Source organism: Vibrio sp. E150_018, assembly GCF_053544035.1.
This window is the reverse complement of sequence record NZ_JBHGNY010000007.1, coordinates 57,672-115,342: the sequence shown is the minus strand read 5'-3', so window position 1 is coordinate 115,342 and position 57,671 is coordinate 57,672. Positions and strand designations below refer to the sequence as shown.

60 protein-coding genes (2 of these 60 cut by a window edge) are annotated in these 57,671 nt (G+C 39.8%); 31 read left to right on the top strand and 29 right to left on the bottom strand.

The annotated features are described in order from the left end of the window. Positions 1–576: the 5' portion of a NapC/NirT family cytochrome c gene (locus ACE3G9_RS09250; RefSeq protein WP_417879932.1), read on the bottom strand. The gene continues 522 nt to the left of window position 1, outside the view; 576 of the gene's 1,098 nt are visible here — the first part of the coding sequence; the start codon lies at positions 574–576; its stop codon lies off the left edge, out of view. Between the two features lie 366 nt (positions 577–942). On the opposite strand from ACE3G9_RS09250, the gene yddG reads away from it, so the two are divergent. Beyond that, positions 943–1,845: an aromatic amino acid DMT transporter YddG gene (yddG, locus tag ACE3G9_RS09245; RefSeq protein WP_417879931.1), complete on the top strand. Its 903-nt coding sequence runs from the start codon at positions 943–945 to the stop codon at positions 1,843–1,845. 82 nt (positions 1,846–1,927) lie between these two features. On the opposite strand, the gene ACE3G9_RS09240 is transcribed toward yddG, so the two are convergent. The 14 genes from ACE3G9_RS09240 to puuE form a co-directional block, all read right to left on the bottom strand. Continuing rightward, a complete protein-coding gene (locus ACE3G9_RS09240) occupies positions 1,928–3,853 on the bottom strand; it encodes a BglG family transcription antiterminator (RefSeq protein ID WP_449218981.1) in 1,926 nt (641 codons plus the stop codon). A 280-nt stretch (positions 3,854–4,133) separates the two neighbouring features. Continuing rightward, positions 4,134–4,874: a 2-dehydro-3-deoxy-phosphogluconate aldolase gene (gene dagF / locus ACE3G9_RS09235; RefSeq protein WP_417879929.1), complete on the bottom strand. Its 741-nt coding sequence runs from the start codon at positions 4,872–4,874 to the stop codon at positions 4,134–4,136. A 38-nt stretch (positions 4,875–4,912) separates the two neighbouring features. After that, a complete protein-coding gene (locus tag ACE3G9_RS09230) occupies positions 4,913–6,022 on the bottom strand; it encodes a DgaE family pyridoxal phosphate-dependent ammonia lyase (RefSeq protein WP_449218980.1) in 1,110 nt (369 codons plus the stop codon). Then, positions 6,006–7,139, bottom strand: coding sequence for an amidohydrolase/deacetylase family metallohydrolase (locus tag ACE3G9_RS09225; RefSeq protein WP_449218979.1), 1,134 nt, complete (start codon positions 7,137–7,139; stop codon positions 6,006–6,008). Before ACE3G9_RS09225 ends, ACE3G9_RS09230 begins: the two co-directional genes overlap by 17 nt. 108 nt (positions 7,140–7,247) lie before the next feature. Further along, positions 7,248–7,895: a DUF4310 family protein gene (locus ACE3G9_RS09220; RefSeq protein WP_417879926.1), complete on the bottom strand. Its 648-nt coding sequence runs from the start codon at positions 7,893–7,895 to the stop codon at positions 7,248–7,250. A gap of 10 nt (positions 7,896–7,905) precedes the next feature. Further along, the gene (locus ACE3G9_RS09215) at positions 7,906–8,670 is read right to left on the bottom strand and encodes a DUF4311 domain-containing protein (protein ID WP_417879925.1); all 765 of its coding nucleotides are present in this window, start codon (positions 8,668–8,670) and stop codon (positions 7,906–7,908) included. Positions 8,671–8,706: 36 nt separating this feature from the next. Next, positions 8,707–9,003 carry a DUF4312 family protein gene (locus ACE3G9_RS09210; protein WP_449218978.1) on the bottom strand — a complete coding sequence of 99 codons (297 nt, stop codon included), beginning with the start codon at positions 9,001–9,003 and terminating at the stop codon, positions 8,707–8,709. A gap of 3 nt (positions 9,004–9,006) precedes the next feature. Beyond that, positions 9,007–9,369 carry an SFCGS family glycine-rich protein gene (locus tag ACE3G9_RS09205; RefSeq protein WP_449218977.1) on the bottom strand — a complete coding sequence of 121 codons (363 nt, stop codon included), beginning with the start codon at positions 9,367–9,369 and terminating at the stop codon, positions 9,007–9,009. Between the two features lie 4 nt (positions 9,370–9,373). Further along, positions 9,374–9,721 carry a transcriptional regulator gene (locus ACE3G9_RS09200; protein ID WP_449218976.1) on the bottom strand — a complete coding sequence of 116 codons (348 nt, stop codon included), beginning with the start codon at positions 9,719–9,721 and terminating at the stop codon, positions 9,374–9,376. A 428-nt stretch (positions 9,722–10,149) separates the two neighbouring features. After that, positions 10,150–10,389, bottom strand: coding sequence for a GlsB/YeaQ/YmgE family stress response membrane protein (locus ACE3G9_RS09195; RefSeq protein WP_417879922.1), 240 nt, complete (start codon positions 10,387–10,389; stop codon positions 10,150–10,152). Between the two features lie 422 nt (positions 10,390–10,811). Continuing rightward, complete coding sequence (locus ACE3G9_RS09190; RefSeq protein WP_417879921.1) at positions 10,812–12,074, bottom strand: urate hydroxylase PuuD; 1,263 nt, start codon at positions 12,072–12,074, stop codon at positions 10,812–10,814. Positions 12,075–12,184: 110 nt separating this feature from the next. Then, positions 12,185–12,718: an ureidoglycolate lyase gene (locus ACE3G9_RS09185; protein WP_449218975.1), complete on the bottom strand. Its 534-nt coding sequence runs from the start codon at positions 12,716–12,718 to the stop codon at positions 12,185–12,187. A gap of 281 nt (positions 12,719–12,999) precedes the next feature. After that, positions 13,000–13,515: a 2-oxo-4-hydroxy-4-carboxy-5-ureidoimidazoline decarboxylase gene (gene uraD, locus ACE3G9_RS09180; protein ID WP_417879919.1), complete on the bottom strand. Its 516-nt coding sequence runs from the start codon at positions 13,513–13,515 to the stop codon at positions 13,000–13,002. A gap of 45 nt (positions 13,516–13,560) precedes the next feature. Next, positions 13,561–14,481 carry an allantoinase PuuE gene (gene puuE, locus ACE3G9_RS09175; RefSeq protein ID WP_449218974.1) on the bottom strand — a complete coding sequence of 307 codons (921 nt, stop codon included), beginning with the start codon at positions 14,479–14,481 and terminating at the stop codon, positions 13,561–13,563. 480 nt (positions 14,482–14,961) lie between these two features. Between puuE and uraH the strand changes: the two genes are divergently transcribed. From uraH to artM, 6 genes are all read left to right on the top strand, one after another. Further along, positions 14,962–15,315: a hydroxyisourate hydrolase gene (uraH, locus tag ACE3G9_RS09170; protein ID WP_417879917.1), complete on the top strand. Its 354-nt coding sequence runs from the start codon at positions 14,962–14,964 to the stop codon at positions 15,313–15,315. Between the two features lie 231 nt (positions 15,316–15,546). After that, positions 15,547–16,905, top strand: a complete 1,359-nt coding sequence (locus tag ACE3G9_RS09165; RefSeq protein ID WP_417879916.1) for an NCS2 family permease — start codon at positions 15,547–15,549, stop codon at positions 16,903–16,905. Between the two features lie 579 nt (positions 16,906–17,484). Continuing rightward, the gene (gene artP / locus ACE3G9_RS09160) at positions 17,485–18,213 is read left to right on the top strand and encodes an arginine ABC transporter ATP-binding protein ArtP (RefSeq protein WP_417879915.1); all 729 of its coding nucleotides are present in this window, start codon (positions 17,485–17,487) and stop codon (positions 18,211–18,213) included. Between the two features lie 60 nt (positions 18,214–18,273). Then, positions 18,274–19,008, top strand: a complete 735-nt coding sequence (locus ACE3G9_RS09155; RefSeq protein ID WP_417879914.1) for an arginine ABC transporter substrate-binding protein — start codon at positions 18,274–18,276, stop codon at positions 19,006–19,008. 196 nt (positions 19,009–19,204) lie between these two features. Further along, positions 19,205–19,921 carry an arginine ABC transporter permease ArtQ gene (gene artQ, locus ACE3G9_RS09150; protein WP_417879913.1) on the top strand — a complete coding sequence of 239 codons (717 nt, stop codon included), beginning with the start codon at positions 19,205–19,207 and terminating at the stop codon, positions 19,919–19,921. Then, the gene (gene artM / locus ACE3G9_RS09145; protein WP_417879912.1) at positions 19,918–20,592 is read left to right on the top strand and encodes an arginine ABC transporter permease ArtM; all 675 of its coding nucleotides are present in this window, start codon (positions 19,918–19,920) and stop codon (positions 20,590–20,592) included. Before artQ ends, artM begins: the two co-directional genes overlap by 4 nt. Positions 20,593–20,663: 71 nt before the next feature. Here the strand turns inward: artM and ACE3G9_RS09140 are convergent, their stop codons facing one another. From ACE3G9_RS09140 to cysP, 4 genes are all read right to left on the bottom strand, one after another. Further along, positions 20,664–21,794 (bottom strand): sulfate/molybdate ABC transporter ATP-binding protein, encoded by a 1,131-nt coding sequence (locus ACE3G9_RS09140; protein ID WP_449218973.1) that lies wholly within the window; start codon positions 21,792–21,794, stop codon positions 20,664–20,666. Beyond that, positions 21,791–22,675, bottom strand: coding sequence for a sulfate ABC transporter permease subunit CysW (cysW, locus tag ACE3G9_RS09135; RefSeq protein WP_417879910.1), 885 nt, complete (start codon positions 22,673–22,675; stop codon positions 21,791–21,793). Before cysW ends, ACE3G9_RS09140 begins: the two co-directional genes overlap by 4 nt. A 10-nt stretch (positions 22,676–22,685) precedes the next feature. After that, positions 22,686–23,537 carry a sulfate/thiosulfate ABC transporter permease CysT gene (gene cysT, locus ACE3G9_RS09130; protein ID WP_417879909.1) on the bottom strand — a complete coding sequence of 284 codons (852 nt, stop codon included), beginning with the start codon at positions 23,535–23,537 and terminating at the stop codon, positions 22,686–22,688. Positions 23,538–23,608: 71 nt separating this feature from the next. Further along, positions 23,609–24,610 carry a thiosulfate ABC transporter substrate-binding protein CysP gene (gene cysP, locus ACE3G9_RS09125; RefSeq protein ID WP_449218972.1) on the bottom strand — a complete coding sequence of 334 codons (1,002 nt, stop codon included), beginning with the start codon at positions 24,608–24,610 and terminating at the stop codon, positions 23,609–23,611. A 196-nt stretch (positions 24,611–24,806) separates the two neighbouring features. Between cysP and cysM the strand changes: the two genes are divergently transcribed. After that, the gene (gene cysM, locus ACE3G9_RS09120) at positions 24,807–25,697 is read left to right on the top strand and encodes a cysteine synthase CysM (RefSeq protein ID WP_417879907.1); all 891 of its coding nucleotides are present in this window, start codon (positions 24,807–24,809) and stop codon (positions 25,695–25,697) included. Positions 25,698–25,822: 125 nt separating this feature from the next. On the opposite strand, the gene ACE3G9_RS09115 is transcribed toward cysM, so the two are convergent. Then, complete coding sequence (locus ACE3G9_RS09115; protein ID WP_417879906.1) at positions 25,823–27,421, bottom strand: BCCT family transporter; 1,599 nt, start codon at positions 27,419–27,421, stop codon at positions 25,823–25,825. 691 nt (positions 27,422–28,112) lie between these two features. Between ACE3G9_RS09115 and ACE3G9_RS09110 the strand changes: the two genes are divergently transcribed. From ACE3G9_RS09110 to ACE3G9_RS09100, 3 genes are read left to right on the top strand one after another with little or no spacing between them, the layout of a single operon-like run. Then, positions 28,113–28,565: an ATP-dependent zinc protease family protein gene (locus ACE3G9_RS09110; protein ID WP_417879905.1), complete on the top strand. Its 453-nt coding sequence runs from the start codon at positions 28,113–28,115 to the stop codon at positions 28,563–28,565. Then, the gene (gene rimK / locus ACE3G9_RS09105; RefSeq protein WP_417879904.1) at positions 28,562–29,467 is read left to right on the top strand and encodes a 30S ribosomal protein S6--L-glutamate ligase; all 906 of its coding nucleotides are present in this window, start codon (positions 28,562–28,564) and stop codon (positions 29,465–29,467) included. Before ACE3G9_RS09110 ends, rimK begins: the two co-directional genes overlap by 4 nt. Before the next feature lie 52 nt (positions 29,468–29,519). Continuing rightward, entirely contained in the window at positions 29,520–30,572 is a 1,053-nt protein-coding gene (locus tag ACE3G9_RS09100; protein WP_417879903.1) for a succinylglutamate desuccinylase/aspartoacylase family protein, read from the top strand. Between the two features lie 41 nt (positions 30,573–30,613). Here the strand turns inward: ACE3G9_RS09100 and ACE3G9_RS09095 are convergent, their stop codons facing one another. Next, the gene (locus tag ACE3G9_RS09095; RefSeq protein WP_449218971.1) at positions 30,614–32,491 is read right to left on the bottom strand and encodes an MFS transporter; all 1,878 of its coding nucleotides are present in this window, start codon (positions 32,489–32,491) and stop codon (positions 30,614–30,616) included. Between the two features lie 176 nt (positions 32,492–32,667). Further along, the gene (locus tag ACE3G9_RS09090) at positions 32,668–33,426 is read right to left on the bottom strand and encodes a DeoR family transcriptional regulator (protein ID WP_417879901.1); all 759 of its coding nucleotides are present in this window, start codon (positions 33,424–33,426) and stop codon (positions 32,668–32,670) included. Positions 33,427–33,676: 250 nt separating this feature from the next. Between ACE3G9_RS09090 and ltnD the strand changes: the two genes are divergently transcribed. The 6 genes from ltnD (at position 33,677) to ACE3G9_RS09060 (ending at position 39,799) form a co-directional block, all read left to right on the top strand. Beyond that, positions 33,677–34,603: an L-threonate dehydrogenase gene (ltnD, locus tag ACE3G9_RS09085; RefSeq protein ID WP_417879900.1), complete on the top strand. Its 927-nt coding sequence runs from the start codon at positions 33,677–33,679 to the stop codon at positions 34,601–34,603. A 2-nt stretch (positions 34,604–34,605) separates the two neighbouring features. Beyond that, positions 34,606–35,862 carry a 3-oxo-tetronate kinase gene (gene otnK, locus ACE3G9_RS09080; protein ID WP_417879899.1) on the top strand — a complete coding sequence of 419 codons (1,257 nt, stop codon included), beginning with the start codon at positions 34,606–34,608 and terminating at the stop codon, positions 35,860–35,862. Then, positions 35,859–36,491: a 3-oxo-tetronate 4-phosphate decarboxylase gene (otnC, locus tag ACE3G9_RS09075; protein ID WP_417879898.1), complete on the top strand. Its 633-nt coding sequence runs from the start codon at positions 35,859–35,861 to the stop codon at positions 36,489–36,491. Before otnK ends, otnC begins: the two co-directional genes overlap by 4 nt. Next, positions 36,491–37,267 carry a 2-oxo-tetronate isomerase gene (gene otnI / locus ACE3G9_RS09070; RefSeq protein WP_417879897.1) on the top strand — a complete coding sequence of 259 codons (777 nt, stop codon included), beginning with the start codon at positions 36,491–36,493 and terminating at the stop codon, positions 37,265–37,267. The genes otnC and otnI overlap by 1 nt, the downstream gene beginning before the upstream one ends. A 63-nt stretch (positions 37,268–37,330) precedes the next feature. Next, positions 37,331–38,278 carry a D-erythronate dehydrogenase gene (denD, locus tag ACE3G9_RS09065; RefSeq protein WP_449218970.1) on the top strand — a complete coding sequence of 316 codons (948 nt, stop codon included), beginning with the start codon at positions 37,331–37,333 and terminating at the stop codon, positions 38,276–38,278. 33 nt (positions 38,279–38,311) lie between these two features. Beyond that, positions 38,312–39,799, top strand: coding sequence for a GntP family permease (locus ACE3G9_RS09060; RefSeq protein ID WP_417879895.1), 1,488 nt, complete (start codon positions 38,312–38,314; stop codon positions 39,797–39,799). 85 nt (positions 39,800–39,884) lie between these two features. On the opposite strand, the gene ppnP is transcribed toward ACE3G9_RS09060, so the two are convergent. Together ppnP and ACE3G9_RS09050 are read right to left on the bottom strand one after the other, a co-directional pair. Then, a complete protein-coding gene (gene ppnP / locus ACE3G9_RS09055; RefSeq protein WP_417879894.1) occupies positions 39,885–40,166 on the bottom strand; it encodes a pyrimidine/purine nucleoside phosphorylase in 282 nt (93 codons plus the stop codon). A gap of 66 nt (positions 40,167–40,232) precedes the next feature. Next, on the bottom strand, positions 40,233–41,090 hold the full coding sequence (locus ACE3G9_RS09050; protein WP_449218969.1) for an alpha/beta hydrolase: 858 nt from the start codon (positions 41,088–41,090) through the stop codon (positions 40,233–40,235). Positions 41,091–41,266: 176 nt separating this feature from the next. On the opposite strand from ACE3G9_RS09050, the gene ACE3G9_RS09045 reads away from it, so the two are divergent. The 12 genes from ACE3G9_RS09045 (at position 41,267) to ACE3G9_RS08990 (ending at position 51,456) form a co-directional block, all read left to right on the top strand. Then, positions 41,267–42,223, top strand: a complete 957-nt coding sequence (locus tag ACE3G9_RS09045) for an AEC family transporter (RefSeq protein ID WP_449218968.1) — start codon at positions 41,267–41,269, stop codon at positions 42,221–42,223. A gap of 69 nt (positions 42,224–42,292) precedes the next feature. After that, a complete protein-coding gene (locus ACE3G9_RS09040) occupies positions 42,293–43,039 on the top strand; it encodes an amino acid ABC transporter ATP-binding protein (RefSeq protein ID WP_449218967.1) in 747 nt (248 codons plus the stop codon). A 1-nt stretch (position 43,040) separates the two neighbouring features. Then, on the top strand, positions 43,041–43,865 hold the full coding sequence (locus ACE3G9_RS09035) for an amino acid ABC transporter permease (RefSeq protein ID WP_449218966.1): 825 nt from the start codon (positions 43,041–43,043) through the stop codon (positions 43,863–43,865). 12 nt (positions 43,866–43,877) lie between these two features. Then, positions 43,878–44,687 carry a transporter substrate-binding domain-containing protein gene (locus tag ACE3G9_RS09030; RefSeq protein ID WP_417879889.1) on the top strand — a complete coding sequence of 270 codons (810 nt, stop codon included), beginning with the start codon at positions 43,878–43,880 and terminating at the stop codon, positions 44,685–44,687. Between the two features lie 82 nt (positions 44,688–44,769). Then, a complete protein-coding gene (locus tag ACE3G9_RS09025) occupies positions 44,770–45,645 on the top strand; it encodes an amino acid ABC transporter permease (RefSeq protein ID WP_449218965.1) in 876 nt (291 codons plus the stop codon). Between the two features lie 85 nt (positions 45,646–45,730). After that, on the top strand, positions 45,731–46,993 hold the full coding sequence (gene yjeH / locus ACE3G9_RS09020; protein ID WP_449218964.1) for an L-methionine/branched-chain amino acid transporter: 1,263 nt from the start codon (positions 45,731–45,733) through the stop codon (positions 46,991–46,993). A gap of 109 nt (positions 46,994–47,102) precedes the next feature. Then, positions 47,103–47,786, top strand: coding sequence for a hypothetical protein (locus tag ACE3G9_RS09015; protein WP_417879886.1), 684 nt, complete (start codon positions 47,103–47,105; stop codon positions 47,784–47,786). Between the two features lie 118 nt (positions 47,787–47,904). Beyond that, positions 47,905–48,822 carry a DUF368 domain-containing protein gene (locus tag ACE3G9_RS09010; protein ID WP_417879885.1) on the top strand — a complete coding sequence of 306 codons (918 nt, stop codon included), beginning with the start codon at positions 47,905–47,907 and terminating at the stop codon, positions 48,820–48,822. Between the two features lie 163 nt (positions 48,823–48,985). After that, positions 48,986–49,456, top strand: coding sequence for a hypothetical protein (locus ACE3G9_RS09005; protein WP_417879884.1), 471 nt, complete (start codon positions 48,986–48,988; stop codon positions 49,454–49,456). Next, positions 49,453–50,043 (top strand): SCO family protein, encoded by a 591-nt coding sequence (locus tag ACE3G9_RS09000; RefSeq protein ID WP_417879883.1) that lies wholly within the window; start codon positions 49,453–49,455, stop codon positions 50,041–50,043. The genes ACE3G9_RS09005 and ACE3G9_RS09000 overlap by 4 nt, the downstream gene beginning before the upstream one ends. Then, entirely contained in the window at positions 50,040–50,513 is a 474-nt protein-coding gene (locus ACE3G9_RS08995; protein ID WP_449218963.1) for a copper chaperone PCu(A)C, read from the top strand. Before ACE3G9_RS09000 ends, ACE3G9_RS08995 begins: the two co-directional genes overlap by 4 nt. Positions 50,514–50,568: 55 nt before the next feature. Next, a complete protein-coding gene (locus tag ACE3G9_RS08990) occupies positions 50,569–51,456 on the top strand; it encodes a DMT family transporter (protein ID WP_417879881.1) in 888 nt (295 codons plus the stop codon). A 106-nt stretch (positions 51,457–51,562) separates the two neighbouring features. Here the strand turns inward: ACE3G9_RS08990 and ACE3G9_RS08985 are convergent, their stop codons facing one another. Next, positions 51,563–51,799 carry an RNA recognition motif domain-containing protein gene (locus tag ACE3G9_RS08985; protein WP_449218962.1) on the bottom strand — a complete coding sequence of 79 codons (237 nt, stop codon included), beginning with the start codon at positions 51,797–51,799 and terminating at the stop codon, positions 51,563–51,565. 174 nt (positions 51,800–51,973) lie between these two features. On the opposite strand from ACE3G9_RS08985, the gene ACE3G9_RS08980 reads away from it, so the two are divergent. Then, positions 51,974–52,552, top strand: a complete 579-nt coding sequence (locus tag ACE3G9_RS08980; protein ID WP_417879879.1) for a DJ-1/PfpI family protein — start codon at positions 51,974–51,976, stop codon at positions 52,550–52,552. Positions 52,553–52,656: 104 nt separating this feature from the next. Here ACE3G9_RS08980 and ACE3G9_RS08975 read toward each other — a convergent pair whose 3' ends face one another. The 4 genes from ACE3G9_RS08975 to ectA all read right to left on the bottom strand — a co-directional run bounded on the left by ACE3G9_RS08975 (position 52,657) and on the right by ectA (position 56,665). Then, on the bottom strand, positions 52,657–54,168 hold the full coding sequence (locus tag ACE3G9_RS08975; protein ID WP_417879878.1) for an aspartate kinase: 1,512 nt from the start codon (positions 54,166–54,168) through the stop codon (positions 52,657–52,659). 126 nt (positions 54,169–54,294) lie between these two features. After that, positions 54,295–54,681 carry an ectoine synthase gene (locus ACE3G9_RS08970; protein WP_417879877.1) on the bottom strand — a complete coding sequence of 129 codons (387 nt, stop codon included), beginning with the start codon at positions 54,679–54,681 and terminating at the stop codon, positions 54,295–54,297. Between the two features lie 87 nt (positions 54,682–54,768). Continuing rightward, positions 54,769–56,034: a diaminobutyrate--2-oxoglutarate transaminase gene (gene ectB / locus ACE3G9_RS08965; RefSeq protein WP_417879876.1), complete on the bottom strand. Its 1,266-nt coding sequence runs from the start codon at positions 56,032–56,034 to the stop codon at positions 54,769–54,771. 85 nt (positions 56,035–56,119) lie between these two features. After that, a complete protein-coding gene (gene ectA / locus ACE3G9_RS08960; RefSeq protein ID WP_417879875.1) occupies positions 56,120–56,665 on the bottom strand; it encodes a diaminobutyrate acetyltransferase in 546 nt (181 codons plus the stop codon). A gap of 564 nt (positions 56,666–57,229) precedes the next feature. On the opposite strand from ectA, the gene ACE3G9_RS08955 reads away from it, so the two are divergent. After that, positions 57,230–57,671, top strand: partial view of a methylglyoxal synthase gene (locus tag ACE3G9_RS08955; protein ID WP_417879874.1) — the 5' portion only. Its footprint extends 14 nt past the window's final position; 442 of the gene's 456 nt are visible here — the first part of the coding sequence; the start codon lies at positions 57,230–57,232; its stop codon lies beyond the right edge, outside the window.

The window sequence follows — 57,671 nt, the reverse complement described above, 5'->3', positions numbered from 1 at the left end:
TGGCGTTGATTTAGCAATGTCATATAAATGATTGAATGCAGATGTATCCAGTTTCATTTGTGGTGCGATATGAGCGACTCCTTTATGACAGTCAATGCAGGTTTGACCATCTTTTTGTGCAGCAATGTGCATTTCACGCGCACCTTTAGGTTGATCGTAAAGTTCCATGGCATTGAAGCTATGGCAACTACGACAAGTTGCAGAGTCATTCGCTTTTAATTGATCCCAAACCGTTTGCGCCATTTCTAAACGGTGTTCTTCGTATTTTTCATCAGTATCAATTTTGCCAGTGACAAACTCATGATAGATGTCTTTTGAGGCACGAATTTTAGTCCATAGATAATCGACAGTATTGTGGGTAGGAATATGACAATCGGCACATTCAGCTCTCACACCTTTACTATTACTGAAATGAACTGATCCTTGGTACTCATGAAGAGGTTTTTCCATAGTGTGGCATGAGACACAAAATTCAGTAGTTGAGGTGGCATGAAGCACCGCTTGAGTTCCCCCAAAAGTGATCCAGCCAATTACCACACCGATGATCACGATAATGGCAATAGATGTTTTTTTCATAATTATTTTCCTTATTTGCCCACAAGTTGGTTTCACAACGATGCGAATCTACCACTAAAGGATAGGTTCAGAAAGAAATATTTAGCAAATTTAATATTAAATTTTCTTAAAATGCTTTTTTATAAGTAACTGTTATTACTAAGATTAGCTTAATACCCATAAAATGGTTAAGTATTTAAAAAGTCAAACTATAAGTCTTCACTTTTCCCATTCAAAAAAAATAAATTTTTTAACATCTAGCGATCATTTTTTACATCAATAACTGGACAATTTCACGCAGGTAATTTCAAGTAAGTTGTACATTGCCTCTCAGCCTTATTATTGATACTTTCAACCTTCATACATAATCGCTGACAAAGTATTACCATGCGCTTTCTAAACAAACATAAATACACGCTCTGCGGCGTACTCGCTATTCTACTGTGGAGCTCTCTTACCGCTTTAATTCGTGATATATCCGAATTATTTAGTCCAACCGCAGGCGCGGCGATGATCTATTCCGTGAGTACGATATTTCTGTTCGTAGTAATGGGCGTGCCACATCTTAAAAAATTTCCCAAACGGTATTTAATGGTAGGCGGGGTTTTATTTGTTACTTATGAAATTTGCTTAGCTCTATCACTCGGTTTAGCTGATAGCCGTCGACAATCTATGGAAATGGCGATAATCAACTACCTATGGCCCGCATTGACTATTCTACTCAGTGTGATTATTAGCAATAAGAAAGTGAATTTTTTGATCTATCCAAGTATTGCACTAGCCTTTGTGGGGGTGGCGTGGTGTATATCGGGCGATCAAACATTATCCATGAAACTTATCAGCCAGAATATTGCTGGTAATCCTATTCCATACCTACTCGCTTTTTCGGGTGCGATAATATGGGCGGTCTATTGCACCGTCACCAAGAAGATGAGTAATGGTCAAAACCCTATCTCACTATTCTTTATGGCAACAGCTATCTCCTTATGGATAAAATACGCCTTCAGCACAGAACTTAGCTTAACTTTTACTTGGGGAAGTAGTATTACGGTGTTAATCGCTGGGATAACCATAGGTTCAGGCTATGCTTTATGGAATCACGCCATTGTCGGCGGCAACATTATTTTGCTAGGAACGCTGTCTTATTTTATTCCTATCTTCGCGACGTTATTTTCTGCCGTGTACTTAGAAGTCAACCTCAGCCACTCATTTTGGCAAGGTGTTGCATTGGTCACTTTTGCTTCGCTAATGTGCTTTTTCATTACTCGAGAAAAGCGTGTAAAGCGATAGAAATATTAGCGGATATTAAAAAGGCTTAACTGGAGAGTTCGAGTTGCGGATAAGCAGTACAGGTCTTACCCGCAATGCATCACTACCACTCTTTTTTACAACTCAACCAACAACGTTTGGCAAAGTGAAGAAATGCTTCAAAGTTATTACAGTGGGTTAATGAGGAAATTGCTTTTGAATCCATAAAAGTGACAAACAATTCATATAGGCCCATCGCCTCTTCATAATCCTCTTGTTTTATTGCAAACAGAAAAATCAAGTTCGCTTTATGATTATTGCTCCACTTTATTCCTTTTTCAGAAAAGACAGTATAAACCTTAGTTTCATTGGCCATTAAACCAACCGAATGCGGAATCGCAATCATGTCACCCAACATGGTCGGTGTGATATTTTCTCGCTCTACCACGGAGTCATGAAATTCTTTCGGAACAATACCGTCTTGTTCAAGCTCATCACATAGCTGCTTTAACAGCACCTGTTGTGAAATTGGCTCGCTAATATGCTTGAAATAGCGATCATCAAAAAAACACTCTAAAATATAAGGTGGTGTTCTATACGTTTGAATATGCTTATTAATTTGATCTATTTGAAAAGGAGTAGGAACCGACGTTATAAACAATACTGGTTTATTTTTTTGTTCTAATTTTTCCGTTGAAATAACAATGTCGGCCTGTATATGTGGCAAACGTTGATATTCCTGAGAAGAATAAACGGCCATCATTGACAATTGTGGTAATTGCTTTTTAAGTTGAGATTCGATTAAACGTACAATTGATACCCCAGAGTTGCACACCAAAATAGCGGTAGGTGTATGTTCTACCTCTGCTGCATAATTTCGCTCAATTCCAACCCCTATATGCATCACCAAATATGCTAGTTCGCCATCAGGGATCCGATATGGCCCTCTCCACTGAGCGATAGCCGCTGCCGTCATATCATAAGCCATGGGATAGTAACGCTTGATATGATCAACCAGTGGATTAGGCAAGGTGATTTGATATTTAACACGCAACATCATGGTGGTTACATGACTAAGTAGATCTTGATGCAGCTTTCGATCTTGTCTTAAATCATAACAATAAGTATCACTGATAAATTTCAACAAATAACCGATAAATTGGTATGGCTCACTTGAGGGCTGTAAATATGAAGTGTTCGCGCCGATAACTCGTCGTGCAGCAATTTGAATACACAAATAATCCACTTCTTTTGCTAATGTCCTTTCAGACACATATTGAGAAAGAGCCTCTGCCAACTCTTTTCCCGCGAGAATAGCTTCAGCACTTATCTCAGGGAATTCAATATCATAGATAATATGGTCAAGTTTTATTCTATGTAGCGCGATTCCACAATACGCTTGTAAATGATGAAGCCCTTCATCGGTTAAATGAATATTATTCTTCTGAAGAATCGACAATATGGTGTCTTGCAACTGTGGTGTATTTATTTCCGGAAAAAAGTTATCACAAATGTTCGAAAAGACTGGATCGGTCGGTTCAATATTAAATAAAACATGTGCGATACAGGCGCGAATTGCCTGCTCATTCCCGTGCAGAGTTAGACCTTGGAATGCTTTACTTTCCACTTCCAAACCATACTGATGAAAAATATCACGAACTTCAGCCATATCAGCTTGTAAAGATGTTCGACTCACAAACCACTGATTGGCTAAATCATCAAGCTTGCACTCTTGTTCTTGCAATAGTAGGCACATGCTTAAATGTAGTATGCGTTCTTTTGCATTTCTCGGAGACTTACGCATCTGTTGATTTTGTTTTGACAGGTCTTCGTAACGTACAGCGTCAAAAATATCGAGCTGATAACCTTTATGTCTTTGATGAGTAATCTGAGCACCATAAGTAATCAAAATATCATTCAAAGCAGACACATCGGTCCGAATCGTTCGGGTTGAGATTTTGCAGCGATCGGCCAGTTCCTGTTGAGTTAAAACTGAGGCTTGAAGTGCCTCAAAAATTTGATTTAAGCGAGGGTAAGGAAATTGTATCATTTTAGACCCAACAAAATAGAAACAATACCCAAGCAATCTCAACATAGATTGGCTTGAGTATAATAGCGTACAGCCAATAAAAATGGCTTCAAAAGGGTGGAATAGCCTTTTCTACCATCAACCTTTTAATTATTTTGCATGATAAATTAAATTGTTGACCTTATAAACAACAAGGCTGGCTTCGCTCGCCAAACCTTGCTATTCCTATCGTTTTAAATAGATATTTACCGATGTGTATCTTAGTTTTCACATAAAATACACATCAATTACGGCATCAATCTTATCCTAGTAACCTTTTAACGATAGACAATAATGTGTGAACATCTTCTGGACGTGTATTACCCGTTTCTTTATCAATAATTGAACTATAAATATGTGGGATAATCTTTGTTACACCTGCATCAAGTGCGATTTGCATGATCTCTTCAAAGTTCTCAAGATCAATCCCGCCAGTTGGCTCTAACCAGAAGTCATTATCAGCACATACTTTCGCAATATGAGCAAATTCTTCACGGGTGTCTAGTCCTCCCATAGGGAAGAACTTAACTGAACTCCCCCCCATGTCTTTTAACATTGCCACAGCCGTATCAGCAGGAACGATACCATCGCATTTTTGTGAGCTTAATGGTCCAGTAGACACTTTTACCATTCCAACCGTTCCAGTTGGTGAAATTAAACCATTAATGATACTTTGATCCTGACCACATAACGCACGACTCGTTGCGACACCAGTAAAAACCTGGTTAATATGTTGTGGTTGTAGGTGCTGAGAAATTTGAGACACCATCATCGACTGGTTTGGATCACCGGCTCCTAGACCAACCGAAACCGCGTTGTTGATCACATCACTGTATTCTTTCATTGCTTTAACTGCGGTATCCACATCAGGATAGTTCTTAGATAAAACCCCAACAACCACATGGCCTTCTGCAGCTTCATAAATGTCTTTGGCATTTTCGACTGAACCCGCTAATACATTCAGGCACACACGATTTTTATAAAAATTGGCTTGTAAGCTCATACTACACTCTCTTAAAAAGATCTTATCAATTCATTATGTTAAGCATTAATAATGCTATTAATTTTGTTACTAACAAGTTCAAGATCAGACTTGGTCACACTACGTGCATCGATTTCTATCTTGCCTTCATTTGCTTTATATCCACGGCAATACACTGCTGGGCTAGTCGCAGTCAGCTTATTCACTATTGTCGGTGTCGTCATATTCAAAGCGGTTTCATCAAAACTAATTTCTGTTCTTGCAATATCTCTACCAGCACTATCCCAAACCACCTTAGCATCGACGCCATTAAGCTTATTTAACTGCTCAATGAAGTCTTTCATTTTGTCGACCATTTGTTGGCCTGTTTCATGATTGCGGGTGTAATATTCGGCAACAGCCTGAGTTAATCCTAAAATACCCTCTTTTCCGACTTTCATCGCACGACCGATTCCCTGAGATTGCATTCGAACCCAGTCGATGTATTGTTGGCGTCCAACCACTAAACCACTTGTTGGTCCTTCAATCGCTTTGGCACCACTGTAAATAACTAGATCAGCCCCCATTTTATAGTAAGATTTCAAATCGCCTTCTGCGGCAGCATCAAGAATCAATGGCAATTGATGGGCACGAGCCACCTCAACCGCTTCTTCAATCGATAGCATGCTTTTTTGTACACAGTGATGCGACTTAACGTATAAAATCGCTGCGGTATTTGGGGTAATCGCTGCTAATAAGTGCGCTTTGGTACACTCATTGGCATAGCCCGCTTCTTTCACTTGTCCACCACCAAGCATAATCATGGTGCTAACGGGTGCGCCAAAGTTAACGTTATGTCCTTTAGGGATCACGATTTCATTCGGTACATCATGCTGATGCGCATGCAGGTTCTCTAAACGGTATTGATCGTCTTTCACAATCATGGCGGCAACCGATTGAGCGATACCAGCGGATGCACATGACACAACAACCGCTGCCTCTGTTTCTAATTGATCGGCAATAAATTCACCGGATTTAATTACCAAATCTTTCATTTCAAAGTATTGGTTTAGGCCAGCATTAACCGCTTCAGAGACGGATTCCGTTGGTGTCGAAACACCTAAAATTGTCATGCGACCGGAACAGTTAATGACTTGCTTAAGATTGTATTTTTCATGAATTGAAGACATCTAATTTAGCTCCATCATTCGTTAATATTAATTGGCCTGAAATAACGGCGGCTAATGGCATAAATTTCATTTCACCTTGACGAGATTGCGACTCGGTATCCACCAGTTCTTCATTGTATTCAACCAAATCAAATATGGTGAGATCGCCATCTTTGCTCGGCTCTAATTTCCCTTTATTATCTAAACGCATCACCTGCGCAGCGTTAGTCGTCACACAGTCAATAATCCTTTCAGGAGAAAGACCAATGGCAAGAAATTTAGACATAATATGAGCCAAGCTGCGAACAGGTCCTAACTCTCTATTTTTGCAATAAATGTCTGAGCTAATGGTATCTGGATAGATTCCTTCGGCTATCGCTTTCTCAGCAACATCAAAGCTAAAACTTGCGCCACCATGACCAATATCGAGTTTTAAGCCTCGTTGTAATGCAGCTGCCACAGACGCTTTCACTTTGCCAGACTGGTCTAAAATTCGGTTTGGCTTGCCGTTATAACAATGAGTAATGACATCATTTCTCCCCAGAAGGTCGGCGACATCATCTAAATTTGGTGGGTTATTTCCAATATGAACCATCAAAGGTAGGTTCTTGTTTTCTTGCTGAATTTCTTTCGCTAAGTGCAGAGGCTTCATACCCGATTGCTCTACAACACTACCACTCATTCGCGCTTTCAAGCCTTTGATAAAATTCGGATGACGTTCAATCGCAGAAGACGCTAATGCTTTATCGATATCCGCTAAATTTGCTAATTCATTTTGACGTAATAAGCCAATCCGAGAAATATTTAATAAGCTGTAAACATTGGTTTTTTGTTGTGCAGAAAGTTGATAAAAGTCATCGACATCATTGGCACCAACACTGCCTGCATCAATCACCGTTGTCACACCTTGAGCCACTCCGACTAAGTCGGGTTCATCATGATAAATCGGTGATTTGGGATAACAATGTGTGTGTAAATCAATCCAGCCGGCACTGATATAATATTTCCCTTTAAGGTCAATACATTGTTTAACACTACCTTGAATTTCCCCTACTTCCACAATGCTTCCATTGCTAATGGCAATATCAACTAACTCATCGTTAATTAACTTTGCCGCCTTAATTAGAAGATCATACATAAAATGGCCTGATTCGTTGATGAAAGTAAAATACTGGCTCCCTACCTAAAAGGAGATCGAAATCGATAAGGAGCCAGTGAAAACATCGTTAGGTTTGATTGGCGATGACTAGAGAGCGATTGGATAGATAGAACCTAAGATCATTGCCCCAAGAATCGCACCACCCGTAATTGGTTTCTGCCATTGATAGAAAATTAATGCACCAACTAGTGAGCCAATACCAATAGGAATCGATGCACCAATGGCAGACAAGATAATCAAAGGCCCAAGAAAACGACCAGATGAGTTACCCGCACCCATCATGACATCTGCACCATAGGTAGAGTTACTTTGATTAATGGTATATTTACGAGCCAGAATGATGATGTAGCCAATCGCAACACCAAGCGCAAAACCTGTCGCTAATGCCGCAATAAAGTTTTCAAGCGGAAACATAATGCCTGCGCCAAGTAATAGAGCTGGAACACCAAGACCAATACCGGTTTGAATCGCGCCACCAATATCTAAAATACCGACTAAAGAACCTTCGATGATACGAGCAAATAAGAAACTCGCACCAAAGGCTGCAACTGCACCGTATACACCAGTATCCATACCAGCACGTAACATTGAAACGAAAGCGACTTCATTAAATGCACCGATACCATATAGGTAATACATATGCGTACCAGCAAAAACACCAGAAGAAAGTAGTCCGACAAAGAATGGGAATGACCAGTCAGCGTACCAAAAGTTATTTTTTTGTTGTTCGTCCATCATTCAACCCTTACTTGCTATGAATCATGTGTAGCCATTCAGGCACATTAACTCGGAAAGACTCTAGAACTTCGATATCAAATCCACGGAAGAAGGCGCTTAATGCGAACAGTGCGATAACTGCAGCTAGCATAATTTTCGTCACTTTATTCCAGCCACTATCTTCTACACCTTTACCAATCAAAATACCGAGAACCAGACCTGGTACCGCATTACCCATGATAAGTTGTGCTAGTCCACCAAAAATCGTACCCCAAAAACCAGATTTACGACCCGCTTCAATCGCCGCTAGCCAAAAAATAACTGGCATCGCCACGTTAACTAACAAGTTCGCAGCAGGAACGAGTACTTTCACAGCTGTAATTTGCAATGTTTCTGGTACTGCTGATGCCGTAGAGTTAAGGAAAGCAACCACAAGCATGCCGATGATGCCGCAGGCAATCCCCATTTTTTTAGGATCATGTAAGGTTTCCGTCACATTGCGGTTTTTCACCATCAAAGCTGCGGCCCCCCAGTTTGGAATGATTCGGTGATCAACATCTTGCGTAAAAGAACCAGCAGCAACAGAAGAAGCCCAAGCGTTGAAAAAGAACCCCAAACCAAATGAGAAATGCGAAGCAGGATCACCTTCACATGAATTTAGCTCACCTAAAGTACGAAAAGCCCCCATTCCTTGTACTGTTGGAGCGTGGAACATACGTGCCGCTCCTACCCCAACACCAACACCAACAAACGCACCGATAATGAGGGACTTAATTAATATAATTAAGAACATATTATTTCCTTTTATTTCACCCTAATAGATCAAACATTATTTTGGAGAAAACTCGACATCATCAAGATCAAACAAAGTAATATCTACGGTCACATCCAAAGTTAAGAAATACGTGGTTTTTACTCTTGGTAAGAATAAAAACATAAACTTTTCCGTCACTTCTTTATACGTAGATTGAATAATTTCTATATCGATTGGTTCAATCCGTAAAATAATCTTTTTACTGTCTTTTAAGATTGTTTTTTGAATTTTACTTAAGGCATGACTCATAGCGTCATTTTTGGTTTTACCGCTACCTTGAACCCTTACTGTGCTTGTTCTAGATTCTTTCATAATTTAGCCGTTAGTTTTTTTAAGGTATGCTTCAATTAATTTCTGACCTAATTCTTCTTTGTCCATGAAGCCAAAACCCAGTACGTTATAACCTTCATTAATTGCCGTTACGCCTTCTTCAATAGAACGCATACCATAACGTGCTTTATAGCCATATTTTGTTTGTGCTGTAATAGCACCTGCTCCACCACTACCACAGAAAGAAATACCAAGATCAGCGTCTTGCTCTTTCATTACATCGCCTAGTTTCATATCGGCTGCAACACCTGTGATTACCGTTACTTCTGCACCAGCAGTTTCTGCACCTAGACCTACTTTTTGTCCTTTACCTAAACGATCACCAATTACTAATTTAACTGTAGTCATAATCTTATGCTCCTAATTCACTTGTTAATTCGTTTTCTTTTGCTACTTCAAAGTGGACAGATAATAAGTAAGTTTCTTCAAAGGCAATATTATCGACCCAAGAAACTAACTCTTTTGCTAATTGATGAGAAACATCTGAAATATCTTCAAACATTTCAACTTCTACTTCAGGAAGAGGCTCTCCAGTGTAAGAACGAATAACCATTGCTTTTAAATGAGAAAATAACATTTGCTTTTGAACTGCATCAGGAAATATTTTATTTTCTCTTAATAAGTTAATCGCACGTTCAAATAATGCATCGAATTCAGGCTTTAATTGAGCCTCATCGATATTTGAATCTTTCACTTCCACAGGAATCTCCAAAACAGGTTTATATTTAAGTTGGAACCATCATAAGTAATCAATAAAAAAGGAGGAGAGAAGTATTTTCCAGTTATAAGTGGAAAAAACGGAGGCGCTCAACAAACATAATGAAATAAATCTTTATAAACATATAGTTAACTATTAAAAGATTAACTTTCTACTTAATTTACAACTCCAATTCCAACATTTTGTTTTGTGAAGTCATTCACAGTTACTTAGGAACTATTGATTTTTGGTGAGTAAATTTCATTCAATACAACATAGTGTTAAGCAAGACCAACGGCACAACAAAAGAGAATGTAAGAGGGTAACGGGAAGTCATATAAAACAATTAAAGCGCAAGCATTAAAGATTGGAAGATATAACCCCAACCTTCAATACTCACGCTTTTAATAAATTAATAGTTTTTAACTACTTTAAGACTTAATAAGTCGAGAAATATAAAGCAATATCACCGCTCCGACCGTTGCTGTAACAAGTGATCCGATTAATCCTCCTGATGATAGCCCCAACAAACTAAAAGTGAAGCCGCCGATCACCGACCCCACAATACCAATGACGATATTACCAATTGCGCCAAAGCCGGAACCTTTCATTATCTGACCAGCCAACCACCCTGCTATCGCACCGATAATTAAAAACATAATAATATTCATAACTACTCCTGTTTCTTGGGTATAAATAAATGTGCTTGTTTAATAACAAGCCTAGTTGATAATCATAAAAAAAGAGAATTTTTAAGGTGTTGTCATCAATATTGTATAGAAAAAGAAGTAGTGAAAAATTCGTATCGGTCAATTAGCTCGTGGGCATATTCGTCATATCAACCAAATACTTCCTGTGGAATAGATCTTGAGTCCATCATCACGCTCTATCCCTTTAATGTTATTAATACCTATTGAGAATAGATGACGTTTAATGGCTTATCTAATGTATTACAGATATAAAAAAAGCACCCGAGGGAGGTGCCAAATAAGTACAACAAATGACTAAAAAAGGTTCATTACCAAAGGAATTGAAGAGGAGATGAGGCAACTAACACCGTCAAACTACCGCTTCAATTACTTGGGTATAGATATTAAATTTTCGCGCCATCGCTTACCCAGTCAACCACTAATGCGCGTTCTTCATCGGTCATCTTGGTTAAATTACCAAGTGGCATAACACGTGTTTGAACTTGTGATTGAATACGTGGCGCATTGGTTTGAATCTCTTCCGGCGTATCAAGTACTACTCCTGCAGGTGCCGTCGCAAACATATTACTGGTTGGCGTTGCTGAGTGACATTCTACACAACGTGTTTCTATCACATGCTGAACTTGAGTAAACACGGAAGCTTCTGCTACTTCTGTACCCGCTTCATGTGCACTGGCAGTTTCTGCTGCGCTATCAGTCGTAGTTGCAGATTCTTGTTTAGCAACTGGCACACTAGGTTCAGATAGGCTAGGCATCTTGTTTGACGTCACAAACGCAAGGCTAATCATACCTAATACCGCAACCGGTACCGCCCATGCAAACTTCTGTCCACCATGACGAGTGTTAAAATAGTGACGAACTAGGATACTGAACACTGCTAAACATGCCAAAATTAACCAGTTATATTCCGAGCCATATGTGCTTGGAAAGTGGTTACTGATCATAATGAACAACACAGGCAATGTTAGGTAGTTATTGTGACGAGAGCGCAATAAACCTTTGGCTGGCAGTGCAGGATCGGGCTCTGTACCATCTTCAATCGCTTTCACTAAGTTGCGCTGTGCTGGCATGATCACGAAGAATACGTTACCCACCATGATAGTACCAATAATCGCACCAACATGGATGTAAGCACCACGGCCACTAAACACTTGGCTTAAACCATAAGCTGCTCCAACAAGACAGGCAAATAGCACCACCCCTAATAACAGTGGTTTTTTACCCAATGGTGAATCGCACAACAAGGTATAAATTATCCATCCACCCACTAGCGAAGCGATACCAATACCAATTGCCGCTCCGACACTTAACCCCGAACCCGGAGCAATTAGGTAAATATTGGCATTAAGGTAGTAGACTACGCCTAATAGCAACACACCGGTGATCCAAGTGAAGTAGGCTTCCCACTTAAACCAATGTAGGTTTTCTGGCATTTGAGGTGGTGCTAATTTGTACTTCTCTAAGTGATAAATACCACCACCGTGAATCGCCCATAAGTCACCAGATAATCCCGTTTTCGGATTAACACGGTTTAAGTTATTTTCTAACCATACAAAGTAAAATGATGCCCCAATCCACGCGATACCAACGATCATGTGGACCCAGCGAATTGTAAGATTGAGCCATTCCGTAATATGCGGATCCATAATTTTCTCCTTAAACTGTTCCTTGTCTAGAGCACACGTAACCGGGATATGGTGAACCGGTATGCTCTTCAATAGACGGCTAAATAATCAACAATCTGTTCGTACTTCGGTTAATTCACACTTGGTAAATGATCCAATGACAAGATGATTTTGGTTGATTGTTCAAAGTACACTTCATCACAGTTATTGCCTTCGCCAGCACGGTCAACAATTAAGAATTGATCATCTGGTTGAAGTGCAAGTACTGGATGGTGCCAAACCCCTTTGTGATAATTCACACCTTGACGTCCATTGCTTAAAAATGCTCTCAATGCTTGTGGTTGCAAATCTTCGCCCTTCTCTGCCACCACAATTAAATATGGATGACCAAGAAGCGGAATAAATGCTTGAGAGCCCAAAGGATGACGTTCCATCATTTGGATATTCAATGGATACGTTAAAGGGGTTGCCTGAAAAATACTGATGATGGGTTCACCACCGTTATCTGCCACATCCACATCCGCCATACGGTGATAGCGTCTTGTTGAGCCGTTATTGATCATAAAGTAATCGCTGACTTCTTTATCAATCACATCACCAAAAGGTTGAAATGCCTCTTTGGTTAATGGTTCAACTTTCAGTGAAATTGCGGTGTCTACAGTCATGATATCCCTTCCGTTATTTTATGCTCTATTGAGCCCTATTGTATTAACCTCAATACTATCCCCTTCATACTTGAAGCTGCAGTTTTGTTGACGGCGTTCATTCACCCCAATCATTTAGACAAGCTAAACTCATGGGGCTTCATTCACTTGTCGCCTCACTGTAACTCCAATTATTTTGGGTACATATTCCCATAATGGAAGTTTGTAGCCTTGAGTTTGGGCACAGACAGTCCTCATTCCCTTTTATGATTTACATGTCTTCCGCTGTATATATTTGTTTGTTACATGTCTTGAAGTCGAAACGAAGCGATCTTATTGATCTGCGCAATCGCGGTTGCAAATTCCGTTTCTTTATCGTTGTGAATTCTCTCAGCAAACGATGCCAAGATTTGGTGACGGTTAGCCCCCTTTACCGCCATGATAAAAGGGAATTCAAAACGAGCTTTGTATCGCTCATTAAAATCGGTAAATTGTTCAAATTCTTCTGACGTACATTGACTAATTCCAGCCCCTGCTTGTTCTGAAGTCGATGCAGCGGTTAGCTCACCATTAACCGCAGCTTTGCCAGCTAAATCTGGGTGAGCGTTAATCAACTCTAATTGTTCTTGTGGGTCAGCATCCAGCATAGTTTGTGCCATCGCCGCATGCAGCTTTTCAATCTGATCAAAAGAAGAATCCAAACCTTTATCAAAAGTACGCTCAGCAACCCAAGGACTGTGTTCATAAATATCAGCAAAGGTTTCAACAAATTCTGCTTTGGTCATTTTGCTTGGTTGGCAAGTTTTAAATTGAGTCACGGTTCCTTCCTTCTTTACTTAATATTTGAAACTGGCTTGAGATGATCACTTAACAAGATCAGGATGCGGATGACATTCATGCCAGTGTTTAGCGATATCTAAACGACGACATACCCACACTTTTTCATGTTGCTGCACATATTCCATAAAACGTTTTAAACCTTGAATACGGCCTGGGCGCCCAATCAAACGACAATGCAAACCAACAGACATCATTTTTGGTGTTTCAGCGCCCTCTTCATACAAAGTATCAAACGCATCCTTTAAGTATTGAAAGAATTGTTCACCCGTATGGAAACCTTGGTTGGTAGCAAAACGCATATCATTTACATCAAGCGTATAAGGGATCACTAATTGAGGTTTAGGGCCTTCAGTATGCCAATAAGGAAGGTCATCATCATAAGCATCAGAGTCATATAAGAAGCCCCCTTCTTCGGCCACCAGCTTACGAGTGTTCACGCCATTACGGCCGGTGTACCAACCATACGGACGCTCACCTGTGATCTCCGTAATCACATTGATTGCTTTTTGCATATGTTCGCGTTCAGTATCAATGTCAATCTTGTGATAATCCAACCATCGGTAACCGTGACTGCAAATTTCATGCCCAGCATTCGCCATTTCTTTAATGACTTCAGGGTGACGCTCGGCTGCCATACCGACAACAAAAGCGGTCAGTGGGTAGTTAAATTGTTCAAATAACTTCAGAATACGCCACACACCTGCGCGACTACCGTATTCGTAAATAGACTCCATACTAATATGACGAGCATTAGGAAAAGGCTGTGCACCAATGATTTCAGAAAGAAATGCTTCTGACTCATCATCACCATGCAAAGTACAGCGCTCGCCGCCTTCTTCATAGTTCAGCACAAATGAAACCGCTACTCGAGCCTCGTTCGGCCACTGAGCATCAGGCAGATCTTTTCCATACCCGATTAAATTGCGTGGATACTCACTACCCATGAACCTCTCCTTTGTCGTGTCATCCTTGAATACTGAATTCATCTGAATTAAGTTCGTACACATTAAAAGTATACAACCTAAACCAGTAATCATCCCCGAATATTTGTTTTATTTATTGTATACAATTATCAAAACATGGCAAATATTTTTATTCACAACTTGTTAACCTACGCACTATTTGAAGTGAAAAACCAAATTAAATTGACTTAAAAGTCAGGAATATTAATTTTTTTTATTGAATGATGAAAACTATTAAATTAAAACTTTTACATTTAAAATCATAAAATTATAAATAAACCACCAAATTCTCATCCCCTTCAACACATGATCCAGTGCCAATTTTTTGAGCTATCACCTTTACGGAACACAATGTTGTGTACATAATCAATCTAAAGTGATCACATTTTTATAACAAACCTTTTTTGATTCACTCAACATTACTAAACCATTTATTTTAACAATCAATAAGCAGAGCTAATTATGGGAAAATTGACAACACATGTTTTAGATACGGCGAATGGATTACCGGGCTGCGATATTCAGGTTGAACTCTTTCGTATCACTGAACAAGGCGCACAAAAAATCAAAACCGTCACCACTAACTTTGATGGACGAACCGATTCGCCACTATTAGAAGGTGTCGATTTTGAAGTAGGTAAGTACGAACTTATTTTCCACACCGCAAGCTACTTTAAACAAAAAGGCGTGACGCTGGATGAAGTGCCGTTTCTAGATGATATTTCGATCCGCTTTGGTATTAACGATCAAGACAGTCACTACCATGTGCCACTACTTTGCTCGCCTTACAGTTTCTCAACCTATCGTGGCAGCTAGTTTTCATCGCCAACATAAATTCAGCGTTGTGCCAGCCTGCTGTCGGCACTTCGCATAACCCTAAACTTAACTATCAATGCATGGAGATCAGGATGTCCTCCGGGCCTACGGTCTATTGACCTTTGTCACGCCTAAAAAACGTATTGAGCTTTCTATCTAAGTCGCAAATGAATAAGTCGTTGTGACAAGTAGATGCAAAACCACAAGGACCACCCTACAAGGAAAAGTACCGTGGAAAATTCAAACAGTGAAACCTTAACCGAAAACCAAACCGAGCAATCCAACCAAAACTCAGGGCTACTCGAACGTTGGTTTAAACTCAAACAACATGGCACTACCGTCAAATCTGAAATCATTGGTGGCTTAACCACTTTTGCTACTATGGCTTATATCATCTTCGTCAACCCATCGATTATGGCGACGTCCGGTATGGATGCTGGCGCACTATTTGTGGCCACTTGTGTCGGAGCGGCAATAGGTACCCTGCTAATGGCATTTTATGCTAACTGGCCTGTTGGGCTGGCACCGGGTATGGGATTGAATGCATTTTTCGCCTTTACTGTTGTTGGCGAAATGGGTTATAGCTGGCAAGTCGCATTAGGCGCTGTCTTTATCTCAAGCGTACTATTTGTCGCAATGAGTTACAGCAGCTTACGTGAGTGGATTTTAGACAGCATTCCGCACAGCCTACGTTATGCCATGACAGCAGGTGTTGGATTATTCCTTGGTTTGATAGGATTGAAAACGGCCGGCATAGTAGTCGAAAGTCCAGCGACCTTAGTCTCACTCGGTGACTTCACACAACCAAGCGCGGTATTAGCCGCATTATGCTTTTTGATCATTAGCGTACTGAGCGAACGCAAAATATTCGGCGCGGTATTAATTGGTATTTTCAGTGTCACCATGATCGGTTTTTTCATGGGTATCGTTGAATATAACGGTATTTTTGATACTCCACCTAGCCTAGCACCTACCTTCATGGCAATGGATATTTCAGGGGCATTAGAGATTTCGATGATCAGCGTGATCTTAGCTTTCTTGTTCGTCAATATGTTTGATACCGCAGGCACCTTAATGGGCGTGGCTCAACGTGCTAACCTGATTGATGAAGATACCGGGAAAATTAAAGATCTTCGTAAGGCATTAAAAGCCGACAGTATAGCGAGCGTTGCGGGGTCTTGTGTCGGTTGTCCACCTGTGACTAGCTATGTAGAAAGTGCTGCTGGCGTTGAAGCAGGCGCTCGAACAGGCCTATCTTCTGTCGTCGTTGGTTTGCTATTTATTGCCGCTATCTTTGTATCACCGCTGGCTGGTATGATCCCAGGATACGCGACAGCAGGCGCACTGATTTATGTAGCGTTTGTCATGATGAGCAGTATGCAACACATTAAATGGAACGACTTCACTGATGCCGCTCCTGCAGCCATCACCGCATTAATGATGCCGCTGACGTTCTCAATTGCCAACGGTATTGCACTAGGCTTTATTACCTACACAGTTTTAAAGGTCGCAACGGGTAAACAAAAAGACGTCTCAATTTGCATGTACGTATTAACGGCAGTCTTTGTCGCTAAATTAGTCTTTATGTGAAAGACTGTACTCCATTTAAAGTAAATTCAAAACCAGTAGTGTGGAAACATACTGCTGGTTTTTTTATTCTTAGTGTCTTTGTGCGATATTTTTGTGCACCGAAACCCCAAAACCAACTTCCCTTCTATAAACGTCACAGACCAATTAGACAGAAGCTGCATTCAAGGAGAAAAACTTGTTTTTCAAACACGGTAAATCTATAGGCGATTTTTGTCTTTGATGTAGAACTCGCATAATGCGAATGATTGAGCCTTAACTTTAATAATGTTTGCGATTCAATTAATCTTATCCCAAATACTCAAACCTGAATATGAGATCTCTACTCCGCTTTTTGGGTTTGTTTTTCTACATTATTGATAACTCACTCACCAATTTGAAGTGCTGTGAAAGACTCCTCATTCATAATAATATACATTAACTTCCCATTAACATATTCAGGCAAGAAATCAGTCGTGTGCTACTGGTTAGATATTGTTCAGACAATTATTCTCATAGAATGATTTAATATACATTTTTCTTGCATAAAACCATACAATCATTAGTATATTTACCTAGTGACAATAAATGCAGAATGGAAGCATGACTATTCAAATTAACGCTATTAATAAGTTTTACGGTTCAAACCAAGTTTTACACAATGTAAGCTTTGAGTGTGAAGCCGGTGACACCTTAGTTTTACTTGGCCCAAGCGGCGCAGGAAAAAGCTCATTACTACGTGTTTTAAACCTATTAGAGATGCCTGACAATGGTACGCTTTCTATTGCCAATGAGTCGTTTGATTTTTCTACTAAAATTTCAGAAAAACAAGGCATGGCACTGCGCAAAAAGGTCGGCATGGTTTTTCAACAATACAACTTATGGCCTCACATGAGTGTTCTAGATAATTTGATTGAAGCACCTATAAAAGTTGCCGGCATAAATAAGGCTGAAGCAAAAAAAGAAGCGATGGAGATCTTAACCAAGCTTCAACTCGCCGATAAAGCAGATGCTTGGCCCTTACAGTTATCAGGTGGTCAGCAGCAGCGTGTGGCAATTGCTCGTGCATTAATGATGAAACCTGACGTACTACTTTTTGATGAACCAACTGCAGCGCTTGACCCTGAAATCACCTCACAAGTTGTCGATATTATTAAAGAATTAAGCAAAACTGGCATCACGCAAATTATCGTGACTCACGAAGTTGATTTTGCTAAAAAAGTCGCCAGTCATTTGTTGTATTTAGAAAAAGGCTATGTGGTTGAGCATGGTGATAAGAGTCACTTTACCAACCCACAATCCCAAGCGTTTGCCGATTACTTAAGACACTAAAACCTAACAATAAAAACATTCTATTAGTAAAAAAATCACAGATATAAATGGAGTTATACAATGAAAAAAATTCTACTTGCTAGCTTAATTGGCCTTACTTCTACTCACGCGATGGCGCAAGACGAAATCAAATTTGCCACTGAAGCCACTTATGCCCCGTTTGAATACATAGATGACAACAACCAAATTCAAGGCTTTGATATCGACCTTGCCAAAGCATTATGTGCAGAAATTGAAGCTAAGTGTACTTTCCAAAATCAAGCGTTTGATAGCTTGATCCCAGCACTTAAATTCAAGCGCTATGATGCAGCCATTTCAGCGATGGATATTACTGAAGCACGTCTAAAACAAGTCAGCTTCACCAATGCTTACTATGATAACGCCGCCGCTTTTGTTTCAGTTAAAGGTAAAATCGTAGACCAAGCGGGATTAAAAGGTAAACGTATTGGCGTTCAAAATGGTTCAACTCACCAAAGCTACCTAGTCGATCAAATGCCAGGCGTAACGGCCGTTCCTTACGCAAGCTATCAAGATGCATTTATTGATATGCAAAATGGCCGTATCGATAGTGTATTTGGAGATACCGCAGTAGTCGCAGAATGGTTCAAAAAAGAAGATGACCTAGCCTACGTAGGCGAACCAGTTACCAACAAACAATACTTCGGTAATGGCTTTGGTATTGCGGTAAACAAAGACAATCAAGAATTGGTAGATCAACTAAATGCAGCACTAGAAAAAGTGAAACAAAATGGTGAATACAAAGCGATTTTTGATAAATACTTTGCTAGCAAATAAAATACCAACGCCAACAAATAACTGATCATCCTAGCTAGTTAAAAAACTTGCTAACTACGTTATAAAATTTGTATGTAGGACCACTACGAACAGAAATTTTATGCCTTGTTATCAAGCTTTTTCTCTGCGCTAATTTAGACCACTTATTTATTGGAATTGGTATAGGCAATCTTGAAGTCTAAAGAATAGTGAATAAGTGATGTTCTCAGGTTACTCTCTAGCATTAATTGACGCGAGCTGGCTGACAATTCAGTTAGCCTTTACCAGCCTTGCTGTGGGCTTGGTGCTTTCTATGATCTTTGCAGGTGGCGAAATGTCGCGCTTGAAATTGATCTCTTGGCCAACCACGGCTTTGGTGACGGTAATTCGAGGGTTACCTGAGCTTCTTGTTGTCTTGTTCATTTTCTTTGGTTCAGGACAAATCTTATTCTACATTACTGGCGAATATATCGAGATCAGCCCCTTTCTTTCTGGGGTGATCGCCTTATCACTTATCTTTGCTTCTTATGCAGCCCAAACCTTACGTGGTGCGCTTAAAGCGGTACCGAAAGGTCAAGCCGAAGCGGCGACTGCTTTAGGTTTATCTAAACCTCGTGTTTTTATTCGCATTGTTCTACCACAAGCAGTACGTCATGCCCTGCCCGGTTTAACTAACCAATGGCTAGTGCTATTAAAAGATACCGCCTTGGTTTCTCTGATTGGCGTGACGGATCTATTAAAACAAGCCCAACTCACTTCAGCCGCTACCCACCAAAGCTTTACTTGGTATGCAACAGCGGCCGCAGTTTATCTTGTCATTACTCTAATCACTCAACGTGTTATTGCTATTCTCAATAAAAAATATCAATTACAAGATGCCAATATGGTTTCCAGTAAACCTAAGAAAAAACAGCCACTAGGAGCACAATCATGAACGAACAACATGTTTGGCAGCTACTTGATGGCCTGCAAACCAGTATCGAATTAACGGCCGTTGCGCTATTGGTCGGCTGTACTTTGTCACTACTGATGACTATGACTTTAATCGTACGCTTACCTGTCATTCATTTGTTCAGCCGAGCTTTGATTACCCTATTTACTGGCACACCACTACTAGTACAAATATTCTTAATCTATTATGGCCCGGGCCAGTTTCAGTGGATTCGTGATAGCTTTATGTGGAACTGGTTAAGTCAACCTTGGTTTTGCGCGATGTTAGCGTTAGCGTTGAACACTGCAGCTTACAGCACCCAACTATTTAAAGGCGCATTTGATGCAATTCCATCAGGGCAATGGCAAGCCTGCCGCGCACTAGGTATGAATACAAAAACCACACTAGGTGTATTAGTACCCTATGCAATTCGTCGTGCTATTCCGGCTTATTCAAATGAAGTGATTCTTGTATTTAAAGGCACATCCCTAGCCAGCACCATCACCATTATGGATTTAATGGGCTACGCACAACGCATTAACGCTCAAACCTACGATACCTTGACAGTATTTGGTATTGCTGGTGCATTCTATTTAATCATCAATGGCATCTTGTCACTAATATTCCGTAAAGTAGAACAGAAAGTATTGGCGTTTGAGTCACAGAGTCATTAAAAGGTTTCAATAGAAAGAATAAAAAAGCGAGCTAAAAATAAGCTCGCTTTTTGTTATTTGGTCAAAAGTATTTAGATATCAAACATCAGGTTACCCGGGGCTAGGAATGGCCAACGCAATATCGTAGGCTCACCTTTTGTATCATTAGCAAAAAAGTAGCCGACTTGTGGGGTCGCATAAACTTCATCTCCACGACTAAATGAGTGCTCATTCAATGCTTGATGTGTCAATTTCGCCTCCCATAACTCATTTGAACCCCAACCTATTGGCGATAACTCTACACGAACCTCTGCCCCTACTGGGTTAATCGCGACGACTTTACATGGTAATGATGCCTGGCTATTAGGTTTATCCGAGACACTGACTTCATGACTTCGAATATACAGTGCACCGTCTTTTTGCGTTTTTTCCTCCATAGCGGGAAGGATAAAAGCATCTCCATCTTGCCAATATTTGTTATTCCAATTGGCTTTAAATTGGTTAACATTACCAAAAAAATCAAAGACAAAACGGCTATTGGGGTGAGCATAAAGCTCTACTGGCGAATCCACCTGCTCTATTTTACCATTACTCATTACCACTACTCGGTCGGAAAGCTCTAAAGCTTCATCTTGATCGTGCGTCACAAATACACTAGTAAAACCCAGCTCATCATGTAAATTGCGTAACCAGCGGCGTAAACCTTTACGCACTTGTGCATCCAATGCCCCAAAAGGCTCATCCAGTAATAACACTTCAGGTTTGGTGGCTAATGCTCGCGCCAAAGCGATACGTTGCTTCTGCCCACCCGAAAGTTGCTCAGGATAGCGACCAGCTAAATGCCCAAGTTGCACAATGTCTAATAATTGCTTCACTCGTTTATTAATTTCAGCAGCGTTAGGTCGAACAGAACGGTCCATGACTTGCAAACCAAAAGCCACATTATCTGCAACAGTCATATGACGAAATAACGCATAATTTTGGAACACGAATCCTACACGGCGATCACGCACATGAATGTTGGTCACATCTTTATCACCAAAGTGAATCGAGCCTGTGTTGGCATTTTCTAATCCAGCAATAATACGAAGTAACGTGGTTTTACCCGAACCTGAAGGCCCCAACAACCCTATCATTTCACCATTTTCAATATCTAGCGAGAGCGGTGAAAGTGCCTCAAATTTACCAAATTTCTTGGAAATATTATTTAAACGAATACTCATAATTCACCTTGTTGCTGCTGTTGAGACTGCTGACTATTAATATGATTTCGTTCTTGTCGCCACTCAACGATGGCTTTAAAAATCAGAGTTAATAATGCGATAAACGCCAATAACGATGCACTGGCAAAAGCCGCTTCTGATTGGTAATCTTCATATAGCAATTGAACATGTAGTGGTAAGGTGTTGGTTTCTCCACGGATATTGCCTGATACCACCGCTACTGCGCCAAATTCACCAACCGCACGTGCATTGGTCAAAATAACACCGTAAATCAAAGCCCATTTGATATTCGGTAGTGTTACGCGACGGAATAATTGCCACCAAGAAGCCCCTAAAATCACAGCTGCTTCTTCATCTGATTGCCCTTGTTGCTGCATCAATGGAATCAACTCTCGTGCCACAAATGGGCAAGTCACAAATACCGTCACCAATAAGATTCCCGGCCAAGCAAACATAATTTGTAAATCATGTTCATATAACCACTCACCCAGCCAACCACTGCTTCCATATAGCAACAAATATAAAAGGCCTGCTACAACTGGCGATACCGCAAACGGTATATCAATTAAAGTGATTAAAAACTTACGACCAATAAAATCAAATCGAGTCACCGACCAAGCCAGCATTACGCCAAATACCAAATTAATTGGCACGGTCAGTAATGCCACAATCAAAGTTAAGCCAATAGCGTGAAGCGTATCAGGCTCATTCAAGTTATTAAAATAGGTGGAAATTCCACTTGCAAAAGCTTGTTGAAAAATACTGATCAGTGGAATAACCAAAAGAATGGCGACGAAAAAAAGCGCAAGAGAAATTAAACTCCATTTGACTAAAGGGTTTTCACCAATGCGTGAAGACCTAATATGTAAAGATTTGGACATCGTATCCCCCTTACTTACCGTGAATACGGCGTAAATAAGCGCCTTGCCATAGATTTATCAGCAATAACAATGACAATGAAGTGAGAAGAACAACTGAAGCAATAGCACTAGCCGCTGGGAAGTCAAATTCCTGTAAGCGAACAAATATCATTAATGATGTGATTTCACTCACATATGGCATATTGCCGGCGATAAAAATTACCGCTCCGAATTCACCTAAACTACGTGTAAATGACAAAGCAATGCCAACTATCAAGGCTGGACGAATAGAAGGCATAATGACTTTCCAGAATACGGCCCAGTCAGATGCCCCAAGTGTCACCCCTGCTTCTTCTTCCTCTTGAGATATTTCTTCTAAGACGGGCTGAACAGTACGGACTACAAACGGAATACTCGTAAAAGCCATGGCGATGATAATACCTAAAGGGGTATACGCGACTTTAATACCGACATTTTCTAAAAGGCTTCCGATCCATCCATTACTTGAGTATAAGGTTGCTAAAGTTATCCCCGCCACTGCGGTGGGTAGTGCAAAGGGTAAATCGACTAAAGCATCTAAAATACGCTTACCAGGAAACTGATAGCGAACTAAAACCCAAGCGAGTAATAAACCTAAGACACCATTAAACAGCGAAGCAATAAATGCGGATCCAACCGTGACTTTATAACTGGCTACCACGCGAGGATCAGCAATAACATACCAATATTCACTAAGAGACATCCCTTTTGTTTGCATCACTAATCCCGTTGCTGGGAGTAGAAGAATTAAACTTACAAAAAGAAGTGATATGCCCAAACTAATGGCAAAGCCGGGTAGTACTCGTTGCTGTGTTGGACGAGAAAGTGCGTGAGATCCGCTCATAAACCCTCAAAAAATCTATCAAAATGAATGGTTACCCCAATGAGAGGCAACCATATTCTAAGAAATACAGATTAACGACGTTGCAATTGATCGAGTTTCGCACCATTACCAAACTGTGTTTTCATTGCATTTTCCCAACCACCTGCAATTTCTTCTACTGTAAGTAGTTCAACGTCAGGGAATCGATCAGCAAATTCAGCTTTGACTTTTTCATCATGAACACGATAGTTAAAGCCAGCAAGCATACGCTGTGCTTCTTCACTGTATAAGTAAGAAAGGTACTCTGTCGCCACTTCTGTCGTACCATTGCGTTTTGCATTTCGCTCAACAACAGCAACGGGGAATTCCGCTAGAATTGACGTTTTTGGTACCACGACTTCATAATTATCTTCACCATATTGTTTACGAATATTGTTCACTTCTGATTCAAACGTGATAAGTACATCGCCAATTTGACGTTCAACAAATGATGTGGTTGCCCCGCGGCCGCCAGTATCAAATACCGCAACGTTAGCTAGCATTTGCTTTAAGAATTCATCTTGTTTAGCTTCATTGTCTTTACCAAATGATTTCTGTGCATAACCCAGTGCTGCTAGATAAGTATAACGAGCATTACCTGAAGTCTTAGGGTTCGGAAATACTGAAGACACACCTTCACGCGCTAAGTCGCCCCAACCTTGAATATTTTTAGGGTTACCTTTTCGAACTAAAAATGCTGTGGTTGAATAATATGGAGAGCTCGCGTTAGGCAATTTACTTTGCCAATCTGCAGGGATCAATTTACCTTTATCGTGTAATACCTGAACATCAGTAACCTGGTTAAAGGTCACCACATCGGCCGATAAGCCTTGCAAAATAGAACGAGCTTGAGCAGAAGAACCACCATGAGATTGTTTGATTTCAATGGTCTTTCCTGTTTTTTCTTGCCAATGTTTAGCAAAAATCGGGTTATAGGTTGCAAACAATTCACGAGCAATATCGTAAGAAGAGTTCAAAATAGTTTGGTCTTCTGCTGACGCGTTAAACGAACTTGCAATTAACAAGGCAGCAAACACTGACTTTATTTTTTTCATTATATTTATACTCCTAATTCACTTTACAAGGTGACATCCTTTGAACCTAGAGTATGTTTATCAAGCTTGAATAACAAAGGTTATAAATAGAACTTTTTGGAATATTATCAAACCATAAATTGTTTGCCGTGTTATTGTATTAATAAGGTGAATAGTAACAAAATAGCGTTAATACCAATCAGCATAGGGGAAGCAAGTGTCTGAATTTCCAACCATCGAATCTTATGTAGGTCAAACACCTTTAGTGAGACTACAACGACTTGCCGAAGGCAATCAAAGTACCGTACTGGTAAAACTTGAAGGCAATAATCCTGCTGGTTCAGTAAAAGATCGCCCCGCTCTGAATATGATTAATCAGGCTGAGGTTCGTGGAACAATTAAACCAGGTGATACCATTATCGAAGCGACCAGTGGTAACACTGGTATCGCATTGGCCATGGCGGCAGCGATCAAAGGCTACAAGATGATCTTAATCATGCCTAATAACTCAACCCAAGAACGCAAAGACTCAATGAAAGCTTATGGTGCGGAACTTATCTTGGTGACTAAAGAGCAAGGAATGGAAGGTGCTAGAGATTTAGCACTTCAAATGCAAAACGAAGGCAAAGGCATTGTACTCGATCAGTTCAATAATACAGATAACCCCGATGCACACTTTGATTCAACAGGGCCTGAAATCTGGCAACAAACTCATGGAAAAATCACCCACTTTGTTTCGAGCATGGGTACAACAGGGACCATTGTTGGGGTTTCTCGCTATCTTAAATCAAAAAAACCTGACGTTTGTATTGTTGGACTACAACCTTCAGAAGGCAGTGCCATTCCGGGGATTCGCCGCTGGCCTACAGAATATTTACCGGGTATTTATGACGATTCAACGATCGATATGGTTATCGACATTGACCAAGAATCCGCAGAATCAACGGCGCGAGCCTTAGCTCAAAAAGAAGGGATTAGTGCTGGTGTAAGCTCTGGTGGTGCCGTGTATGCGGCAATCGACATAGCTAAAAATAACCCGGGCTCCGTAGTAGTTGCTATTGTCTGTGATAGAGGGGATCGTTACCTGTCTTCAGGATTATTTTCTTAATCACGGTTATTTCCGGGTTAATCATTTCTAACAATCAAGCTCATACAAATAAAAAGCTCCCCTACCAAATTGGCAGAGGAGCTTGATTAACTCAGCATATTTTAAATGTAGATGAGTCTAATTGATTAATACACTTTACTACGTTTAGCTTCGCCCACTTCCGTTAATAGACCTTTTAGCAAACTCACACAACCCAATACTAAAATAAAGGTAAATGGTAAAGCTGCAATAATTGTGATGGATTGTAATGCTTGCACAGATTGCGTTCCCCCAACCCATAGCATAACCATAGCAATAGCGCCGGAAATTAATGCCCATACTACCTTTTGTTTCATTGGAACGTCCAACTTACCACCAGCGGTCATGCTATCAATAACGATTGAGCCCGAGTCTAAGGTTGTTACAAAGAAAACAATGATAAGTGCAATCGCGATTAAAGATAAAATTTCACCCATAGGATAGGCATCGATCATATAAAACAAGCTTAATGAAACATCAGTAATACCTTGATCTACGCCCAACTGACCGACTTTATCGATAACCTGTTCAATCGCAACCCCCCCAAATACAGACATCCATGCAGTAGTCACAAGCGTTGGGATAAGCAATACGCAGGTTAAAAACTCGCGAACCGTTCTGCCTTTAGATATACGTGCCACAAACATGCCGAAAAATGGTGCATAAGCAACCCACCAAGCCCAATAAAATACCGTCCAGCCATGGAGCCATATAGTATCCTCACGACCAGAAACCTGACTTAAAGGAATAATATTTTTCACATAACCCACAATTGCAGTAGTAAGAGAATCTAAAACAGTCGTAAAGTTTAAAAGAGTGATAAAACCAAGGAATACAAAGGCAATAATCATATTAAGGTTACTTAACATCTTTACGCCTCCATCCATTCCACGTAAAACAGAAAGAATAGCTAATCCCATAATTAACAAGATAACTAATAATTGTAGGAGGATACTGTTATCAAAACCAAAGACATAGCTAATACCACTTGCCGCTTGTGAACCCCCTAAGCCAAGTGAAGTTGCTAGGCCAAATAAAGTCACCAGTACAGTTAAGATATCAATCACATCTCCTGTTTTGCCCCACACTTTTTCCCCTAAAATAGGATAGAAGACCGAACGCATGGAAAGAGGAAGACCTTTATTATAAAAGAAATAAGCTAAACATAATGCTGCCATTCCATATATTGCCCAAGCATGGAACCCCCAGTGGAACACCGTCGCGCCTAATGCAACTTCTCGACCAGCTACGGTATAAGCCTCAGCATTTAAAGGGGTACCAAACCAATCAGTAAAGAAAGCGGTTGGTTCCGCTACCCCCCAAAAAATCAATCCGATGCCCATTCCAGCTGCAAACAGCATAGATATCCAAGAAGTAGTGGAATAATCAGGTTTTGCGTCATCACCGCCTAATCGAATTTTACCTAAAGGTGAAAAGGTAAGTACGACTGCAAATAACAGTAAAAAATTAGCTCCCCACACAAATAGAAAGTCAAAATTGGAAAGGACTGCACCTTTAACAGAATCAATCGCGGCTTTAGCATCAGCAGGCGATAATGCCAATAAAGTCACAATGAAAAGAATAGATAGGCTTACCGAAACGATAAAAACCGTATTGTGAATATCCATACCCCAACGAACCACATTATCTTGACCAATCTCATAATCCGTTGAATCTATGCTATATTTTTTTGATTTGAAAACCATAAAATAATGTTTTTACTCTCGTGTAAACGAAATAAAAACCAACTCCATATTTCGTTAATATTTGATTAGCGCGTCTTTTATCATCGCAGATGTATATCCCTCACGATACAGAATCGTAAGAATTGACGTGTTGCTTAATCCTTGAGGTCGCATTTTAACATGAAAATTTATAATTCTTAGCCTATATCTTACTTAACCTTCTGTAGCCGCCATTTTTATAGCCTCGCACCAAAACCCAGCAATTCTGATCTAACAAGTTGCACGTATCTGACACTTATCTGAATACAACTTATGAAAAAAACAAAAAATACTAATAAAACAATAGATTGAAAATCTGGCACGTATTCTGCTTATTAGTAAATGAATACATGGCAGTATTCATGAAACCAATCGAGTCCCTGATTGGTTCATGTTATTTTCCTTTGAGGTACCTTTCCCGCCCTAGTGTGGGAAAGGTTTTTTTTGTCTGTCATCTTATCTTCCTTTATCAACAATATTTTTTATCGTAAAAATAAAAACTTTTCACAAGACGCACAAAAATTTTATTGTTAAATTCGCGCCCAACATCACCTTTCATGTTAATCACTTGTTATAGTCTATACACGTAATTTTTATATGACTATTAAATAACATTGGTTTTCAAGTGCTCTTTTCGTGAGTACGTTTATTCATTAACCTTAACGATATACAAATGACCAAAAAAATTATTGTAGGATGGCGGGAAATGTTGGCTTTACCCGAGCTTGGCATTGAACAAATCAAAGCAAAAATTGATACCGGTGCGCGCAGTTCTTGCTTGCATACTTTTAAGATTGAACCATTTAAACAAGATGGTGATCTTTGGGTTCACTTTTGGATTCACCCTCAACAGAAAAACGATGAACTCGTCAAAGAATGTGTGGCTAAAGTGATCGACCAACGAACGGTGAAAGACTCCGGCGGCCATGAAGAACAACGTTATGTTATCGAAACCATGTTATCTTTTAATGGTGAGCAATGGCCAATTGAGGTCACGCTTACCAATAGAAAAAATATGTTATTTAGAATGTTGCTAGGTCGCACAGCAATGCACCATCGTATTATTGTCGACCCTACTGCATCATTTTTAATTCCTTCACCTTTAACTAAGGATCACGATTTATGAAAATCGGAATTTTATCTCGCAACCGCTCTTTGTACTCAACTAAGCGCTTAATTGAAGCTTGTCAGAGTCGTGGTCATGAAGTCAAAGTGATCGATGCGTTACGCTGTTATATGAACATTAATTCAGAGCAACCAGAGATCCATTTTAAAGGTGAAGAGCTGAAAGATTTCGACGCTATCGTACCTCGTATTGGCGCGTCAGTAACATTTTATGGCACGGCGGTATTACGTCAGTTTGAAATGATGGGTGTTTATCCTGTTAACGAATCGGTAGCGATTACTCGTTCTCGTGACAAATTGCGCTCTATGCAATTGTTATCGCGTAAAGGCGTTGGTATGCCAATCACAGGTTTTGCCAGCAAACCTGATGATATTAAAGATTTACTTGAAATGGTGGGCGGTGCTCCAGTTGTGATCAAGTTGTTGGAAGGTACTCAAGGCATTGGTGTGGTTCTAGCGGAAACTCGTAAAGCGGCAGAAAGTGTCGTTGAAGCCTTTATGGGACTAAAAGCAAACATCATGGTGCAAGAATACATTAAAGAAGCCGGTGGCGCAGATATTCGTTGTTTTGTTATTGGCGACAAAGTTATTGCGGCAATGAAACGACAAGCAAGCGAAGGTGAATTTCGCTCTAACTTGCACCGTGGTGGTACTGCATCTTTAGTCCGTATTACCCCTGAAGAGCGTAAAACAGCGGTCGCGGCCGCGAAAATAATGGGCTTAAATGTGGCAGGTGTTGACCTTCTTCGCTCTTCTCGTGGACCTTTAGTGATGGAAGTAAACTCGTCACCTGGTCTTGAAGGGATTGAAGCAGCAACAGGTAAAGACGTCGCTTCTATGATCGTTGAATTTATTGAAAAAAATGCGTCGGCAAAAGGAGTAAGAACTCGTGGGCGTGGTTAATTCAGGACATGGAAAAAAGAAAAGAGTAAGAAAAAGTTCCCCTTTTAAATTCATGGACTACACCGTGCAGGCCGGTGAAAGAGCAGTATTAGCAATTGAAGCGGCAAAGCTTTACACCCACTCACCGTTATCCATTCCGGTTGAAATCATTCATGGTAAGCAAGCTGGCCCAGTATTAATGGTCAACGCAGCGATTCATGGTGATGAGCTAAACGGTGTAGAAATTGTTCGCCAACTCATTGAAAAAGTGGATGCGAGTAAACTTAAAGGGACATTAATTGCGGTGCCTATCGTTAATGTCTTTGGTTTTATTCATAAATCTCGTTATCTGCCTGATCGCCGCGATCTTAATCGTTGCTTTCCGGGAACAGAAAAAGGTTCTTTGGCATCACGTATTGCCCATACTTTTTTCACAGAGGTTGCTGAAAAAGCCAACTACATTATTGACTTACACACTGGTGCGATACATAGAACAAACTTACCACAAATTCGTGCTTGTTTAGATAATGAAGATACTTTACGTATGGCAAAAGCGTTTGGTACGCCTGTCATTATCGACTCTGCAATACGCGATGGTTCACTTCGTTCAGAAGCTGAAAAACGCGGTATTCCAGTACTAACCTACGAAGCTGGTGAAGCATTACGTTTTGAACCCATTGCGATTAATGCTGGGGTTCTTGGCGTTTTACGTGTTATGCAAGAGCTTGGTATGCATCGTCCAAGCCGTAAGAAAATGCCAGAGTCTGTCACTGCTAAATCCACCAGCTGGATCCGTGCAGATAGTGATGGCATTTTACGCACCATGGTCACCTTGGGTGATCGAGTGAATAAAGACCAGGTATTAGCTTACATTAGCTCGCCTCTTGGTCATGAAGAAATCACTATGCTTGCGCCAAAAGATGGCATTGTGATTGGTCAACAAACACTACCGTTAGTGAATGAAGGCGATGCAGTCTTTCATTTAGCCTACTTTACCGAAGATAACGATGCAGTAGGCGATACAGTAGAAACCTATATTGGACAAGTGATCGAGCATGTTGAAGCCAAAGATGAGCACATCACAACAGGCTTTATTGCGGTACCGGGCAAGTCTGATAACGTATAGTTTGTAGTCATTTTATGCCCAAGTAACGTCAAGATTTGAAGTTACTTGGGTATATTATTGTCTGCTATGTTTTCACTCTCTTCATTCGGAAGATCGAACACACTACTATCTAATTCATGCTCAGCGATGGCTTCTTCTATAATCGCTACCAGTTCTTGAGTATGTTGTGGTGCGGATTGCTCTACCGTTGAAAGTAAATCCGAAACTGCATGGTTCATATCTGTCGCTTCTCTATCCGCTGCACGCATACTCTCTGTATTTTCAACGACATTACCTACCAACTGTTGAGTAAACTCTGGCAGCTTCTCCGGATGAGATTGAACTAAGGTTTCAATCATACCAATCGATTCATTATCATTTGCGGTTGTCATTGCTGCCAGTGACGCATAAGCTCCCTCTGGTTCTTTATCAAATAACCATTCTGCCAATTTCTCAGCTTGTTGATAGTCTAATTCACTCACCGTTGATACATACTCATCTAATCGTTCAGGAGCACTTAAAGACAAAGAACGGTATAAAGAAATGACATCGATCTGATTCAGATCTGGCACCTTTTTAATTAATGGAATTAGCCACTCAGGTTGTACTTGTGACAAGGTTTTTAAATAACGAATTGCATCGCAGCTTCCTCGTTCTAAGTGGACAAGGAACTGCTCAGAAGCACGATCAAAAAAGACTGAATATTCCTGATATTCAACTCGAGGATCCAGCTCTTCAGAAATAGAAGATGGGGTATGCATAACAAACTGCTCTTGATCTTCCACAGAGCGAGCTTGCCTCACAGACATCCGATATAGAATGAAAATCACCAAGCCAAATTCCAACAAAGTCAATAAAGAAAACAAAGCATCATTTCCCCAAGTTTTGATCATTAACGATCCAGAATACGGTCCCACAATACAACCAACCGCATACACACATAGTAATCCAGACAGCACAGGAACCAGCTGAATTTTTAATGCACGGTCAAAGGTTTCTGAAATGCTCAATGGGTATAAGCACGCAATAATTCCCATCATTATCGCTACCAGCACCAGCGATAAAATAAACGTCGACTGACTTAAACTAAAAGCCAAAAAGAGAGTAGAAAGGAGCAAAATACAGCAAACCGATAAAATGACTTTACGACGTTCAAAACGGTCGGATAAATAGCCAATTGGCAGCTGTAGTATAATTCCACCAGCGGTTGCTGCCCCCATAAACATCGAGATCTGCAGCTTATCCATACCTACATCATTGGCATATAACGGCAGAATATTCATTACGATAGAGTACAATACACCACATAAAAAGCAGGCAACGAAACCTAAAGGTGACAGCGAGAAAAGTTCACGATAAGAAATCGGCGTAAAGGTTTCGATCTTCGGTTCAAAGTGAGAAATAAACACCACAGGGCTAATCGAAATACTGAACAATAAGCCACATATGATAAATAAAGTAGCTTCACTTGGTGGTGCAAGAATCAGCCCAAATTGCCCTAAAGTTATCGCCGCGAGTATGACAACTTGGTTTACCGCCAACACTTTGCCACGGTTAGATTCAGTTGAAACACTGTTATACCAAGTGTCGAGCGTCCCCATTGCACAGGCGATACAAAATCCCATCACCGCGCGCATTACCGACCAGACATAAGTATTAAAATCGAGCCCCATGATCAAAATCGCAGTCGAGGCTAAACTGCCACACATAGCAAAAGTTCGGACTAAACCAATACGGCGTAAGATCTTCTTTGCCCAAACTGCACCCAGCAAAAAGCCCACAGAATACAACGATAAGATCACACCAATTGACTGTACATCGACACTCTCATCGGCCAATCGAACAGGAAGCAATAAACCACTTAAACCGTGGCTGATCATTAAAAAGAAAGAACTGATACAGAGCAGTATCAGAGGGCGAATTGCCGCCATTGCACTCATGCTATTCCTTTATACATATTGAGCTCATATCTCTGAATATAGCGGCATCATGCCGCACTAGGAGTTTAGGTAGAATAGTTAATCATCCCATTGATATAAAGTGATTACAAATTATGAGAGATATGTTTTATTAATACGTTATAAATTAAACAGCCTTAAGCTTAGACAAATCTTCATCAAGCTCTCAAAATCTCTATTCCTTTATCCTTAAGTTCCAAGCACACACTTTCAGGAAGCGTTGAGTCTGTAATTATTGTATCAACGCTTTCAATATCAAGGGCATGAAATGTCGCTACTTTCCCGTATTTAGATGCATCTGAGACTAAATAAACTGACTTAGATGCTTTTGCTATAGCTTTTTTTACTACTACTTTATCTTCATTTGGTGTCGACAATCCTCTCAAGCTCCATGATGACGTTGAAATAAATGCAATATCTATATTCATACTAAATAGAAAATCCGCCACTTTCGAACCGACCGTTGATTGATTATTTCGGTCCACTTTACCACCCGTGTGATACACCTCATGAGAGCTATTCGTCATGAGATAAGCGGCAACGGCAAAATCGTTAGTGATAATTAATAGATCATCACGTTGACTGATTTGATTAGCAATAGCTAACGTAGTCGTACCCGCATCTAAATAAACCGTGCTATTAGGAGTAATAAAGTTTGCTGCCAATTGACCAATACTATCTTTTTCTGAAGAAAATTGAGTAATTTTAACATCGTGTGATAATTCACTATGAATACTTTGAGTCAGTTGTACCCCACCCGAAACAGAATTGACTTTCCCCATGGATTCTAACTTTTCAATATCTCGGCGGATCGTCATATGAGAAACATTCAATAGATCGACCAACTCAGAAATACTAATGACTTCTTGGCTTTTTAATAACATTAAAATTTTTTTTTGTCTTTCTACAGGAATCATCTTAATTACCGTTTATTCAATATCTTATAAGCTCAGCATATCAAACTATCACATTCATGTGAATAAATGTGAATTAAAGAATGAGTATCATCACATCAAACAAAGTGGCTACGAAATAACGCTAAAGTTCAAACTGAACCATAGTGTTAATTTATGTTAATAATTGTGATAAAGAGCACTTTAACTAAGATGGTTAGTGCCTATAATCACAAACATGAACATTATTTAACATATATTGAACAGGTGACATATGAGTGATGAAGTAAAATCTGTTGGCGTTATTGGATTAGGATCAATGGGAATGGGGGCAGCCAAATCCTGCATTCATGCAGGCCTTGATGTTTTTGGTATCGACCTAAACCCTAACGCATTAGAAGAACTCAGACAGTCAGGTGCTAAAGCGGTTTCTAGTAATGCTCTCGATTTCGCCGAACAATTAGATTCAGTATTAGTATTGGTCGTTAATGCAAAACAAGTTAACTCTGTTTTGTTCGAGTCAGGTCTGGCGACTGCATTAAAGCCAAATACTATTGTTATGGTTTCTGCGACGATCTCAGCGGAAGACGCAAAACAAATAGATGAAAAATTAAAGCAATACCAACTTATTATGCTGGATGCACCTGTCTCCGGTGGTGCAGCCAAAGCCGCAACAGGCGATATGACCATCATGGCCTCTGGTCCTAATATTGCTTTTGAAAAACTAAAGCCTGTGCTCGATGCAACTGCCGCTAAGGTCTATAACATTGGTGAGCAAATAGGATTAGGTGCCACAGTAAAAATCATCCATCAATTGCTTGCAGGTGTACATATCGCTGTAGGTGCAGAAGCGATGGCACTTGCAGCTCGAGCCAATATCCCTCTCGATTTAATGTATGACGTCGTCACCAATGCCGCTGGTAATTCATGGATGTTTGAAAATCGCATGAAACATGTTGTCGATGGTGATTACACGCCAACTTCTATGGTGGATATTTTTGTTAAAGATCTCAACCTAGTCGCTGATACGGCAAAAGATTTGCAATTTCCACTTCCTTTATCAAGCACAGCCTTAAACATGTTCGTCTCTGCAAGTAATGCAGGTTATGGCAAAGAAGACGATAGTGCTGTTATCAAAATCTTTGATGGTATCAACCTACCTGGCACCGAAAGCGGCCAACCACAAGATGGGGAGAAATAATCATGTTATTAGGCGTTATTGCAGATGACTTTACCGGAGCCACTGACATTGCGGGGTTTCTGGTTGAAAATGGCATGAGGACCATTCAAGTCAATGGTGTGCCTTCTCAAGATTTGGATCTCAATGCAGATGCTGTCGTTGTAAGTTTGAAGTCACGCTCTTGCCCAACTCAAGATGCCATTTTTCATTCTCTCAATGCATTAGAGTGGCTAAAGCAACAAGGTTGTCAGCAATTTTATTTCAAATATTGTTCAACCTTTGATAGCACAGCAAAAGGTAATATTGGACCGGTAACAGACGCTTTACTGGATGCATTAGGAGAAAACTTTACGATTGTCTGCCCTGCTCTTCCTGTTAACGGACGTACTGTTTTTAACGGTCACCTCTTTGTTATGGATCAATTATTAAGTGAGTCTGGTATGCGTCACCATCCAGTCACACCTATGACGGATTCTAATTTACTTCATTTAATGGATGCTCAATCGAAAGGTGAAACTGGGCTTGTGAATTATCAAACCATTGAGGCTGGAATCAATCAGATTGAACAACGCTTTCATCAATTAAAATCAGAAGGCAAGCGTTATGCGGTCGTCGATTCATTTAAAGCCGAGCATCTCGATAATATTGGGGCATCGATATCCAACTTTAAGCTGGTTACGGGCGGTTCAGGCCTTGCTGCCGGCATTGCAAAAAACTGGATCGAACACTTACAAGACCAAACCAATGCCAAACTCGCAGGCTACCCACAGAAAGCAGCAACCGTGATTTTCTCTGGTTCTTGTTCTGTTATGACCAACCAACAAGTTACGACTTACAAAGCTTATGCCTCACATTACGCACTAAATATTGAACAATGCCTAACGCAAGAAAACTATAGCGATGAAGTCTTTGATTGGGTGGTTAGTCACTTAAATCAAGAATGGGCACCCATGATATATGCCACAGCGGATGCCAATGAATTGCAACGCATTCAACAGCAATATGGTGCTCAAGCTTCAAGCGAAGCCGTTGAAGGAATATTCAGTCAACTTGCTATCAAACTTCAAGCATACGGTGTTGGTAATTTCATCGTTGCAGGTGGAGAAACATCAGGCATTGTTACTCAAAGCCTGCAAGTTGACGGATTTTATATTGGTCCTCAAATCGCACCTGGTGTTCCTTGGGTCAAATCCATCAATAATTCATTATCCCTTGCGCTTAAGTCAGGCAACTTTGGCGATGAATCCTTCTTCATGACGGCTCAGGAGTATTTTAAATGAACGAAACGGAATTAAGACAGCAAATGGTGGAGCTTGCACGCTCAATGTTTGAACGTGGATATGCGACTGGAGGGGCTGGAAACCTATCTCTAAAATTACCAAATGGACATTTCCTCGCCACACCAACTGGATCATCATTTGGTCGCTTAGTCGCTGAAGAACTTTCTGTTGTCGATAAAGACGGTAACCATATTTCAGGTAAACGTCCTTCAAAAGAAGTGGCTTTTCATTTAGCTATTTATGAAAAAGATCCTAACTGTAATGCCATAGTACACCTGCATTCTACATATTTAACCGCGCTTTCGTGCATAGAAAACTTAGATTATAGCAATGCAATTAAAGCCTTTACTCCTTATTACGTGATGCGTGTTGGTGAACTACCTGTAGTGAAATATTTTCGTCCGGGCGATCCGCAAATCGCAGAAGAGCTATCCAAGTTAGCCGGTAAATATCGCGCATTTTTACTTGCAAATCATGGCCCCATTATTACAGGGACCGATTTCATTGACGCGGTTGATAATGCAGAAGAACTTGAAGAAACAGCAAAACTGGCATTTTTATTAAGCGGAAAGCCAACCCGTTATTTAAGCGAAGAAGAAGTCGAAGACTTAAAAGGGAGAGGTAAATAATGGCCAAGTTTGCAGCAAATCTTACCATGTTATTTACAGAAGTAGATTTTTTAGCGCGTTTTGAAAAAGCGCATAATTCAGGGTTTAAAGCAGTCGAATTTCTGTTTCCTTATGCCTATGACGCTCAAGATCTAGCGAACAAACTCAAGCAATATAACTTAGAGCAAGCACTTTTTAATATGCCTCCTGGTGACTGGGATGCAGGAGAACGTGGTTTTGCTGCTATCCCTGGGCGTGAGAAAGAATTCAAAGATAGTGTCGAAACCGCTCTGAAATATGCCATTACGTTAAACTGTAAAAAAGTGCATGCCATGTCCGGACTGCTCGATAGTGAATTTTCTTACCAAGATCACGTCGACACTTTTATTCAAAACATTCGTTACGCAGCCGATGCATTTGCGAAACACGATATTGAGTTAATGATAGAGCCTTTAAATAACCGAGATGTACCTAACTACTTTGTTTCCCATCAAAAAGATGCGGTTGAATTGATCAAGCAAGTAGATAGAACAAATGTGAAACTGCAACTCGATTTATACCATGCGCAAATTATGGATGGTGATCTCACACACTTAATTCAAGATCTCGCACCATATACAGGCCATGTCCAAATAGCCTCTATACCAGACCGACATGAACCTGCGGACGGAGAAACTAACTACCCCTATTTATTTAATATATTAGATAAATCGGGATATATCGGCTGGATTGGTTGTGAATACAATCCTAAAAATAAAACTGAAGACGGATTAAATTGGATTTCACCGTACTTATAATAAAAAAAATAACAAAATAACAAAATAACAAAATAACAAAATAACAAAATAAAAGGTAATAACATGAATATTATAATAACTGGAGGTTCTGGATTTTTAGGTTCAGAATTGTTAATTAATTTATTAAAACAATATCCGTCAATAGATAGCATTAAAGTTGTCGACCGCGTAAAATTACCAGAAAACAGGCTCATTAGCTCCAAGATTAAATCTATTGTAGCCGATATTACTGTTGAGAGTGAAATAAATAAAATAATAGATAAAGATACTACACACGTTTTTCATTTAGCTGCAATTGTATCGAGTCATGCAGAAGAAGACTTCGAACTTGGCATGCAAGTTAACTTGAAAGCGACACAACTGTTGCTAGATCGTTGTCGTCAGGTAAATCCTAATATTCGATTTGTTTTCTCAAGTTCTTTAGCAGTATTTGGCGGTGACTTACCAGAAAAAATTAATTACATGACTGCGATGCAACCAAGTTCATCATATGGTACACAAAAAGCCATTTGTGAATTGCTAGTCAATGATTATGCGCGAAAAGGTTTTGTCGATGCAGTGTCAGTACGTTTACCTACAATTTGCATTCGGCCAGGAGTCCCAAACAAAGCAGCATCATCTTTTGTCAGTGGTCTTATTCGTGAACCATTAAAACAAGAAACTTCTAATTGTCCTGTAGATATTAATTTACCTTTATGGGTATCTAGCCCAGATAGTGTTATTAAAAATATCATTCATGCTAGCCAAATAGATACAAATTCTTTGACAGGTTTTCGTACCATCAACCTTCCAGGTTTACAGACATCACCAAAAGAAATGATTGATAGCCTTGTTAATTCAGTAGGTCAATCTTGTCTTGATTTTATTACTTATAAAAAAGATAAAAGTATAGAACAAATAGTTTCAAGCTGGCCAAAATCAATAAATAACGACAAGGAATTATCATTAGGATTCATAAAGGATTCTAATTTTTATTCAATTTTAAATAGCTACATAAATAAAAACAAATAATAATATTCTAATAAAAAGAAGGGAGTCTACCTCATGTTACCTATATCTGTCATAGGCTTAATAATAGCCGTATTCGTTTTAATATTTTTAGTATTAAGAACAAGGGTCCATGTACTAATCGCTATGTTAATTGCTGCATGTATTGCAGGGTTAATTGGTGGTTTAAGTGTGGATGATACTATGTCTGCTATCAGTAAAGGTTTTGGTGGGACGTTAGGCGGGATCGGTATAGTCATCGGTTTAGGCGTCATGATGGGAGCAATCTTAGAAACTTCTGGTGCAGGAGAATCTATTGCATATCATTTTATCAAGTGGTTAGGTAAGAAAAAAGAAGAAATGGCTTTAGCAATTACAGGTTATATAGTAAGTATTCCTGTCTTTGTTGATAGCGCTCTTATAATTTTATACCCAATTGCAAAGTCATTAGCAAAAACATCAAATCGCTCAATCTTAACCTTAACGGTTGCGCTGGCCGGTGGGTTAGTGGTCGCACACCATTGCATCCCTCCAACACCAGGTCCACTAGGTGTAGCAAGTATCTTCAAGGTTGATCTCGCTTCTATGTTAGGATTTGGTCTTCTTATCGCAATTCCTTGTGTCTACGGTATTATTTTATACTCTCGCTGGCTTGAAAAACATTTTCCTGAATTTACTGTTATTCCAGCAGAAATTCATGCAGATGCTGATCTAAAAAAAGTCCATGATGACTATATGGCTTCAAAAGCCTCTAAAGAACTCCCCTCGCTGATTAAGTCAATTATGCCAATTGTAGTTCCAATTGTGTTAATTTTAATCAAATCACTTATGAGCCTTGCTGAAAAACAATTTAATATAGAAGGATTATCAAGCAGCACATTTGGAACCGTTTTTAATTTCCTTGGGCATCCTATTATCGCACTTTCAATCAGCACTTTATTGGCCGTATATACTCTCACTCCTTACCTAAGTAAAGAAGAGACGACCTCTAAACTAGAAGATGGAATTTCGACTTGTGGCATTATTCTTCTTGTTACTGGGGCTGGAGGTGCGCTAGGCAGTGTGTTGCGTGAATCAGGTGCAGGGGCAGAGATTGCTAACCAGATTGTAGAACTTGCGATTTCACCTATTATGATTCCATTTATTATTGCTACGTTGGTACGTATTATCCAAGGTAGTGGTACAGTGTCTATGATTACTGCAGCTTCAATATCTGCGCCAGTATTGGCAGAAATGCAAGACGTGAATATGTTATTTGCCGCATCAGCAGCAACTATGGGTAGCTTATTTGCCGGTTATTTTAATGATAGCTTATTCCACATTGTTAATCGCTTGATGGGGGTTACAGAAGTAAAGAAACAGCTTGTTATCTGGACTATTCCAACGACTATTGCTTGGGCGATTGGCGGAACACTTATCATGACATTAAATCTTATCTTTGGTAGTCAAGGCAGTGTGTTTGATCCATTGCTTCCTTTGGTTATTCTAGCTGGCTGCATATTCTTTGTTAAAAGCCAAAGTACTGTGCAAATAAAAACAGCATAATAAAATGAACCTTCACTAATAAACAAAGGCCAACAATAAAGTGTTGGCCTTTGTGTCTTTTTTCAATTCTATTTACAATCAATTACTACAAATATTCACACAAATAAGCAGTATCGACTGGTACTTGTAGATCAAATGATGAGTTACCAATCACATTAAACGATTCACCAGCTTGATAGGTGACCCACTCTTGAGTATTTGGTAATTTTACCGTCAAAGCACCTTTAATAACGGTCATTCGTTCTGGTGCAGCGGTACCGAAAGTGTACTCACCTGCCGCCATTACACCAACGCTACTATCACCATCTTGCTGAGTAAAACCAAGTGATTTTACATTGCCATCAAAGTACGCATTTTCTTTTATCATCTTCATTTCCTTATGAAAGTATAATCAATAAACTGGCTTATGTTGTATACAAACCTAAGCCAGAGCTCAAGCTTTATTTTTCGATAACGAATCAAAGCTATCCATCACCTCTTGAGATTTCATGATACGGCTATGTCCATAACTCTTCGCCGTCACTAAATCGACCCATGAACTGCGAGTTACCATGTCTTCGCTAATGGAATAATTGGCAAACTTATCTTCGGGATCATGCACAATAATGGTCGCCGATTGGCGGTCTAATAAATGTTGTTGTGGATTAATTCTTTGTAGCGGATATTGATATTCTTGCTCAAGTTCAGCAATGACTGCATTAAATAATTTCATTGAAAAACCAGAACGACTCACGGTTTGCATCAAATTCTCTAAATAATTTAAAACCGGAGCGACCAGCAGTAAAGGAACCGATTGAAATTTTTGATGCTTAGACTCAAGCAATGCCGCGCTTCCCATACTATGAGCCACTACACCGACAATCTCATCACACGAATCGGCCATCACTTCAAGTGCTTCAACAAAAGCGGGCAAATGACCAAGCTGTCCTTCGCTTTCACCGTGCCCAGCATAGTCAAAGGCTAATACAGTAAAACCTTGTTGAGCGATATGCGCCATTAATGGATAAAACTGCGAAGTTGAACCTGACCATCCATGCGTGATTAACCATATTGGCCCACTACCTAATGTGTAAGTCGTCAATTGACCTTGCGAGCTAGATACTTTGCCTCGAATCAAACCTTTCGGCTCTGGATTTTTCACCTTTAAACGAACAGGGGTTAACAATAACTTCTTAGCCGTTTTTATCGCATGTTTGCGCGCTAATGTGTGATGTAAGCGAGTAGACACATTCACCAAGCTACGTTTTAAACTAAACCTGCTTGGGGTATTGAAATAAATTTTATTACTCATCAAACATCCTATAGAGAAACTGAACATTACAATTATTCGCATTATCGCAGAGCACACTAGGGTTACAAGCCCCACTGTTCATAAGTGATGATTTTATTATCAAGCAGATTCTTTCTCGTACTTAAATGTGATAAAACTATTATTCTCTTGGCCGCATATTTATTAATGGAGTGGTAATGTCAAGTATCATTGAGCAATTTATCTTTTCCGCCACTATCACTGGCCCTATTTGCTTAATGTTGTTATTGGGTGTTTTACTCAGACGCTTTCAAGTCATTAATGAACCATTTATCGACACAGCTTCTAAGTTAGTCTTCAAAGTCACGCTACCAGCACTCTTGTTTTTAAGCATCATCAAATCAGATTCCATCACGGATAGCAGTATTCCACTCGTTACTTATGCCGTACTTGCCAATATTGCCTTCTTTTTACTTGCGACTTTTACCGTCAAATGGCTGATAAAAGATAACCATCAATATGGTGTTATTATTCAAGGCGCATTTCGCTCTAATACCGGTATTATTGGGCTTGCTTATGTGGCGAATGCTTATGGCGATCATGGGGTTGCACTTGCGGCAATTTTTGTAGCAGCGGTCACTGTGCTATATAACATTTTGGCAGTCATTACTTTATCTCCTAGAAACCAGCAACCCGATCTAAACACCTATAAAAATATGCTGATTTCTATTCTCAAGAATCCTCTTATTATCGCCATTGTATTGGCTTTTGTGATTCAAGAATTAGCGATTCCTATGCCAGATATAGCACTCCACACTGGACAGTATTTCGCCAACATGACACTCCCTCTTGCTCTTCTCTGTGCCGGCGGTTCATTGAATATCAGTGAATTACGCCACGATAAAGCTTCTAATATTGTTTCTAGTAGCTACAAGTTAATTCTTTGTCCGTTACTTATCACCCTAGGGGGCTTTTGGTATGGCTTCCGAGGATTAGAGCTTGGCATTATCTTCTTTATGACAGCCTCCCCTGCTGCTGCGGCAAGTTATGTAATGGCAAGAGCGATGGGTGGAAATGCTATTTTAGCCGCTAATATCATCGCCTTAACCACTGTAGGTTCGATGATAACGACTACGTTAGGAATTGTTATACTTTCAAGTTTTGGGCTGATGTGATTTTTGATTGTCTATTTGAAACATGCTTCAATACTTTAATTGGCTTAATTTTTCATACAAGGACCACGCGTGTCTTCCAAAACGATTAGCTCTCATCCTGTGATTTCTTTTCAAAAAGTAGATAAATATTATGGAGCTTTCCAAGCCTTAACTAATATAGAACTACATATTGAAAAAGGAGAAAAATTAGTTATTTGCGGCCCATCAGGTTCAGGGAAATCAACATTAATTCGTTGCATAAACTCTTTAGAAACTATTGATGAGGGAGAATTGACGGTTTTTGGCCAACCAATCAATTCACATAGTCAATGGCAAGGCCGTATTGGCATGGTTTTTCAACATTTTCATTTATTTCCCCATTTGACGATTTTAGAAAATTTAACCCTCTCTCCAATTAAAACCCTTAAGCTATCGAAAATTGAGGCAACTAAGCGGGCAATGCATTATTTACAACGAGTAAATATTGCAGAACAAGCCAACAAATACCCATCCCAGCTTTCTGGTGGCCAACAACAACGTGTCGCCATTGCTCGGTCACTCTGTATGCAACCAGACATTTTATTATTTGATGAACCAACCTCAGCTTTAGATCCGGAAATGATCAGTGAAGTGTTAGACGTAATGACCCAATTAGCTCAAGAAGGCATGACGATGGTCTGCGTCACTCATGAGATGGGGTTTGCAAAAAAAGTAGCTGATAGAGTAGTCTTTATGGATGAAGGTAAGATCGTTGAGATAACTCCTCCAAGTGAGTTTTTTTCCGCACCAAAGCACCCTAGAGCTCAACAATTTCTCAAGCAAATTCTGAGCTACTAATATGAATACAGTGCTAAACCAAAAGAAACGCGTACATTTCTGCCAAAAAATCATACAACCTGTAACATCCGCTTTACTGCAAATAAGTTTGTTACTTATAGGGTTAACCTGGATATTACAAACAGGGGCAGAAGCCATGAACTATCAATGGCAATGGCAACGAGTACCTGACTACTTATTCTTTTTTGAAGATGGCGAATGGTACAGCGCAGAGCTTATGGATGGTTTATTCGTAACATTAAAGCTCACAGCCTTCAGTGCCATTGCTACATTATTTTTTGCTTTAACGACCGCGTTACTACGACTATCTCACTCTAAAGTTGGACGAGGCCTAGCTTTTTTGTATGTCGAACTTATCCGTAACACTCCATTATTAGTACAAATTTATTTATTATACTTTGTGTTTGGTCCGTATTTAGGAATAGATCGCTTTAGCACTGCAGTATTAGCTTTGGCCTTATTTCAAGGGGCTTATACTGCTGAAGTGTTACGTTCAGGTTTAATGTCCATTGATAAAGGGCAGTTTGAAGCCAGCCGAACATTAGGGCTATCATCTTGGCATACTTATCTCTATGTGATCATGCCGCAAGCGGTGAAAGCAACCTTACCGTCGTTAACCAATGAACTCATTTCATTAGTCAAAAACACTTCTATAGTAAGTGTGATGGCAATATTCGATTTAACAACAGAAGGGCGTAATATTGTCTCTGATACTGCGATGCCTTTTGAAATTTGGTTTAGCGTCGCGGCTATCTATTTATGTTTAACATTAAGCTTATCAGCGATAGCTGCTTGGCTAGAATTACAGGCTCGTAAAGGCCAATAAGGGAGAAAAGCAATGAAACGATTATGGATGTTCTGTCTGACTATTTTAAGCATTGTATGTGCGCATATCACCTTAGCAAGTGAAACTCCAAATTTAGATAAAATTAATGCTAGAGGGAGTATTAAAGTTGGATTAAGTACTTTTGTTCCTTGGGCAATGCGCAATGATCAAGGTGATCTCGTTGGCTTTGAAGTGGATGTCGCTAAACGACTCGCACAAGACTCTGGCTGGAAGGTCGAGTTTATTCCGACTTCTTGGGATGGCATTATTCCCTCATTAATTGCAGGTAAGTTTGATGTGATCATTGGTGGTTTAACCATTACTGATGAACGCTCTAAAAGTGTCTTATTTACTACACCATACTCACACTCTGGAATGCAAATTGCGGCGAATAAAGACACCACAAATGGCTTTACAAAAGAAGATTTTAACTCACGAAAAGTGAAATTTGCGGCACGCCGAGGTGCTTTAGGCGTCACGATATTACGAGAACACTTTCCTAAAGCCAAAATTCTACAATTTGATGATGAAGTCCAAGCTTTTCAAGAAGTATTAAATGGCAATGCCGACGCTGTTATTGCTTCAACACCAAAGCCTGAGTTTGAATCATTAAAGTATCCAAATAAGTTATATATCCCACTACAAGAACGCTTATATACCGGTAATGAAGGTTTTGCCGTTCGGTTAGGCGAACAAGATAAAAAAGTTTTTTTTGATAAGTGGATTCAAGCTAGAACCGAAGACGGTTGGTTGCAAGAGCGTTATGATTATTGGTTTAAAAACGTTGATTGGCAAAAACAAGTTTCTAATACTAATCAATAATATCAATAGATATAACGGCTGATAATTTTTTATTCTTGTTGAGTCTCGTATCTTGAAGTTACTTGGGTATAAAGAAGATTATATGAAAAAAGCACCATGGTTTTATTTGAATAAACTGGATATCAGCCTGCTTTTCCTTATTACGGTATTTATTACTTGGCTCTGTGTAAAAGACAGTGGTTCACTGTCTTATCATTGGAATTGGAGTAAAGCAGTTACATTACTCTTTTCAACTAGAGCAGATGGTTCGATTTCATATTTTATTCAAGGGTTACTTGCAACCTTACGATTAACCTTTTGGGGCACTCTATTCGCCATAACATTTGGTGTATTATTAGGATTAGGACGTCGTTCGAATATATGGATTTTAAGAGTATTATCCAATTGTTATGTGCAGCTTATCCGTAATATTCCACCACTTGTTTTTATTTTTATATTCTACTTTTTCGTTGCTAATCAACTCATTCCATTGTTAGGGCTTGCATCTTTATTACGTGAGCATCAAAGTGACATTAACACGGTTCAACTATGGTTATTTGGTCAAGTTAATTTATGGGAAAACTTAGCTTCTGGTGTGCTATGTATCGGTATGATCTCAGCAGCTTACATTGGTGAGGTGGTACGATCTGGATTAGATAATCTAGATAAAGGACAAAATGAAGCAGCAAAAACGTTAGGTCTATCAACATGGCATCGTTACCGCTATGTGATTGCTCCACAAGTTTTTAAAATGATTATTCCACCACTCGCTGGGCAAATTATTTCATTAATTAAAGACTCATCCATCGTTTCTTTAATCTCAATTCAAGAGCTCACCTTTGTGGGTAGTGAAATTGCCAACTCGACCGGCATGATTTTTGAGATATGGGGCATCGTAGCAGTTTGTTATTTCATATTATGCTTTGTTTTATCTCAAATTTTTGGTCATTTAGAACGACGCTACCGTTCTTTCAGTTAAACCATCATTGACTACTGTCTATTTGATACACTCTCTTACAAGAGCCCATTCCATTTTTTATACTGCTTTTCTATACGAGCCAACAATGAACCAAGAATTAAAAAAAGAAATCACCTTATTCGGTGGTATTGGACAACTTTCAACTACTCTATTAGGCACTGGGTTATTTATGATCCCTGCCATTGCAGCAAACTTAGCTGGCGAATGGTCATTATGGGCTTGGTTAATTCTGCTATTAGCGATTTGTCCTATCGCGCTCACTTTTGCCCTTCTTGGCCGCCAATTCCCCAATGCCGGTGGCACCGCTTATTTTGTTCGCAAGGCTTTCAATAGCAAAGTTGAACGCAGTGTAGCTTGGTTATTTTTAAGTGTACTGCCTGTTGGATTACCTGCTGCGATTACACTGGCGGGCGGTTTTGGTAAAGAACTGCTACCAACTTTTATGGCCCATCAATACATAGCTGAGGTTATCAGCTTATTATTTATTTTAGGGTTAACGTTACTGGGAAGTAAGTCTTCATCTCAATTTCAGGCATTGATTGCTTTAAGTATTTTGACCTTAGTTGCCGTGTTCTTTTGGAAGGGCGATATCGGGCTAACTGACATACCAATGCCAAGCTTAAATGCCTCTGCCGCTTTACCACTAGGTAGTGCGCTGGCAGTGATGTTTTGGTGTTTTGTTGGCATAGAAGCCTTTTCTCATATGGGGGAAGAATTTAAAAACCCACAACGAGACTTCCCTATTGCGATAATTCTTGGTTGTTTTCTAGCAGGCTTTATTTACTGGGCTTGTTCAGTGGTGATTTTAAAATTTCATGCTTTTGAACCAAACGTTGCGGCACATAGCTCAATTCCTTGGCTAAGCGAACAGTTATTAGGCAATAGTTTAAGTATGGTGATCACCATTATCGGCTACTTTGCCTGTTTTGCGAGTATCAACTTATATACTCAAAGTATGATCCGCCTCGTCTGGGCTCAAGCCAGAGAATACCGTCCAACCAATCGTCTGGCGATTCTATCTAAACGTGGCGTTCCAACCTTGGCAACTTATGCAGTAGCGGCGGTACTTTTCTCCTCAATTAGTCTAGGTCATATTATTCAGTTGGATCTCGAAATGTTGGTAAAGTTGGCTAATAGCGTGTTCGTTCTATTGTATTTATTGGCAATGCTTTCCGCCTACCGCTTATTAAAAGGTTGGGCAAAATATTTGGCCGGTTTTTCGACCCTATTGTGTGTGATTGTATTTGCCTGTTTAGGCTGGAGCATGCTCTACGCTTTGGTTATTTTTACTCTGCTTATGTTGCCTTGGAAGCGTGGTATGATGCGTTCTTCTACTCAATCTACTTAAAATAGATATTCTTTATTAAGCGATGTAATTTGAAACATAAAGACGCTGACCAATGCAAAACTTTGCTATACACTCTGACTGAGTATTTGTTTGCAAGGAAGCAAGCCTGATGTTTACAGAATGGGAACCAAACCGAATTTGGTACATTGATAAGCCTTATCGTAAGTTTGGTTTAACGCATATACAACGCATGGTGATCATTAAATTAGACAATGATGAACTCATGCTTATCTCGCCAATTGAATTAACCACACAATGTCAACTTGCCTTATCTAAATTAGGTTCGGTAAAATACGTCGTATCATCAACACCAAGTTACCACCAGCACTTATCCGATTGGTGGTTGGCTTATTCCAAAGCCTACTTTTTTGCCACTCACGCTTTAATTGAAAAAAGAACGGATCTCAACTTTGATGGGGTGTTATCAAAACAAACCCCACCACAATGGCAAGGACAGCTCTTCCAAACTGCGATTGGTAACGATGATACGCCCAATAAAATGTTGTTTTGTGATCCAGTTAGTCGCACACTTTTTGTCAGTGACAACCTTGTCGCGATACAAACTCACTTGCCGACCGGGCAAAAATTAGCGTCTTTGGTGCAAGGTGGAAAAGATCAACTTCGTCTACCTTATCAAGAACGCCGTAAGTTCAAAAATAAAGCAATGTTGCGCGTGTCGATTCAAGAAGTGATGACTTGGCCATTTGATCGTTTAATCACCTCCAATGGATTAATGATCGAAAAAGAAGCAAAAGACGCTTTTTACCAAGCCTTTTGGTGGGCATTTCAGTAAATAAACGCCAATTAGAACAAGTAGAACTTTTCATTTTCCATAAACCATGACAACCTACGCGCTCAAATTTATCTATGGTTAACATGAACATTGTTATTCATTTTAATGGTATGGGTTTATGAATTATCTTTGGACTTATCTTAAAGGCATTGCAATGGGTGCGGCCGACGTTGTGCCTGGTGTATCTGGTGGCACAATTGCCTTTATTACGGGTATTTATGACACACTTCTAGGCAGCATTCGTAAAGTGAACCCAAGCTTATTTGGCTTGTGGAAACGTGAAGGTTTTAAGGCGGTACTAACGCATATTAACGCCGGTTTTCTTATCGCGTTATTCGGCGGAATATTAACCAGCATATTGACTCTCGCGAAGCTGATTTCTTGGCTACTCGTCACCCACCCGATTCCGTTGTGGTCGTTTTTCTTCGGTTTAATTTTGATCTCTGTGGTTCATATTCTTAAGCAAGTGGAAGATCGACGTTTACACCATATAATCTTTCTAGTGGTTGGTGTTGCATTCGCTTACACCATTACGGTGCTGCAACCTTTAGATTTACAACCTACTACTCTGAATCTCATCTTCGCTGGTGCGATTGCGATTTGTGCGATGATCCTTCCTGGGATTTCTGGCAGCTTTATACTGTTACTGCTTGGTATTTACCCAACCATCTTAACCGCGGTTAAAGAGCTTAATATTGGCGTACTTAGCTTATTCGCCATTGGTGCGGTTGTGGGTTTGCTGAGTTTTTCTCATTTGCTTTCGTGGTTGCTCAATAAACATCGTTCAGTAACCTTAATTTTCTTAACTGGCTTGATGGTTGGTACACTACCCAAAATCTGGCCTTGGAAAGAGACCACTAGCTGGAGTGTTAATTCTCACGGTGAGAAAATACCGCTGATTCAGCACAACTTGTTACCTCATCAATTTGAGCAAATTATCGGTCAACCATCACAAGTTATGCTGGCAATTGTTTGCATGATTGGTGGGATCGCAATTGTTTGGTTACTAGAAAAAGTCGCTCAGAAGAAAGATTAGAACCAACTACCACGATATTTATTTCAGCCCAAAACGAACATAACTGTCGATTTGGGCTTTTTCATATACAAATGCCATTCACTTCAAGAATTTCCCGCTAGATGCTTTATCTATCACGGCGATGTGATAGCATCTTCCAACATTTTCGTGACGACAAAAAATTATGACTTTGCGCTTTCATCTATCAAAATATCGTACTATTTGGATTTTTTTTCTACTCGTACCGATTACTTTACTTGCTGGCTTCTATGTACCCAAGGTAATCAATATTATCAACACTTCAAATCAAGTCGAACTACCAACAGATACATCTCAATATTGCGCGCTGTCTACCCAACAATGCAAACAACAAGACGTTACCATCACACTAGATACCGACGTAGCAAAACCACTAGAACCGACACATATTGAGGTTGATTGGCCCGATAACCAAAGTGATAAATTAGTGCTGACGCTTAGAGGGTTAGACATGGATTTAGGCGTCGTGAAATTCCCAATACAAAAACAAAAAAATAGTCAATTTCAAGGCACGATTGTTCTACCAATTTGCACCTATAGTAAAATGACGTGGATTGGTACATTAACTGACCAGCAAGGTAATAAAATTTATACCTCAATCAGGATGAAAAAATGAAGAAATCATGGATTTTAATACTTCTATTCGCTTTTGCTCTCGGCGTCGCACTGAACTTATATCTACAAAAAGACAATACTCAGACCGAACCAGCGACTTCAACCATTCTTGAAGCTGATGGAGATAGTCAGGTCGATATTTTTTCTACCGATGACCCACGTATTCGTATTATTTACTTTGGTTTCACACGTTGCCCGGATGTTTGCCCAACGTCATTGGCGATGCTTGCCGCCGCTTTAAAGCAAATTGAACCTCAATATTTAAAAGACGTTCGCCCGATGTTTATTACCCTTGATCCTGAACGTGATTCTGGTACTGATGCTCAAAAATACGCGCATTATTTCCATCCTCAAATTGAAGGCTATTCAGGCTCATTACAAACTATCAGCACACTGGCTCATCAATATGGAGTGATCTTTCAAAAAACAGAATTAGCTGATTCAGCATTGACCTATACAATTGATCACAGTTCATATTTTTACTTTGTAAAACCTGACGGCACATTACTCAAAAAAGTGCCTCACACCTTAAACCCTCAACCTCTTATTCTCGCGATTCAGCAAATTGAAAAGGAAAACGCGCAATGAAAAAAACCACTTTAATCTTATCTAGCCTACTGATTAGTGGCTCTGCATTAGCTCATGACGGATTAAAATATGATGAACCTTATGCACGCGCTACCCCACCAAATGCAGTAAACAGCGCTATATTTATGACGATTGAAAACCACATGAAGGTTGAAAGAGCATTAGTGTCGGCCTCAACGGATGTAGCAAAAAAAACAGAGTTACACACAGTTGAGAAAGAAGGTGATCTAATGAAAATGCGTCAAGTTGATCGCATCGTATTGCCAGCAGAAGGTAAAGTGGTTTTAAAGCCGGGAAGTTATCACATTATGTTGTTAGGCGTGAACCAACCGCTCGTTGAAGGTGAGACCATTTCGGTCAATTTATCTTATGCCAATGGTGAAACTGAAACGCTAGATGTACCAGTTAAAAAAGTCATGGCCGGCATGAAACCAATAAATAAAGAAGCGAGTGATCACGCCCATCATTAATAATCATGATTAACCAGAAGTACAAATAAACATTCTTCCCAAAAGGCATAAGGTAGTGAACAGACCATTACAAAGCGCATCTCGATATCCTATCATTACTTTGACATTCACACTCAGTGCCTTAATCGCTTTTGCTGCTAATTCAGTACTCGCGCGCCTTGCGTTAATCGACAACAATATCGATCCTTTCAGCTTTACAAGTTTGCGTTTATTATCTGGTGCGATCATGTTGGCCATTTTAGTCATCATAACGTCTGCATCAAAAAATAAAGCCGCAAAATTCCCGTCACTTGAAGGCAGCGCCATATCGGCAATATTTTTGTTTATCTATGCTCTGTGCTTTTCGGTTGCTTACCTTTCCATTAGTACCGGAACTGGCGCATTGGTTCTGTTTGGAGCAGTACAAATCACCATGATTATTTACCAATTATTGAAAGGTAATAAGCTTAAATTGATCGAGTGGATTGGGATCTGTTTAGCATTCAGCGGGTTTGTTTACTTAGTTCTACCAAGTTTATCGACACCATCATTTAGCGGTTTTTTATTAATGGTAATCTCAGGCGTTGCTTGGGCAGGCTATACCATTAGAGGCAAAGGCAGCCGCGATCCTTTAAGTGATACAGCAGGAAACTTTATTCGTAGTCTACCGCTTTGTTTACTAGTGGTTTGTTATATTCTAGCGACTCAACACACCTTAACCCATACAGGCATAACACTTGCCATTATTTCAGGTGCGATTACTTCTGGAACGGGATATGCCATTTGGTATATTGCGTTGAGGGGATTATCTGCGACTCAGGCTGGGATTGTTCAACTACTGGTACCCGTCATTGCGGCACTAGGTGGAATGATTTTAGTACAAGAGCCGGTTACGATGTCATTTGTTGTAGCATCAATCATGATTTTATCAGGCATATTACTGATAACATTACAAAAAAAGTAAGTCCATACCCAAGTGACTTCAAGATGCAGAATTCACTTGGGTATACAACATAATAAATGCTCGTAATAATGAATATTACGAGCATGGTAAGTAACATTATTAGCGACTAGCTTGCCACTTTTACTTTAATTTTACTGTTATCAATTTCCTTACCATTTAGCGCAAATCTCGCAGTTTTAGCTTGGTCTAAATCAGGCATAAACACAAAGCCAAAGCCTTTTGATTGACCAGTTTCTTGGTCCAGGACAAGGGTACATTCACCCACTTCACCGAATTCTTCAAATAATTTACGCATTTCAATTTCTGTAGTTTGGCGAGCAAGGTTTCGGACTAAAAGCTTCATAGCATTTCTCTTTAATGTTGTGTACTGGATTTGATTTGTATACCGAAAAAACTGATATATCTATCTCTAATAATGACACATAAAACCAAGTAGGTATGTTTTAATCTTCCTATTCGTAACATATCCTTTTAAAAGGAAGTAAAAGGTAAACCACTATTCACTCAAGGAAGTTAAATGAACATTGGTATCTATATTTATGATAATGCTGAAGTATTGGATTTTTCTGGGCCTTATGAAGTCTTTACAACCGCGAACCGCGTATGCAACTCCTCTCCATTTAATATATTTTTGATTGCAGAAAACTTGCAACCAGTAAAAGCTCGCTCAGGATTTAATGTTCTACCGCATTATGATATTTCAAATCACCCTAAATTAGATGTCTTAATCGTTGTAGGTGGCGATCACACTAAAGAGATCAATAATAAATTAGCTATTGATTGGATTTCTCAGCAAGACCAAACCGTCTCTTTAATCACCTCTGTTTGCACTGGTGCTTTTTTACTGGCTAAAGCTGGTATTCTACAAACTCATCAAGTCACCACACACTGGGAAGATATTGCAGACTTACGCCAACAATTTCCTCACCTAAAAGTTTTAGAGAATGTTCGTTGGATACAAGATGGTAATCGAATTAGTTCAGGGGGGATTTCAGCAGGTATTGATATGAGTTTATTTATTGTCAGCAAATTGACTAGCATTGAAACGGCCGAAGCCACAGCCAAGCAAATGGAATTTCGATGGCAACGCAATTAATCAAACCTCAACTGGGTATATTATCTTCAAACACCAATAAAAAGCCCCTGCAACTAATGCCTACAGGGGCTGATTCTATTTAGCTATACTGAATGCAATCAATCTTAAGCAGCTTTTTCTTTATCCGTCTCTTTATCTGATTTTACGCCATCGATAAATTCTTCATGTAAAGTACAAATTGCCGATTCATAATTCTCATCATCAACCACAAATTGTACATCAACATTACGCATCGATGAGTGGGCTGCTCGTGGGGTAATATCTTGACTCATCAATGAAACCATACCGTGGCTTAAGGCCTTATTGGTATCAATTGATGCCCCAATGACTGAAATCAAAGCGACCATCTTGCCGGTGATTTTCGCATTTGGGAACACTTTTTCGGCACGAGACAACACTTTATTTTTACTCTTAGAGTTTCCGCTTAAGTAATAGGTAATTGAGTTTGCATTCATTTCTTTACCAACAAGTTGGACACGCTCATCATTAATGATCTCCATTAATTCATAACTAACGTTATCAGCTTGTCCTACCATTGCTTGGTCAAAGATATGTAATGCAAAGACTTTATTACGGCCAGCAATAATCTCAACTTTATCCGTAGTACCGGCATAGCTGTGCGGATTGAAAGCATGAGAAATCAAAGTACCTTTATGTTCTGGCTCAAAAGTATTTTTAATCACAAGCTCAATACCACTACGGCGTAAACCTGATGCGGCATTTGGGTGAATCGCTTCCATACCTAGGTTGGCAAGTTGGTCAGCAACATCATAGTTAGTTTGTCCCATTGGACGTACTTTTTCAGGTCCTACAATGCGTGGGTCAGCAGTACTCAAGTGATACTCTTTATGAATAACCGCTTGTTGAGCTTTCGATAACACCGCTAAACGACTGAACGTCATCTCACTATAACCACGGTCATAGGTTTTCATTAAACCTTCAGAGCAATACACATAACCCGTGACAATTGGCAATTCTTTGCTCATATCTATATCTTGAAGGGCATTTTCAATGACGGTATCAAGGTTACCCGAAGCATCTTTACTTTCACTTTGCTGTTCGTCTAAATCCCAACCGGATAAATCAACAAACTTAGCATTGATATCAAGAGTTTTTAGCTTCAAGCAAGTATTGTAGGCACTATGTGCTTCACCGATGGAAGATAAAAACTCTCGGATTTGCGGCAAATAATGCTGCATTGAAAACTGTCCATATTGGCAAGTTTCCATAATGTTATTAATACAGTTGGTCGCTTTAGCGATACGGTCTTTAATAAAGTTATCGGCACGACGGCGGCTGATTGGATCAGCAAACATATTTTCGTTGATCAGCAACATACGCTGTTCAAGCTCTTCCATTGCATCGACCCAAGCATCATCACGATCGGCAACTAAACGATAAATACCTGGCTTACCAGTACGCTTACATTCTAATAATGCATCGGTAATACCACCGTAGGCAGAAACCACAAACATGCGGTTATATGGATTTTCTGGACGTAGTAGAATATTATCAAGAACAGCATCAAAGGCTGACATGGAAGTACCGCCAATTTTTTCAACGGTATGATTTAAAGTTTTATTATTGTCAGTGTGGCTTCTATTTGAAGAAGTCAAAATAAGCTCCTATAAGTAAATAATTTAAAATTCTATAATCTATTCGATGAATACGCATCTAAAGGCTTTAGCCCAGAATCCCGATCGAACTACGCTAAGCGTAGCGATCGAGATACGAGTTACGAATTAATCAACTAATGGATAAACACCATTTTCATCATGGGTTTCCGCACCGGTAATCGGCGGGTTAAACACACAAGCCATGACCATATCCGCATCTTTATATGCACGTAATTGGTGTTCATCGTGCTTGTCTAAAATGTACAAAGTACCTGGTTTAATTGGATACGTTTCGCCACCAACTACTTCAATCTCGCCTTCGCCAGAAATACAATAAACTGACTCTAGATGGTTTTTATAATGAATGTGTGTATCCGTACCGGCATAGATGTTTGTAATGTGGAACGAGAAGCCCATTTTGTCGTCACGCAATAACATACGTACACTTTCCCACGTATCTGCGACTACTCGACGTTCACTGTTTCGGCATTCTTCTAATGTTCTTACAATCATTTTTTATCCTTGTATTCATATGTTTAGGTATTCATTTAACTCGCCAATAGCGCTGTAACTATCAGCGCTAATTTTGAATGTAAACCTCTATGACGCTTTACGAGTTGCTTTCTCGGACACTTTCTCAACCGCTTTTTCAAAAATATGAATACCTTGTTCAAGTTCTGATTCGCTTACGGTCAACGGACAGAAAAACTTCACAACTTCATCGTTTGGACCTGCAGTCTCAATCACCATGCCATTTTCAAAACACTCGCTGGTGATCATGTCTGAGATATCGCCATCTTTACATTCGATACCCTGCATCAAACCACGACCTTTAATACCTTCAAATAAGTTTGAATATTGCTTCAAAGCTTTCTGTAATGATTTATTTAATTGCTCAGCACGCTCTTTAATATGCGTTTCAAACTCATCATTGTGCCAGTAGGTATCAATCGCTTCTGCTGCCGTTACGAACGCATGGTTATTACCACGGAACGTACCGTTATGCTCACCCGGTGCCCATTGGTCTAGCTCCGGCTTCATCAACATGATTGCCATTGGCAGACCGTAACCACCGATTGATTTCGACAATGTCACCATATCCGGTTTAATACCTGATGGCTCAAAGCTAAAGAAAGTACCCGTACGACCACAGCCAGCTTGAATGTCATCAACAATCAACAAAATATCATTGGTTTTACAGATTTTCTCTAAACGCTGTAACCATTTATCAGAAGCAGCATTTAAGCCCCCCTCACCTTGCACAACCTCAACAAGTACTGCTGCAGGCTTATCCAAACCACCTGAATTATCATCAAGCATGGTTTCAAATAAAGCCAAACCATCAATGTCAGCATAACCTTCATAAGGAATGCGAGTCACACCCGAAAGCGGCATTGCTGCGCCACCACGGTGATGCTGATTACCGGTTGCTGCTAGTGCGCCATAAGACACACCGTGGAAACCATTGGTAAAGGCTACGATATTAGTACGGCCCTTTACTTTACGAGCCAGTTTCATAGCAGCTTCAACGGCATTTGTACCTGTTGGTCCAGTGAACTGAACTTTATATTCCAGATCACGTGGTTTTAAAATTTTGTCATTAAAACTTTCTAAGAAATGACCTTTCGCTTGTGAATGCATATCTAAACCATGGGTTAAACCATCTTGGTCGATATAGTTGAGCAATGCTTTTTTTAGGACAGGGTTGTTGTGGCCATAGTTCAACGAACCTGCACCGGCAAGAAAATCTAAGTAACGATCTCCGTCTTCGGTATGAAGCCAGCAACCTTTCGCAGAAGAGAATACTACTGGGAAGTTGTTGGCATAACATTGAACGTTTGATTCGTGCTTTTTAAAGATATTCATGTCTGATCCTGTCTATCATCCTATGTGTGTATCTCGATTGGGCGAATTCCCAATCAAGAATTTTTAAATAGATTTGTTTGTGTGGTTAACTCATGGCAAGAGGAATATGGAATAAATACTCACTATCATGCTCACCATTAAAATGATTTTCTTTGTCTAAGAAAACACTTACGCGTCCTTCTTCACCATCTTCTCGCTCAAGTTTTCGGAATAAATTCCAAGAACCATGATTATCTTTGGTAATCGTCGTCTCAATTGCAGCAACGCCAGCGACACACTCACGCGCTAATAACGATTTAATCATTCGATACGCTAATCCACAGCCACGGCTATTTTCCGCAACCGCTACTTGCCAGATAAAAAGAACTGGTCGATTAGGGTGACTTGATGGTTTGAGATAAGCGGAAACAAAACCTGCAATTTGACCATCTTTTTCAGCCAATACGCATGTATCGCTAAAATGTGATGCCTGCAAAAAGTTACAGTAGGCAGAATTTGTATCCAAAGGAGGACACGACTCAATCAAAGCGTTTACTTGATTGCCGTCGGTTATTTCGGGTTTTCTAAATGTTAACTCGTCCTGAGTTTTGGTCACTTTTTCGGGGTGTGCTACCCACGGTGCCGTAATCATCTTAGCCCTATTTTTTATTTGTACACTGTTTCTTTATTCGAACAATCCAGCTACCGATAAAGAAGCTCAGTGGCGATTAATTTTTATTAGTGCGTGTTGCTAAAACGAGAAGCAATTGTTTAGTGCACTAATCAATTTCGTTTTAAATAATAACGTACTCGATTATTTTATCAACCCCTTATTACTTAAGTGAATATATACTTAACCATTAAGATATTGATTTAAAAGGTGAAAATTAACATGTTAATTTTTAAAATAACAAAATAAGTCCTTTAGAGGTGTAATTAATAGTTCGGCAAAAAATCATATTAATGTCATATCAGTGGACTACGATTCAACACACGAAGACTGATAATGGAAGTGTTACTTCAAGAGGCGTTAGATCCATAATTGAGGGTTTTCAATATTCAATGTGGTGAATAATAAAGGCAGAAGAGTACAGCGTGATCAAGCCCTCAAATTAAGATCTAGGAACTGAATAATCATGCTATTTTTTTAACTGTAATTAAATTATGCTGTTGTTAGTCTTTCATTTATTTTTATTGAACATTTAGGATGTTAACAATGAAGAAAACCATTCGCACAATGCCTGCGCACAAAAATATCGCCCTGGTTGCTCACGATCACTACAAGCCAGAGCTACTTCGCTGGGTTGTTGAGAATAAAGAGAAACTACAAAGCCACTTTCTTTACGCTACCGGTACAACAGGGAACATGTTAAGCCGCGAAACTGGGCTTGCGATCAAGAGTTTAATCAGTGGCCCTATGGGGGGAGATCAACAGCTTGGTGCTCTAATCTCTGAGGGGAAAATAGACATGATGATTTTCTTCTGGGATCCACTAAACGCAGTTCCTCATGATCCAGATGTTAAGGCGCTACTACGTATAGCATCGGTTTGGAATATTCCAGTAGCAACCAACCGTGCAACAGCAAATTTCTTATTCAACTCCGTATTGCTAGAGCAAGAAGTTGATATTGAGATCCCGGACTATCAATCTTATTTGA

What these genes read in the sequence shown, in the direction of transcription:
- ACE3G9_RS09045 (WP_449218968.1), top strand. Translation starts at nt 41,267, where the DNA reads ATGTCAAGTATCATTGAGCAATTTATCTTTTCCGCCACTATCACTGGC.
- ACE3G9_RS09185 (WP_449218975.1), bottom strand. Translation starts at nt 12,718, where the DNA reads ATGACTGTAGACACCGCAATTTCACTGAAAGTTGAACCATTAACCAAA.
- otnK (WP_417879899.1), top strand. Translation starts at nt 34,606, where the DNA reads ATGTTATTAGGCGTTATTGCAGATGACTTTACCGGAGCCACTGACATT.
- ACE3G9_RS09210 (WP_449218978.1), bottom strand. Translation starts at nt 9,003, where the DNA reads ATGAAAGAATCTAGAACAAGCACAGTAAGGGTTCAAGGTAGCGGTAAA.
- ACE3G9_RS08970 (WP_417879877.1), bottom strand. Translation starts at nt 54,681, where the DNA reads ATGATTGTAAGAACATTAGAAGAATGCCGAAACAGTGAACGTCGAGTA.
- ACE3G9_RS09010 (WP_417879885.1), top strand. Translation starts at nt 47,905, where the DNA reads ATGAATTATCTTTGGACTTATCTTAAAGGCATTGCAATGGGTGCGGCC.
- puuE (WP_449218974.1), bottom strand. Translation starts at nt 14,481, where the DNA reads ATGGGTAGTGAGTATCCACGCAATTTAATCGGGTATGGAAAAGATCTG.
- cysT (WP_417879909.1), bottom strand. Translation starts at nt 23,537, where the DNA reads ATGAGCGGATCTCACGCACTTTCTCGTCCAACACAGCAACGAGTACTA.
- ACE3G9_RS09190 (WP_417879921.1), bottom strand. Translation starts at nt 12,074, where the DNA reads ATGGATCCGCATATTACGGAATGGCTCAATCTTACAATTCGCTGGGTC.
- ACE3G9_RS08995 (WP_449218963.1), top strand. Translation starts at nt 50,040, where the DNA reads ATGAAAAAAACCACTTTAATCTTATCTAGCCTACTGATTAGTGGCTCT.
- ppnP (WP_417879894.1), bottom strand. Translation starts at nt 40,166, where the DNA reads ATGATAAAAGAAAATGCGTACTTTGATGGCAATGTAAAATCACTTGGT.
- ACE3G9_RS09230 (WP_449218980.1), bottom strand. Translation starts at nt 6,022, where the DNA reads ATGTCTTCAATTCATGAAAAATACAATCTTAAGCAAGTCATTAACTGT.
- ltnD (WP_417879900.1), top strand. Translation starts at nt 33,677, where the DNA reads ATGAGTGATGAAGTAAAATCTGTTGGCGTTATTGGATTAGGATCAATG.
- dagF (WP_417879929.1), bottom strand. Translation starts at nt 4,874, where the DNA reads ATGAGCTTACAAGCCAATTTTTATAAAAATCGTGTGTGCCTGAATGTA.
- ectB (WP_417879876.1), bottom strand. Translation starts at nt 56,034, where the DNA reads ATGAATATCTTTAAAAAGCACGAATCAAACGTTCAATGTTATGCCAAC.
- ACE3G9_RS09240 (WP_449218981.1), bottom strand. Translation starts at nt 3,853, where the DNA reads ATGATACAATTTCCTTACCCTCGCTTAAATCAAATTTTTGAGGCACTT.
- denD (WP_449218970.1), top strand. Translation starts at nt 37,331, where the DNA reads ATGAATATTATAATAACTGGAGGTTCTGGATTTTTAGGTTCAGAATTG.
- ACE3G9_RS09090 (WP_417879901.1), bottom strand. Translation starts at nt 33,426, where the DNA reads ATGATTCCTGTAGAAAGACAAAAAAAAATTTTAATGTTATTAAAAAGC.
- ACE3G9_RS09225 (WP_449218979.1), bottom strand. Translation starts at nt 7,139, where the DNA reads ATGTATGATCTTCTAATTAAGGCGGCAAAGTTAATTAACGATGAGTTA.
- ACE3G9_RS09100 (WP_417879903.1), top strand. Translation starts at nt 29,520, where the DNA reads ATGGACTACACCGTGCAGGCCGGTGAAAGAGCAGTATTAGCAATTGAA.
- ACE3G9_RS09030 (WP_417879889.1), top strand. Translation starts at nt 43,878, where the DNA reads ATGAAACGATTATGGATGTTCTGTCTGACTATTTTAAGCATTGTATGT.
- ACE3G9_RS09215 (WP_417879925.1), bottom strand. Translation starts at nt 8,670, where the DNA reads ATGTTCTTAATTATATTAATTAAGTCCCTCATTATCGGTGCGTTTGTT.
- ACE3G9_RS09025 (WP_449218965.1), top strand. Translation starts at nt 44,770, where the DNA reads ATGAAAAAAGCACCATGGTTTTATTTGAATAAACTGGATATCAGCCTG.
- artP (WP_417879915.1), top strand. Translation starts at nt 17,485, where the DNA reads ATGACTATTCAAATTAACGCTATTAATAAGTTTTACGGTTCAAACCAA.
- ACE3G9_RS09060 (WP_417879895.1), top strand. Translation starts at nt 38,312, where the DNA reads ATGTTACCTATATCTGTCATAGGCTTAATAATAGCCGTATTCGTTTTA.
- uraH (WP_417879917.1), top strand. Translation starts at nt 14,962, where the DNA reads ATGGGAAAATTGACAACACATGTTTTAGATACGGCGAATGGATTACCG.
- cysP (WP_449218972.1), bottom strand. Translation starts at nt 24,610, where the DNA reads ATGAAAAAAATAAAGTCAGTGTTTGCTGCCTTGTTAATTGCAAGTTCG.
- ACE3G9_RS09000 (WP_417879883.1), top strand. Translation starts at nt 49,453, where the DNA reads ATGAAGAAATCATGGATTTTAATACTTCTATTCGCTTTTGCTCTCGGC.
- ACE3G9_RS09095 (WP_449218971.1), bottom strand. Translation starts at nt 32,491, where the DNA reads ATGAGTGCAATGGCGGCAATTCGCCCTCTGATACTGCTCTGTATCAGT.
- otnC (WP_417879898.1), top strand. Translation starts at nt 35,859, where the DNA reads ATGAACGAAACGGAATTAAGACAGCAAATGGTGGAGCTTGCACGCTCA.
- ACE3G9_RS08985 (WP_449218962.1), bottom strand. Translation starts at nt 51,799, where the DNA reads ATGAAGCTTTTAGTCCGAAACCTTGCTCGCCAAACTACAGAAATTGAA.
- ACE3G9_RS09035 (WP_449218966.1), top strand. Translation starts at nt 43,041, where the DNA reads ATGAATACAGTGCTAAACCAAAAGAAACGCGTACATTTCTGCCAAAAA.
- ACE3G9_RS09155 (WP_417879914.1), top strand. Translation starts at nt 18,274, where the DNA reads ATGAAAAAAATTCTACTTGCTAGCTTAATTGGCCTTACTTCTACTCAC.
- ACE3G9_RS09220 (WP_417879926.1), bottom strand. Translation starts at nt 7,895, where the DNA reads ATGGACGAACAACAAAAAAATAACTTTTGGTACGCTGACTGGTCATTC.
- ACE3G9_RS08980 (WP_417879879.1), top strand. Translation starts at nt 51,974, where the DNA reads ATGAACATTGGTATCTATATTTATGATAATGCTGAAGTATTGGATTTT.
- ACE3G9_RS09110 (WP_417879905.1), top strand. Translation starts at nt 28,113, where the DNA reads ATGACCAAAAAAATTATTGTAGGATGGCGGGAAATGTTGGCTTTACCC.
- ACE3G9_RS09015 (WP_417879886.1), top strand. Translation starts at nt 47,103, where the DNA reads ATGTTTACAGAATGGGAACCAAACCGAATTTGGTACATTGATAAGCCT.
- rimK (WP_417879904.1), top strand. Translation starts at nt 28,562, where the DNA reads ATGAAAATCGGAATTTTATCTCGCAACCGCTCTTTGTACTCAACTAAG.
- ACE3G9_RS09195 (WP_417879922.1), bottom strand. Translation starts at nt 10,389, where the DNA reads ATGAATATTATTATGTTTTTAATTATCGGTGCGATAGCAGGGTGGTTG.
- ACE3G9_RS09005 (WP_417879884.1), top strand. Translation starts at nt 48,986, where the DNA reads ATGACTTTGCGCTTTCATCTATCAAAATATCGTACTATTTGGATTTTT.
- artM (WP_417879912.1), top strand. Translation starts at nt 19,918, where the DNA reads ATGAACGAACAACATGTTTGGCAGCTACTTGATGGCCTGCAAACCAGT.
- cysW (WP_417879910.1), bottom strand. Translation starts at nt 22,675, where the DNA reads ATGTCCAAATCTTTACATATTAGGTCTTCACGCATTGGTGAAAACCCT.
- ACE3G9_RS09140 (WP_449218973.1), bottom strand. Translation starts at nt 21,794, where the DNA reads ATGAGTATTCGTTTAAATAATATTTCCAAGAAATTTGGTAAATTTGAG.
- otnI (WP_417879897.1), top strand. Translation starts at nt 36,491, where the DNA reads ATGGCCAAGTTTGCAGCAAATCTTACCATGTTATTTACAGAAGTAGAT.
- yddG (WP_417879931.1), top strand. Translation starts at nt 943, where the DNA reads ATGCGCTTTCTAAACAAACATAAATACACGCTCTGCGGCGTACTCGCT.
- yjeH (WP_449218964.1), top strand. Translation starts at nt 45,731, where the DNA reads ATGAACCAAGAATTAAAAAAAGAAATCACCTTATTCGGTGGTATTGGA.
- ectA (WP_417879875.1), bottom strand. Translation starts at nt 56,665, where the DNA reads ATGATTACGGCACCGTGGGTAGCACACCCCGAAAAAGTGACCAAAACT.
- ACE3G9_RS09115 (WP_417879906.1), bottom strand. Translation starts at nt 27,421, where the DNA reads ATGGTTTTCAAATCAAAAAAATATAGCATAGATTCAACGGATTATGAG.
- ACE3G9_RS09205 (WP_449218977.1), bottom strand. Translation starts at nt 9,369, where the DNA reads ATGACTACAGTTAAATTAGTAATTGGTGATCGTTTAGGTAAAGGACAA.
- ACE3G9_RS09050 (WP_449218969.1), bottom strand. Translation starts at nt 41,090, where the DNA reads ATGAGTAATAAAATTTATTTCAATACCCCAAGCAGGTTTAGTTTAAAA.